52 protein-coding genes and 1 riboswitch (2 of these 53 running past the window's edge) are annotated in these 57,120 nt (G+C 62.6%); of the genes, 27 read left to right on the forward strand and 25 right to left on the reverse strand.

The features are described 5' to 3' along the window. On the reverse strand, positions 1-264 hold the 5' end (the start) of the coding sequence (locus F3H98_RS07655; protein WP_149759535.1) for a propionyl-CoA synthetase. The gene continues 1,644 nt to the left of window position 1, outside the view; 264 of the gene's 1,908 nt are visible here — the first part of the coding sequence; the start codon lies at positions 262-264; its stop codon lies off the left edge, out of view. A gap of 192 nt (positions 265-456) precedes the next feature. Between F3H98_RS07655 and F3H98_RS31015 the strand changes: the two genes are divergently transcribed. After that, a complete protein-coding gene (locus tag F3H98_RS31015; protein WP_188130361.1) occupies positions 457-612 on the forward strand; it encodes a hypothetical protein in 156 nt (51 codons plus the stop codon). A gap of 158 nt (positions 613-770) precedes the next feature. Here the strand turns inward: F3H98_RS31015 and F3H98_RS07660 are convergent, their stop codons facing one another. The 6 genes from F3H98_RS07660 to tkt form a co-directional block, all read right to left on the reverse strand. After that, a complete protein-coding gene (locus tag F3H98_RS07660; protein WP_149759536.1) occupies positions 771-1,487 on the reverse strand; it encodes an SGNH/GDSL hydrolase family protein in 717 nt (238 codons plus the stop codon). 40 nt (positions 1,488-1,527) lie between these two features. Then, positions 1,528-2,418, reverse strand: coding sequence for a fructose bisphosphate aldolase (locus tag F3H98_RS07665; RefSeq protein ID WP_149759537.1), 891 nt, complete (start codon positions 2,416-2,418; stop codon positions 1,528-1,530). 149 nt (positions 2,419-2,567) lie between these two features. Beyond that, positions 2,568-3,764, reverse strand: a complete 1,197-nt coding sequence (locus F3H98_RS07670) for a phosphoglycerate kinase (RefSeq protein ID WP_149759538.1) — start codon at positions 3,762-3,764, stop codon at positions 2,568-2,570. Between the two features lie 96 nt (positions 3,765-3,860). Then, the gene (locus F3H98_RS07675) at positions 3,861-5,729 is read right to left on the reverse strand and encodes a potassium/proton antiporter (RefSeq protein ID WP_149759539.1); all 1,869 of its coding nucleotides are present in this window, start codon (positions 5,727-5,729) and stop codon (positions 3,861-3,863) included. Between the two features lie 183 nt (positions 5,730-5,912). Then, a complete protein-coding gene (gap, locus tag F3H98_RS07680) occupies positions 5,913-6,923 on the reverse strand; it encodes a type I glyceraldehyde-3-phosphate dehydrogenase (protein WP_149759540.1) in 1,011 nt (336 codons plus the stop codon). Between the two features lie 243 nt (positions 6,924-7,166). Then, positions 7,167-9,155 carry a transketolase gene (gene tkt / locus F3H98_RS07685; protein ID WP_149759541.1) on the reverse strand — a complete coding sequence of 663 codons (1,989 nt, stop codon included), beginning with the start codon at positions 9,153-9,155 and terminating at the stop codon, positions 7,167-7,169. Between the two features lie 275 nt (positions 9,156-9,430). Between tkt and F3H98_RS07690 the strand changes: the two genes are divergently transcribed. Together F3H98_RS07690 and F3H98_RS07695 are read left to right on the forward strand one after the other, a co-directional pair. Then, positions 9,431-9,703 carry a DUF4164 domain-containing protein gene (locus F3H98_RS07690; RefSeq protein WP_149759542.1) on the forward strand — a complete coding sequence of 91 codons (273 nt, stop codon included), beginning with the start codon at positions 9,431-9,433 and terminating at the stop codon, positions 9,701-9,703. Positions 9,704-9,712: 9 nt separating this feature from the next. Further along, on the forward strand, positions 9,713-10,081 hold the full coding sequence (locus F3H98_RS07695) for a cell division protein ZapA (RefSeq protein ID WP_149759543.1): 369 nt from the start codon (positions 9,713-9,715) through the stop codon (positions 10,079-10,081). Between the two features lie 227 nt (positions 10,082-10,308). Here the strand turns inward: F3H98_RS07695 and F3H98_RS07700 are convergent, their stop codons facing one another. Genes F3H98_RS07700 through F3H98_RS07715 form a run of 4 tightly spaced genes read right to left on the reverse strand, consistent with a single transcriptional unit; the run spans position 10,309 to position 13,382 of the window. Beyond that, on the reverse strand, positions 10,309-10,608 hold the full coding sequence (locus F3H98_RS07700) for a CcdB family protein (RefSeq protein WP_149759544.1): 300 nt from the start codon (positions 10,606-10,608) through the stop codon (positions 10,309-10,311). Further along, positions 10,608-10,850 (reverse strand): type II toxin-antitoxin system CcdA family antitoxin, encoded by a 243-nt coding sequence (locus F3H98_RS07705; RefSeq protein WP_210249666.1) that lies wholly within the window; start codon positions 10,848-10,850, stop codon positions 10,608-10,610. The genes F3H98_RS07700 and F3H98_RS07705 overlap by 1 nt, the downstream gene beginning before the upstream one ends. 60 nt (positions 10,851-10,910) lie before the next feature. Then, complete coding sequence (locus tag F3H98_RS07710) at positions 10,911-12,731, reverse strand: ABC-F family ATP-binding cassette domain-containing protein (protein ID WP_149759546.1); 1,821 nt, start codon at positions 12,729-12,731, stop codon at positions 10,911-10,913. Between the two features lie 6 nt (positions 12,732-12,737). Further along, positions 12,738-13,382, reverse strand: a complete 645-nt coding sequence (locus F3H98_RS07715) for a thiamine diphosphokinase (RefSeq protein ID WP_149759547.1) — start codon at positions 13,380-13,382, stop codon at positions 12,738-12,740. A 92-nt stretch (positions 13,383-13,474) separates the two neighbouring features. After that, positions 13,475-13,597: riboswitch (TPP riboswitch) on the forward strand. Between the two features lie 97 nt (positions 13,598-13,694). Between F3H98_RS07715 and thiB the strand changes: the two genes are divergently transcribed. The 4 genes from thiB to F3H98_RS07735 all read left to right on the forward strand — a co-directional run bounded on the left by thiB (position 13,695) and on the right by F3H98_RS07735 (position 18,668). Beyond that, positions 13,695-14,636: a thiamine ABC transporter substrate binding subunit gene (gene thiB, locus F3H98_RS07720; RefSeq protein WP_425294822.1), complete on the forward strand. Its 942-nt coding sequence runs from the start codon at positions 13,695-13,697 to the stop codon at positions 14,634-14,636. Then, entirely contained in the window at positions 14,612-16,255 is a 1,644-nt protein-coding gene (gene thiP / locus F3H98_RS07725) for a thiamine/thiamine pyrophosphate ABC transporter permease (protein WP_425294819.1), read from the forward strand. The genes thiB and thiP overlap by 25 nt, the downstream gene beginning before the upstream one ends. Continuing rightward, complete coding sequence (thiQ, locus tag F3H98_RS07730) at positions 16,248-17,024, forward strand: thiamine ABC transporter ATP-binding protein (protein WP_149759549.1); 777 nt, start codon at positions 16,248-16,250, stop codon at positions 17,022-17,024. Before thiP ends, thiQ begins: the two co-directional genes overlap by 8 nt. Before the next feature lie 198 nt (positions 17,025-17,222). Then, entirely contained in the window at positions 17,223-18,668 is a 1,446-nt protein-coding gene (locus F3H98_RS07735) for a M48 family metalloprotease (RefSeq protein ID WP_149759550.1), read from the forward strand. Between the two features lie 77 nt (positions 18,669-18,745). Here F3H98_RS07735 and F3H98_RS07740 read toward each other — a convergent pair whose 3' ends face one another. Further along, on the reverse strand, positions 18,746-19,603 hold the full coding sequence (locus tag F3H98_RS07740) for an RNA polymerase factor sigma-32 (protein ID WP_149759551.1): 858 nt from the start codon (positions 19,601-19,603) through the stop codon (positions 18,746-18,748). Between the two features lie 309 nt (positions 19,604-19,912). On the opposite strand from F3H98_RS07740, the gene F3H98_RS07745 reads away from it, so the two are divergent. Beyond that, entirely contained in the window at positions 19,913-20,416 is a 504-nt protein-coding gene (locus F3H98_RS07745) for an SRPBCC family protein (protein ID WP_188130362.1), read from the forward strand. Positions 20,417-20,550: 134 nt separating this feature from the next. Here F3H98_RS07745 and F3H98_RS07750 read toward each other — a convergent pair whose 3' ends face one another. From F3H98_RS07750 to F3H98_RS07765, 4 genes are all read right to left on the reverse strand, one after another. Next, complete coding sequence (locus F3H98_RS07750; RefSeq protein WP_149759553.1) at positions 20,551-21,129, reverse strand: CarD family transcriptional regulator; 579 nt, start codon at positions 21,127-21,129, stop codon at positions 20,551-20,553. A gap of 373 nt (positions 21,130-21,502) precedes the next feature. After that, entirely contained in the window at positions 21,503-21,841 is a 339-nt protein-coding gene (fdxA, locus tag F3H98_RS07755) for a ferredoxin FdxA (RefSeq protein WP_149759554.1), read from the reverse strand. Between the two features lie 260 nt (positions 21,842-22,101). Continuing rightward, the gene (locus F3H98_RS07760; protein ID WP_149759555.1) at positions 22,102-22,488 is read right to left on the reverse strand and encodes an RNA-binding S4 domain-containing protein; all 387 of its coding nucleotides are present in this window, start codon (positions 22,486-22,488) and stop codon (positions 22,102-22,104) included. A gap of 12 nt (positions 22,489-22,500) precedes the next feature. After that, entirely contained in the window at positions 22,501-25,830 is a 3,330-nt protein-coding gene (locus F3H98_RS07765) for a helicase-related protein (RefSeq protein WP_149759556.1), read from the reverse strand. 743 nt (positions 25,831-26,573) lie between these two features. On the opposite strand from F3H98_RS07765, the gene aqpZ reads away from it, so the two are divergent. Beyond that, positions 26,574-27,263, forward strand: a complete 690-nt coding sequence (gene aqpZ / locus F3H98_RS07770; RefSeq protein WP_149759557.1) for an aquaporin Z — start codon at positions 26,574-26,576, stop codon at positions 27,261-27,263. A gap of 82 nt (positions 27,264-27,345) precedes the next feature. Here the strand turns inward: aqpZ and phbB are convergent, their stop codons facing one another. Beyond that, positions 27,346-28,068, reverse strand: coding sequence for a beta-ketoacyl-ACP reductase (phbB, locus tag F3H98_RS07775; RefSeq protein WP_149759558.1), 723 nt, complete (start codon positions 28,066-28,068; stop codon positions 27,346-27,348). A 94-nt stretch (positions 28,069-28,162) separates the two neighbouring features. Further along, on the reverse strand, positions 28,163-29,347 hold the full coding sequence (locus F3H98_RS07780; protein WP_149759559.1) for an acetyl-CoA C-acetyltransferase: 1,185 nt from the start codon (positions 29,345-29,347) through the stop codon (positions 28,163-28,165). Between the two features lie 302 nt (positions 29,348-29,649). Here F3H98_RS07780 and phaR point away from each other — a divergent pair, with 302 nt between their 5' ends. The 10 genes from phaR (at position 29,650) to F3H98_RS07830 (ending at position 39,750) form a co-directional block, all read left to right on the forward strand. Then, positions 29,650-30,264: a polyhydroxyalkanoate synthesis repressor PhaR gene (gene phaR / locus F3H98_RS07785; protein ID WP_149759560.1), complete on the forward strand. Its 615-nt coding sequence runs from the start codon at positions 29,650-29,652 to the stop codon at positions 30,262-30,264. A 164-nt stretch (positions 30,265-30,428) separates the two neighbouring features. After that, positions 30,429-31,718, forward strand: a complete 1,290-nt coding sequence (locus tag F3H98_RS07790) for an MFS transporter (protein ID WP_149759561.1) — start codon at positions 30,429-30,431, stop codon at positions 31,716-31,718. A gap of 232 nt (positions 31,719-31,950) precedes the next feature. Further along, complete coding sequence (gene rsfS, locus F3H98_RS07795) at positions 31,951-32,331, forward strand: ribosome silencing factor (protein ID WP_188130363.1); 381 nt, start codon at positions 31,951-31,953, stop codon at positions 32,329-32,331. A gap of 16 nt (positions 32,332-32,347) precedes the next feature. Continuing rightward, the gene (rlmH, locus tag F3H98_RS07800) at positions 32,348-32,830 is read left to right on the forward strand and encodes a 23S rRNA (pseudouridine(1915)-N(3))-methyltransferase RlmH (RefSeq protein WP_149759562.1); all 483 of its coding nucleotides are present in this window, start codon (positions 32,348-32,350) and stop codon (positions 32,828-32,830) included. Between the two features lie 121 nt (positions 32,831-32,951). After that, on the forward strand, positions 32,952-34,283 hold the full coding sequence (locus F3H98_RS07805; RefSeq protein ID WP_149759563.1) for a murein hydrolase activator EnvC family protein: 1,332 nt from the start codon (positions 32,952-32,954) through the stop codon (positions 34,281-34,283). Continuing rightward, entirely contained in the window at positions 34,273-35,604 is a 1,332-nt protein-coding gene (locus tag F3H98_RS07810; RefSeq protein ID WP_149759564.1) for a S41 family peptidase, read from the forward strand. The genes F3H98_RS07805 and F3H98_RS07810 overlap by 11 nt, the downstream gene beginning before the upstream one ends. A gap of 118 nt (positions 35,605-35,722) precedes the next feature. Then, entirely contained in the window at positions 35,723-36,901 is a 1,179-nt protein-coding gene (locus F3H98_RS07815; protein ID WP_149759565.1) for a divergent polysaccharide deacetylase family protein, read from the forward strand. An 8-nt stretch (positions 36,902-36,909) separates the two neighbouring features. Continuing rightward, the gene (locus F3H98_RS07820; RefSeq protein ID WP_149759566.1) at positions 36,910-37,431 is read left to right on the forward strand and encodes an RNA pyrophosphohydrolase; all 522 of its coding nucleotides are present in this window, start codon (positions 36,910-36,912) and stop codon (positions 37,429-37,431) included. A 206-nt stretch (positions 37,432-37,637) separates the two neighbouring features. Continuing rightward, on the forward strand, positions 37,638-38,888 hold the full coding sequence (ispG, locus tag F3H98_RS07825) for a flavodoxin-dependent (E)-4-hydroxy-3-methylbut-2-enyl-diphosphate synthase (protein WP_149759567.1): 1,251 nt from the start codon (positions 37,638-37,640) through the stop codon (positions 38,886-38,888). 4 nt (positions 38,889-38,892) lie between these two features. Next, positions 38,893-39,750, forward strand: coding sequence for a lytic transglycosylase domain-containing protein (locus tag F3H98_RS07830; protein WP_149759568.1), 858 nt, complete (start codon positions 38,893-38,895; stop codon positions 39,748-39,750). Between the two features lie 103 nt (positions 39,751-39,853). On the opposite strand, the gene F3H98_RS07835 is transcribed toward F3H98_RS07830, so the two are convergent. Both F3H98_RS07835 and F3H98_RS07840 read right to left on the reverse strand, forming a co-directional pair. Continuing rightward, positions 39,854-42,199, reverse strand: a complete 2,346-nt coding sequence (locus F3H98_RS07835; RefSeq protein ID WP_149759569.1) for a response regulator — start codon at positions 42,197-42,199, stop codon at positions 39,854-39,856. A gap of 205 nt (positions 42,200-42,404) precedes the next feature. Continuing rightward, on the reverse strand, positions 42,405-43,322 hold the full coding sequence (locus F3H98_RS07840) for a polyprenyl synthetase family protein (RefSeq protein WP_149759570.1): 918 nt from the start codon (positions 43,320-43,322) through the stop codon (positions 42,405-42,407). A gap of 148 nt (positions 43,323-43,470) precedes the next feature. On the opposite strand from F3H98_RS07840, the gene mtgA reads away from it, so the two are divergent. The 6 genes from mtgA to wecB all read left to right on the forward strand — a co-directional run bounded on the left by mtgA (position 43,471) and on the right by wecB (position 48,781). Continuing rightward, on the forward strand, positions 43,471-44,196 hold the full coding sequence (gene mtgA, locus F3H98_RS07845) for a monofunctional biosynthetic peptidoglycan transglycosylase (protein ID WP_149759571.1): 726 nt from the start codon (positions 43,471-43,473) through the stop codon (positions 44,194-44,196). 35 nt (positions 44,197-44,231) lie between these two features. Next, complete coding sequence (locus tag F3H98_RS07850) at positions 44,232-45,884, forward strand: alpha/beta hydrolase (protein WP_149759572.1); 1,653 nt, start codon at positions 44,232-44,234, stop codon at positions 45,882-45,884. 157 nt (positions 45,885-46,041) lie between these two features. Further along, positions 46,042-46,221 (forward strand): 50S ribosomal protein L32, encoded by a 180-nt coding sequence (rpmF, locus tag F3H98_RS07855; protein ID WP_149759573.1) that lies wholly within the window; start codon positions 46,042-46,044, stop codon positions 46,219-46,221. Positions 46,222-46,366: 145 nt separating this feature from the next. Continuing rightward, positions 46,367-46,774 carry a hypothetical protein gene (locus tag F3H98_RS07860; RefSeq protein WP_149759574.1) on the forward strand — a complete coding sequence of 136 codons (408 nt, stop codon included), beginning with the start codon at positions 46,367-46,369 and terminating at the stop codon, positions 46,772-46,774. 404 nt (positions 46,775-47,178) lie between these two features. Further along, a complete protein-coding gene (locus tag F3H98_RS07865; RefSeq protein WP_149759575.1) occupies positions 47,179-47,427 on the forward strand; it encodes a DUF982 domain-containing protein in 249 nt (82 codons plus the stop codon). Positions 47,428-47,500: 73 nt separating this feature from the next. Further along, positions 47,501-48,781, forward strand: a complete 1,281-nt coding sequence (gene wecB / locus F3H98_RS07870) for a non-hydrolyzing UDP-N-acetylglucosamine 2-epimerase (RefSeq protein WP_149759576.1) — start codon at positions 47,501-47,503, stop codon at positions 48,779-48,781. Between the two features lie 142 nt (positions 48,782-48,923). Here wecB and F3H98_RS07875 read toward each other — a convergent pair whose 3' ends face one another. From F3H98_RS07875 to F3H98_RS07890, 4 genes are all read right to left on the reverse strand, one after another. Beyond that, on the reverse strand, positions 48,924-49,775 hold the full coding sequence (locus tag F3H98_RS07875) for an ExeA family protein (RefSeq protein ID WP_210249667.1): 852 nt from the start codon (positions 49,773-49,775) through the stop codon (positions 48,924-48,926). Between the two features lie 79 nt (positions 49,776-49,854). Next, a complete protein-coding gene (locus tag F3H98_RS07880; RefSeq protein WP_149759577.1) occupies positions 49,855-50,631 on the reverse strand; it encodes a CpsD/CapB family tyrosine-protein kinase in 777 nt (258 codons plus the stop codon). Positions 50,632-50,703: 72 nt separating this feature from the next. Beyond that, on the reverse strand, positions 50,704-52,257 hold the full coding sequence (locus F3H98_RS07885) for a GumC family protein (RefSeq protein WP_149759578.1): 1,554 nt from the start codon (positions 52,255-52,257) through the stop codon (positions 50,704-50,706). A 408-nt stretch (positions 52,258-52,665) separates the two neighbouring features. After that, complete coding sequence (locus tag F3H98_RS07890) at positions 52,666-54,318, reverse strand: GMC oxidoreductase (protein ID WP_149759579.1); 1,653 nt, start codon at positions 54,316-54,318, stop codon at positions 52,666-52,668. Positions 54,319-54,470: 152 nt separating this feature from the next. On the opposite strand from F3H98_RS07890, the gene F3H98_RS07895 reads away from it, so the two are divergent. Both F3H98_RS07895 and F3H98_RS07900 read left to right on the forward strand, forming a co-directional pair. Next, the gene (locus F3H98_RS07895; RefSeq protein WP_149759580.1) at positions 54,471-55,391 is read left to right on the forward strand and encodes a glycosyltransferase family 2 protein; all 921 of its coding nucleotides are present in this window, start codon (positions 54,471-54,473) and stop codon (positions 55,389-55,391) included. A 481-nt stretch (positions 55,392-55,872) separates the two neighbouring features. Next, positions 55,873-56,556, forward strand: coding sequence for a sugar transferase (locus F3H98_RS07900; protein WP_244621633.1), 684 nt, complete (start codon positions 55,873-55,875; stop codon positions 56,554-56,556). Between the two features lie 528 nt (positions 56,557-57,084). On the opposite strand, the gene wecC is transcribed toward F3H98_RS07900, so the two are convergent. Then, positions 57,085-57,120 carry the final stretch of a UDP-N-acetyl-D-mannosamine dehydrogenase gene (gene wecC / locus F3H98_RS07905; RefSeq protein ID WP_149759581.1) on the reverse strand. It continues 1,221 nt past the right edge of the window, so only the last 36 of its 1,257 coding nucleotides appear in the window; its start codon lies beyond the right edge, outside the window — the gene reads right to left on this strand; it ends in the stop codon at positions 57,085-57,087.

Consider the following 57,120-nt stretch of genomic DNA (forward strand, 5'->3'; position numbering starts at 1 on the left):
GGTGTATTTCGCGATGGTGCCGGTAATCGCGCTGTCGTGGATCAGGGCCACCTGGTCGGCGCGGCCGCCCGCGACATGACGGTCGACGGCGTTGAAGCAGGTGTTGCATTCAGCGCCGACGAACCAGCGGCCGTAGACGCCCCGGTCGGGATCGAACACCTTGTCCCACGGCTTGACCCAGTCGATGGCGCCGGCGGCCTCGGCCCAGAAACCCTCCGGGTCGCGTTTCCAGCCGTCATAGACCTCGTGATAGCGCGAGTTCATGGTTTCCTCCCTGAGCTCCCTACGGCCTGATTGCCATTCCCCGCCACGCCTGTCTATTAGAGCCTATTCCATTCCGATTGAATCGGAATGGGGCTCTGTCTTTTGGTGGAGCATGATCTCGTCCGAAAACCGGTTTCCACTTTTCGGGATCATGCTCTGGCACCAAGGACAAGTGCGGCGAGGGAGCGGACGATGGGCAAGATACTGGCGCTGCTGCTGCTTGCCGCGATGGTCGTGCACCTGATCAAGCCGCTGAACCTGCCGGGACTGCGCAAGCGCGGCGATTTCTGGAAGATCGCCGTGGTGGCGATCGCGGTGATGATGGTGGCGACGCTGATCAGGATGTAAGAGCCCGTTTGCAAACTCTACTGCAGTGGCCAACTGACGGCGTTTTCTGCGCTTTCGGTGCTACGCTCCGCTCCGGTTCTCGAAACCACCGCCATTTGACTCACCGCAGCGAGTTATCAAACAGGCTCTGAGGCGGCAGGCTGCCGGCTGGTCCAAATCTAGTCCGCCAGCACAAACTCCAGAAGATGCTCGGCCCAGGCGCGGTAGCCGACCTCCGAGGCATGAAAGCCGTCGGTCGAGAATCCGGCCTCAGGGTCGGTGATCGGCAGACGCGGCGCCGGCACCGCGCCGCGCTCGAGGCAAAGCCTTTCGCCCATGCGATTCACTGCGCCGGCGCGTATCTCCAATATGCTGCCGAGCAGGGGAGGCATCGCCGGCGCGCGGGTGAATTCCAGCACCGGCGACCAGACGACGCGCGCTTCCGGCCATTTCGCTCTCAGCGCGTAGAGCAGGCCCCCGAAATCCTTCTTGAAGCGCGGCACGGAATGGAAATTCTTGGTGTCGTTGGTGCCGATGGCAAGCACGATGTGCGTCCAGCGGTCGGCCGACAGGTTCGGCAGAACATGGTCGCGGATCTGGCCGGATGTAGCCGAATTGAAGCCCGCTGCCCGCCAGGCGACGGAACGGCCGGTGCGCTGCGAAATCAATGCAGCAAGCTGTGCGGCAAGCCCATCCTCGGAGCGGCCGACGCCGACCGACGCGGCGGAGGAATCGCCAAGGACCAGCAGCGCGATCGCCGGCTCCTTTCCCTCGATGCGGTGCAGCACCGGCCCACGTGCTGGCAGCATGCGCTCGGTGCGGCGGCGCACACCGAGCCCCTGCCAGACATAGACGGGGAAAGCCAACCAGGTAAGGAGCGGCAAAAGGCGCGACATTGGCGCTATCCCTCCCCTTGAGCCGACACGGGGTTACCCGTCAGTTGGCTCGGGATGCTTCGAAGATGCTGTCGATCGCCGAACCCAGCGCGGCGTCGAACTGTCCATCGCTCTGGCCCGCCGACAGACCTTCGGTCAATGCGCGGGAAAAACTGGCAATCACGCCGGCATTCTGCTTCAGCTTTTCATTCGCCTCGTCGCGGGAGTAGCCGCCGGATAGCGCCACCACGCGCATCACGCGCGGATCCTCGACCAGCGGCTTGTAGAGGTTCGACTTCGTCGGCAGGGTCAGCTTCAGCATGACCTGTTTGCCGGCCGGCACATCGTTGAGATGCTTACGGATTTCGGCCAGCAGAATGTTCTCCGCTTCCGCCTTGTCCGGGATCGAAATCGTGACCTCTGGCTCGATGATCGGGACGAGGCCGTGCGCCAGGATCTGCTTGCCGACTTCGAACTGCTGGGCAACGACGGCGGCGATGCCTTTCGGGTTCGCCGCGTCTATCACCGAACGCATCTTGGTGCCGAAAACCCCCTTCGCGACGGCGCGCTTCAGGAGCGCGTCGAGGGCCGGCATCGGCTTCATCAGCTTGACGCCGTCCTTCGCCTCCGCCAGGCCCTGGTCGACCTTCAGGAAGGGTACCACGTGGCGCTTTTCCCAGAGATATTGCGCTGTCGGCGTACCGTCGATGTCGCGGTCCATGGTTTGTTCGAACAGGATCGCACCCATGACCTTGTCGCCGGTGAAGGCAGGCGATTTGATGATCCGCGCGCGCATCTTGTGAACGAGGTCGAACATTTCCGCATCATTCGACCATGCGCCTTCGTCGATGCCGTACAGTTTGAGCGCTTTCGGCGTAGAGCCGCCGGACTGATCGAGCGCTGCAATGAAGCCGTCCTTGTTTGCGGCTTGCGCGGCCATTTCCTGGTTCATGTATTGCCTCCTGATTGTCTTGCCCGGGCGAATATCAGAAGAGTTTTTGCGATGGAATGCCAGCAAAAACCTTGAATCGATTGAAAGATATCACTTGCGATGTGAAAGTGTTTCATCCGCCGCGCAATGCGAATGTCAAATTCACTCCACTAGGCTTTGAGCACGTCCACGCCGGGCAACGGCTTGCCTTCCATCCATTCCAGGAACGCGCCGCCGGCTGTCGATACATAGGTGAAGTCGTCGGCCACACCTGCCTGGTTGAGGGCGGCGACCGTGTCGCCGCCGCCGGCGACGGAAACCAGCTTGCCCGCCTTGGTGCGCGCTGCCGCGTGCCTGGCCGCAGCGACGGTGGCGCGGTCAAAGGGCTCTATCTCGAAGGCGCCAAGCGGGCCGTTCCAGACCAGGGTCGCGGCGCGGTCGATCCACTGGTTGATCGCCTCGACGGTCTTCGGTCCGACATCGAGGATCATGCCATCCGCCGGCACCGCTTCGATGCCGACCGTTTCGTTCCTGGCGCCCGCCTTGAACTCCCACGCCACGACGCCGTCGCTCGGCAGGATGATGGCGCAGCCGGCTGTGGCCGCCTCGATCATGATCTGCTTGGCGGTATCGGCAAGTTCGTGCTCGGCCAGCGACTTGCCGATCTTGGTGCCGCGCGCCGCGAGGAACGTGTTGGCCATGCCGCCGCCGATCACCAGCGCATCGACCTTCTTCACCAGGTTCATCAGAAGGTCGATCTTGGTCGAAACCTTGGCGCCGCCGACGATGGCGACGACCGGCTTGACCGGATTGCCGAGGCCTTTTTCCAGCGCCTCAAGCTCTGCCTGCATGGTGCGGCCGGCAAAAGCCGGCAGGTTGTGCGCCAGACCTTCGGTCGAGGCATGGGCGCGATGCGCGGCAGAAAAAGCGTCGCTGACGAAGACGTCGCCATGGGCTGCAACGGCTTCGGTGAAAGCCTTGTCGTTCTTCTCCTCGCCCTTGTGGAAGCGGGTGTTTTCGAGGAGCACGATGTCGCCGTCATTCATCGCGGCGACAGCCTTCGCGACGGCCTCGCCGATGCAGTCGGTCGCGAAGCCGACCTTGCGACCGAGCACTTTGGCGGTCGCTTCGGCAATCGGCTTCAGCGACAATGCCGGATCGGGACCGTCCTTCGGTCGGCCGAAATGCGCCAGCAGGATGACCTTGGCACCCTTGTCGGACAATTCGGTGATCGTCGGCGCAACGCGTTCGATGCGGGTGTCGTCCGTGACCTTGCCATCAGCCATCGGCACGTTGAGGTCGACGCGGACCAGAACCCGCTTGCCCCTGATGTCGCCAATCGTGTCGAGAGTCTTGAAACCGGCCACGGCAAATTCTCCTCGTTGAAACCGCCGGACCTTATCGCGCAGTCACGAGGATGCAAGGCGCGATTCCGCCCTCACCTTGCGTCAAACCGGCGCTGTTCAGGGATTGGCGGACGTATCTTCCGGCGCTTTCCGCGGTGCGGGCTCCGGCTTGCTGTCGCGCCGGGTTCTGAATCGCGTCCACACCATGCCCAGCCGGTCAACGATCTCGCCGACGCTGAGGAACATCGGCACGCTCGGGCGCAACGCCAGCGGCTCCGTCGACAGGCCGATCGAAATGATGCGCCCCTTCTCGTCAACGTCGCGAACGATCAGCTCGATCGGGCCGATCATGACCCTGTCGGCATATTCCGCGCGGCCGCCGAACCGCTCGTTCAAGAGGGCTGATATCGTCATCTTCTGTTCGGCTTCGGTCAGGCCGATGCCATAGGCGGCCTCGAGATCGGACGCGAGGCGGTTCGGATCGACCGCAAAGGCGCCGAAGAAATCCTCATCCTCGGGATCGACCTCGGTGCGGCTGGCGAACAGCCGGTCGAGCAGGCGCGGATAGCGGTCGGGCACGAAGATGTAGACATGGTCGCCCGCCACCAGCCGCCCCATATCCTGGAAGCGCATCGAACGCCCGTCGCGCACCACCAGCGATGGCCGCGCCCAGCGCGGAATGCGCTGCCCGCGCGCCACCGGGCTGCCGGGCACCACCGTATAGGCCAGCAACTCATGATGCGCGGAACCGGGCAGTTCGAGTTCGACCTTGTCGAGCGGGCCGAGCCTGGCCGGCACGATCAACCCCAGCCGCCGCGCCAGCGGACCGACCGTCCAGCCCTGCACGACGAGCGACACCAAAACGACGATAAACGCGATGTTGAAGATCAGACGGCCGTTCTCCAACCCGCCGATCAGCGGTGTCAGCGCAAGCAGGATCGAGACCGCGCCACGCAAGCCGACCCATGAGATGAACGCCGTTTCGGCGCGCGCGAAGCGGAACGGGAGAAGGCAGAGCGAAACCGCGAGCGGCCGCGCGATGAAGATGAGGAACAGGCCAAGCAGCACCGCCGGCACCAGGATCGCGGGAAACTGCGACGGCGTCGCGAACAGGCCGAGCACCAGGAACATGATGATCTGCGCCAGCCACGACATGCCGTCCTGGAAGCGCTTCAAGGTGTTGGTGGCCCGTATCTGCGAATTTCCGGCAACGAGGCCGGCGAGATAGACCGCGAGGAAGCCGGAACCGCCGATGGCGCCGGCGGCCGCGAAGACCAGCAGCGACAGCGTGAGCACGAAGATCGGCAAAAGCCCGCTGTCGAGATTGAGCCGGTCGACCAGCCGCACGATCGCCATGCCGCCGAGCACGCCCGCGATCGCGCCCAGCCCCATATGCTCGATGAAGCCGATGACGATGTCGAACAAAAGCACCTGGGCTTCCGGGTCGGCGCCGAGCGCGATGACCTCGACAAGCGTGATGGTCAGGAAGATGGCGATGGGATCGTTGGTGCCGGACTCGATTTCAAGCGTCGAGCGCACCCGGTCGCGCAGCGACAGATTGCCGGCACGCAGCAGGAAGAAAACCGCGGCCGCATCGGTGGAGGCGACGGCGGCGCCCAGCAGGAAGGACTCCAGCCAGGTGAGCTGGGTCAGGTAGAAAGCGGCGGCGCCGAAGATCAGCGTGGTCAGCGCCACGCCGGCCGTGGCCAGCGAGATCGCCGGCAGTGCGGCCTGCCGCAGCACGTTGAGCGGCGTGCCGAAACCGGAATCGAATAGGATGACGGCGAGCGCCAGCGAGCCCGCGAAGTAGGCGAGCCCTGCATTGTCGAAGGGAATGCCCAGCCCGTCGACGCCGGTCACCAGGCCAATGCCCAGAAAGAGCAGTAGCAGCGGGGCGCCGAAGCGGAAGGCGATAAGGCTCGAAAACGCCGCAGCCAGCACCAGCGCCGTCGCCACAAGCGTTACGAGATATATCGTCTGATCCATGCCGGCCCGTCCCCCGAAGCAGATTTCCTGCCTCGCCGCAGAGTGCGGCGAAGAAAAGGCCATAGGCAAGCGATTGATCCGATCGATGCTTCTCGCGCCGATTTTTTCGCGTGGGATAACGGCTGAAACGCAAAACGCCCGGCTGAGCCGGGCGTTCGAAGGGCGCGAAAAGACGATCTGCCGTCAGGCGATGGTCTTGCCGAAGGCGACCGCGGTGTCGGCCATGCGGTTGGAGAACCCCCATTCGTTGTCGTACCACGACATCACGCGCACGAGGTTGCCCTCGATGACCTTGGTCTGGTCGAGCGCGAAGGTCGACGACGCCGGGTTGTGGTTCATGTCGATCGAGACGAGCGGCTCTTCGGTGTAGGCCAGGATGCCCTTGAGCGGACCGTTGGCCGCGGCAACGAGGGCCGCGTTGACCTCATCGACCGTCACGGTCTTCTTGGCGACGAACTTGAAATCGATGACCGAGACATTCGGCGTCGGCACGCGGATCGAGACGCCGTCGAGCTTGCCCTTGAGTTCCGGCAGCACCAGGCCGACGGCCTTCGCAGCGCCCGTCGACGTCGGGATCATCGACATCGCAGCCGCGCGCGCGCGGTAGAGATCCTTGTGCATGGTGTCGAGCGTCGGCTGGTCGCCGGTATAGGCATGGATCGTCGTCATGAAGCCCTTCTCGATGCCGAAGGCATTGTTGAGCACCATGGCCACGGGCGCCAGGCAGTTGGTCGTGCAAGAGGCGTTGGAGACGACGATGTGATCCTTGCCGATCTTGTCGTGGTTGACGCCGTAGACGACGGTCAGGTCGGCGCCGTCGGCAGGCGCCGAAACGAGGACGCGCTTGGCGCCGGCCGAAAGATGCGCCGAAGCCTTGTCCTTGGAGGTGAAGATGCCGGTGCATTCGAGCGCGATGTCGACACCGAGTTCCTTCCAGGGCAGCTGCGCCGGATCCTTGATCGCGGTGACCTTGAACTTTTCCTTGCCGATCGAAATCTGGTCGCCATCGACCTTCACTTCATGCGGAAATCTGCCATGCACGCTGTCGTAACGCAGGAGGTGCGCGTTGGTCTCGACCGGGCCGAGATCGTTGACGGCGACGACGTCGATGTCCTTGCGGCCCGACTCGTAGATGGCACGCACGATGTTGCGGCCGATGCGGCCAAATCCGTTGATGGCAACTCTGACTGTCATGGATCGGTTCTCCTTGAGAGCAAAGAAAGGCGCGTTGTCACGCGAGACTGAACATGCGGCTCGAGGGCCCGTATAGGGACCAAGCCATCAAAACCGGCAGCGCTTCATAGCGGCGGCGGCACCAAGAATCCAGCCGTCGCGGCGACATTCCGGGCGGCTGCCACACCGGCGGCGGACCAAATCGTTTTAGTCGGGGCAATGGGCGCTAACCTGCGTCCAAATGCCCCGCAAGCGCATCCGCGCTTACTTATGCAGCCGGGCTTCCGCCGCCTTGGCCGCCGCATCCGCGGTGATGCCGAAGTGCGGGTAAAGCTGCTCGATGGTACCCGAAGCGCCAAATCCGGTCATGCCGATGAAGATGCCGTCGATCCCGATGAGATGGTCCCAGCCCTGGCGGATGCCGGCCTCGATGGCGATCTTTACCGGCGCGTTGCCGATGGTCCTGGCGCGGTAGGCGGCATCCTGCTTGTCGAACAGTTCGAAGCAGGGAACCGAAACGACGCGGGTCGGATGGCCGTGGGCCTGCAGCTTGTCGCGGGCGGCCAGCGCGATCTCGACCTCCGAGCCGGTTGCAAAGATCGTCACCGCCGCGTCGCCGTTTGCCGCGGCCAGTTCGTATGCGCCGTAGCCGCAGAGGTTTTCAGCGGCGAATTCGGTGCGCACGGCGGACAGGTTCTGGCGGGTAAGCGCGAGCGTCGACGGCGTCTTCTGCGATTCCAGCGCCAACTGCCAGCATTCCGCAGCCTCGGTGGCGTCGGCCGGGCGGAACACATTGTGGTTGGGAATGGCCCGCAGCGCAGCCAGATGCTCGACCGGCTGATGGGTCGGGCCGTCCTCGCCGAGACCGATGGAATCGTGGGTCATCACGAAGATCGACCGGGTGCCCATCAACGATGCAAGCCGCATCGACGGCCGGGCATAATCGGAGAAGCACAGGAAGGTACCGCCATATGGTATGACGCCGCCGTGCAGCGTCAGGCCGTTGATTGCCGCCGCCATGCCGTGCTCGCGGATGCCATAGTGGACATACCGCTCGCCATAATTGCTGGCGTCGATGTTCTTGGTCTGGCTGGTCTTGGTGTTGTTGGAACCGGTAAGGTCCGCCGAGCCGCCAATGGTTTCCGGCACGAAGCCGTTGATGACTTCCAGCGCCATCTCGCTCGACTTGCGGGTGGCGACCTTCGGCTTGTCGGCGGCGAGTTTCTTCTTGTAGTCGGCGATCGTCGCGTCGAAGCCTGTCGGCAGTTCGCCACGCATGCGGCGCTCGAACTCGGCGCGCAGCTTGGCGTCAGCCTTGGCGAGACGGCCTTCCCAGGCCTCGCGCGCCTTCACGCCCGCCTGACCGGCCTTGCGCCACGCGTCGAGAATGTCGGCCGGCACTTCGAACGGCGGATAATCCCAGCCGAGCGCCTTGCGCGCGCCAGCGATCTCTTCGGCGCCGAGCGGCGATCCGTGCGCCTTGTTGGTGCCGGCGCGGGTGGGCGCACCGAAGCCGATGGTCGTCTTGCAGGCGATCATCGTCGGCTTGTCCGACTTGTGCGCTGCCTCGATCGCTGCGGCGATCGCCTCGGGGTCGTGACCGTCGATCAGGCTGGCGTTCCAGCCGGAAGCCTTGAAGCGGGCAACCTGGTCGGTGGAATCGGCCAGCGACACCGGGCCGTCGATGGAAATGTTGTTGTCGTCCCAGAACACGATCAGCTTGTTGAGCTTCAGGTGGCCGGCCAGCGCGATGGCTTCCTGGCTGATGCCTTCCATCAGGCAGCCGTCGCCAGCCAGAACGTAGGTGTGGTGGTCGACCAGGTCGTTGCCGAAGGCCGCATTCATGATGCGTTCGCCGAGCGCGAAGCCGACCGAATTGCCGAGGCCCTGGCCGAGCGGACCGGTCGTCGTTTCGATGCCGGTGGCATGGCCGTACTCCGGATGGCCCGCCGTCTTCGAGCCGAGCTGGCGGAAACTCTTGATCTGCTCGATCGTCATGTCCTCGTAGCCGGTGAGGTAGAGCAGCGAATAAAGCAGCATCGAGCCATGGCCGGCCGACAGGATGAAGCGGTCGCGGTCGGCCCAGTGCGGTTGCCTGGGATCGAATTTCAGGAAGCGCGTGAACAGCACGGTGGCGATGTCGGCGGCGCCCATCGGCAGGCCGGGATGGCCGGAATTGGCTTTCTCAACGGCATCCATGGAAAGGAAGCGGATCGCATTGGCCATCCGATCGTGCTGGTCGCGTGCGGTCATGATTTCTCGCTTTATCGATAAAGGTTTTGGGGTGGCGACCCCTTGGAAAAGCTGGGGGACACATAGCAGTTGCGCCCGCTCTGTCAATCAATCCGGAGCTCATTCGGGCGGCTCGAACGGCGCTACGAACCGGCATTGCGATGCTGCGCCGTTCCGATTGCGGGGGAAAGCCCGAAACCCGTCATTGACGGGGGTTTCAACCGCCGCATAATGTTTCGGACATAACGCGTTAAGAACGCGAGCGATTCGGGAGCGGCGGGCTTGGAACTGGAGCCATGACCGGGGAAACGACACTCAGAGAAGTCATTGTTCGGCTAGGCAAAGCCATCGATACGCTGGAAAATGCCGTCGCCGCGCGACATGAACACGAGCAGGATTATTCCGAAGCCGAGGCCGAAGTACAGCGTATGAACGCCGACCGCTCGCGCCTTGCCCAGGAGCTCGACAACTCCGAAGCCCGCGCCGAAAGGCTCGAAGAGGCCAATAAGGAGGTGTCGCGCCGCCTGGTCAGCGCAATGGAAACAATCCGCGCGGTTCTCGACAGATAGGAGTTTGCGATGGCGCAGGTCATTGTGATGATCGATGGCAAGACCTATCGAATGGCGTGCGACGAAGGCCAGGAAGAGCATCTGATGGATCTCGGCCAGCGCTTCGACCGCTATGTCTCCCATCTCAAGGCCTCGTTCGGCGAAATCGGCGACCAGCGCCTGACCGTGATGGCCGGCATCATGGTCATGGACGAGCTGTCCGAATTGCAGAAGCGCATCAAGGGCATGGAAAGCGAGGTCTTGACCTTGCGCAAGACCCGCGACGAAGCGCTGAGCAAGGCCGACAAGAACGACGCTGCGCTGACCGGCGCGCTTAGCGGCCTTGCCGAGCGCATGGAAAGCCTTGCCGGCAAACTGGCCGTCACGAAGGTGCAGTAAGAGCCCGCCTCTAGAGCGGTTCCGGTTCTTTCAGAACCGACAACTCGCTCTAAGTAGTTGTTTTGCCGCATTTATGCGGACGCCAAATGAATCCATTTGGCTGCAAAATGCTCTAAGCCGCCGCCCTATCCGGATACGGCGAGTTCCAGCCCCGGCAGTAGGCGTCTGGTGATCGACCCACGACGGGATGGGTGCGGGATGCTTTCGCCTGGCGAAAGCATCGAAGTTCAAAAACCCTGAAACAGCATATCCAGAGCGGACACGATCTCGTCGTGGTGAGCGGAAAGGTTATCAGCAACGTCACCCAGCTCCGACGTGGTGGCCGCTGAGATGAACTGGGTGACCATGACTAACTTGCGTCCGCCGATTTCGAAAATTGGGTTCAGCCGCCGCGCTGGAAATGGCGCATGTTGGGGCCGCATAAGAGGAATAACAACACGCGTATTGAAACTGTTTACGAGATCGGCCTGAACATCCAAAAAGTAGCCATCGCCATCGGGAGTTCGATACAGATCGTACCGCGCCATTAAAATGGCCGGTATTTCGCGAGCGGCAAACCATTCTCCTCGACATACCGGTTTGAACTCTCGATCGCTTCCTTGTTTTCCTCAAGCCACCGGCGCGCCTTCTCGTCCGCCACGGCCTTTGCGATACCTGCTTCAGCAGCGCGGGAGATATTCACTTCGAGTTCTTTTGCTTCAGCAATCAGGTTGCTGTCGATCGACATGTTCGTCGGCTTACGCTGGGATTGAGCTGACATTCGTGCCATGGCCACCTCCTGGATATGCACATACTGTATGCGCATATCTTTGCGCAGGCAACGTATCTGTCAGCCCTCCAGCTCTTCCCGCAGCATCTCCAGCTCCAGCCATTCCTCTTCGAGGGTGGCCAGCGTTTCGCGCTCCTTGTCGAGCGCGGCGATGGTTTTCTGGAAACCCTTCGGGTCGCGCTCGTAGAAAGCCGGATCGGCGATGTTGTTTTCGAGCCCGGCAATCGACGCCGACACCGCCGCCATGCGCGTCGGCAACTGTTCGAGCGCGAATTTCTGCTTGAAGGAGAGTTTTTTGGCAGCGGCTTTCGACACTTCCGGCTTCGGCAAAGGCACACCGTCGGATGTCGCGGCGCGAGCGCGCGCGGCCTTGCGGTCGTCGAGCCTGGTTCCGCCGCGCTGCGCCAGCATGTCGGCATAACCGCCGGCATATTCGATCCAGCGCCCGCCGCCATCCGGCGCGATCGTCGAGGTCACGGTACGGTCGAGGAAATCGCGGTCATGGCTGACCAGGATCACCGTACCGGCAAACCCGGCGACGAGTTCCTGCAGCAGCTCCAGCGTCTCCATGTCGAGATCGTTGGTCGGCTCGTCCAGCACCAGAAGATTGGCCGGTCGCGCCAGCACGCGCGCCAGGATCAGCCGCGCCCGCTCGCCGCCCGACAGTTCGCGCACCGGGGTGCGCGCCATCTCCGGCTTGAACAGGAAGTCCTTCATCCAGGAAACGACGTGGCGCTCCTCGCCATTGACGACGACGGTCTCGCCACGCCCATCGGTCAGGTAATGCGCCAATGTCTCATGCGGGTCGACCGCCTCGCGCTTCTGGTCGAGCGTGGCGATCTCAAGATTGGTGCCGAGGCGGACCGAACCGGTGTCGGGCGCCAGCTCGCCGGTCAGCATCTTCAGGAGGGTCGTCTTGCCCGCGCCGTTGGGACCGACGAGGCCGATGCGGTCGCCGCGCTGGATGCGGGTCGAGAAATCCTTCACGACGACGAGGTCACCGAAACTCTTGGAGATGTTTTTCGCTTCGAGCACCAGCTTGCCGGACTCGGCGGCCTCGCTCGCCACCATGGTCGCCACGCCTTCGGCGCCGCGATGGCTGCGGAAACGTTGCCGCATTGTCTGCAGCTCGCCAAGGCGGCGCATGTTGCGCTTGCGTCGCGCGGTGACGCCATAGCGCAGCCAGTGCTCCTCGCGCACGATCTGGCGGCCGAGCTTGTGCTGCTCGCGCTCCTCCTCTTCGAGGATCACGTCACGCCACTCCTCGAAATGACCGAACCCCTTGTCGAGGCGTTTGGTCTGGCCCCGGTCGAGCCAGACCGTGGCGCGCGACACCCGCTCCAGGAAACGGCGGTCGTGCGAAATGACGATGATGGCTGAAGAAGAGCGGATGAGTTCGTCTTCCAGCCATTCGATCACCTGCAGGTCAAGATGGTTGGTCGGCTCATCGAGAAGCAGGATATCGGGCTCCGGCGCCATCACCTTGGCAAGGGCTGCGCGGCGGGCCTCGCCGCCGGAAAGATCGTCGGGCTTTTCGTCGCCCGTCAGGCCGAGGTGTTCGAGCAGATAGGTGACGCGGTGCGGATCGTCGGCCGGGCCGAGGCCTGCCTCCACATAGGCGCGCACGGTGGCGAAACCTTCCATGTCCGGCGCCTGCGGCAGGTAGCGGATGGTGGCGGAAGGCTGGCGGAACAGTTCGCCATCCTGCGACTCGATCATGCCGGCGGCGATCTTGAGCAGCGTCGATTTGCCGGAACTGTTGCGGCCGACTAGCGCGATCTTGTCGCCAGCCGATGCCGAAAGCGAGGCGCCGTCGAGCAGCGGCGTGCCGCCGAAGGTGAGCTTGATGTCGTCGAGCCGAAGCAGTGGGGGTGGCGCCATGGTGGTCTAGAATTCCGAACCGGGGAAAGGATGGGCGATCAGCATGGCGCGTCCGCTGAGGAGTTCGGCATGAAGCTTGCCCTGCACCGCATTGGAGATGGTGAGAGAGGAGCCAAACGGCACTTCGACCGCGTCGAGCGGCCATTTCACGCCCGAGAGCGTGAGCCCCGACAGGGCCGAAAAGCCGATCACCGAAAACAGCACGCCGTTTTCATAGTCGAAGCGGGATTTGCCCGGCAAAAGCGGACGCCCTTCCTGGGCGCCGTCCGTCAGCACCACCGGCATTCCGGTTTCGGCAAGCCGCATCGCCACCGCAAGATGCAGGAACGCGTGGTCGGCGCGGGGGCCGCCGAAGGCGCCGGCCAGCACCAGCCCCGTGGCGCCGCGTTCAAGCGCGATGTCGATGGCCAGTTCGCCGTCGGTCTTGTCCTTGTCGGCCGGAAAGGTCTGGCGCGGCAGGTCGGGGTAGGCATTCTCCAGGCCTTTCGGCACCGAGTCGAAATCGCCGACCCATAGCTCCGGCGCGATGCCCAGCATCGCGGCATGCCGGATACCGCCATCGGCGGCGATCACGCGCGTTGCGGCGACCTGCGCGTCGAGACGCGACGTGCGGACCAGATTGCCGCCAAGCAGGATGGTGAAAAGGCTCATGGCGTGGCCCTTATCACGCATGGCGTCGAAAACGGAAGGCTGCCACGCGTAACAATCGCTTGCCTCCCGCGAACGCCCACTTTATGTCTCGAAACGCTCTAACGGGGTGCCGGACGCTGCAAGGCGGGCCGGCTGAGAGGCAAACGGGGAAACCCGGCCAACCCGCTGAACCTGATCCGGTTTGCACCGGCGGAGGGATTAGACGCTCTGAACCGGCGCCTCAATTCCTTTAACCACAAGAGGAGGCGCGCGATGCGCAGCACGATTTCATATCTTCTGGGTGTCGCGGCACTCGCATTCCCGTTCGCCGCGATGGCGGCGGAAAAACTCACCATCTACACCTATGACAGCTTCACCGCGGAGTGGGGTCCCGGCCCCCAGGTGGAAAAGGCTTTCGAGGCCGAATGCGCCTGCGATGTCGAATTCGTCTCGGTCGCCGACGGCGTCGCGCTGCTGAACCGCGTCAAGCTCGAGGGAGCCGCCACGAAGGCCGATGTCGTGCTCGGCCTCGACACCAACCTGACGGCGGAAGCCAAGGCAACCGGCCTGTTTGCCCCGCATGGCCTCAACGCCGAAAACCTGGCCGTGCCGGAGGGCTGGGGCGACGATACGTTCCTCCCCTATGACTACGGCTATTTCGCCGTCGTCTACGACACCGAGAAGCTGAAGACCCCGCCGGCGAGCCTGAAGGAGCTGGTCGAAGGCGATCCCGAACAGAAGATCGTCATCCAGGATCCGCGCACCTCCACGCCCGGGCTCGGCCTGCTGCTCTGGGTTAGGGCGGTCTACGGCGACAAGGCTCCCGAGGCTTGGGCGAAGCTCAAGGGCCGCGTGCTGACCGCGACGCCGGGCTGGAGCGAAGCCTACGGGCTCTTCACCAAGGGCGAAGCGCCGATGGTGTTTTCCTACACGACATCGCCGGCCTATCACATGATCGCCGAGAAAACCGAGCGCTACCAGGCCGCCTCCTTCCCGGAAGGCCACTACCTTCAGGTCGAAGTCGCCGGCATCACCACCACCGGCGCGAAAAACCCGCTGGCCACGAAGTTCATGGCCTTCATGGTGACCCCTGCCTTTCAGGACGTCATTCCCGAAACCCAGTGGATGCTTCCGGCGGCAAAGACCTCGAAACCGCTCAATCCGGCCTTCGATAAACTGGTGAAGCCGGCTAAGACATTGGCCTTCAGCCCGCAAGAGGTTGCGGCCAACCGCAAGGCCTGGGTCGACGAATGGCTGTCAGTGATGAGCCAGTGATGCGAACGGGGCAGACGATCGACCGGCGGGTGACAGCCGGCGTCGTTGCCCTGGCGGCAATCGCCATCCTGCTTGGCGGCGCTGTCGCCGGCCTTTTGACCGAAGCCGCCAGCAACTGGGCCGGCGCGGTAGCCGCCTTCGACGGCTACATGGCGCGCGTCGTACGCTTCACGCTGTGGCAGGCGGCACTGTCGACCATTCTGTCGGTGCTGCCGGCGATCGCCGTGGCGCGTGCGCTGTCGCGCCACCCGGCCTTTCCCGGGCGGGGCCTGATCCTGCGCCTCTTCGCCGTCCCTTTGGCGCTGCCGGCGATCGTCGCAGCCCTTGGCGTGCTGGCGCTTTATGGCCGCGCCGGCTATTTCGCCGGTATTTTCTCCAGCCTGTCGGGACAGGCATGGCCGGGCGCCTATGGCCTGTCGGGTATCCTCGTCGCCCATGTCTTCTTCAACCTGCCGCTCGCCACACGACTTTTCGTCGAAGCCCTCGACACCGTGCCCGCCGACCAATGGCGTCTTGCCAGCCAGCTCGGCATGCGCGCCGGCCCGTCCTTCCGGTTCGTGGAATGGCCTGTCATCCGCGCCGCCCTGCCCGGCGTTGCCGGCCTCGTCTTCATGCTGTGCATCACCTCCTTCACCATCGTGCTGACGCTTGGCGGCGGACCGCGCGCCACAACGCTGGAGGTTGCGATCTACCAGGCGCTGCGCTTCGATTTCGACCCCGCGCGGGCGGTTGCATTGACCGCGCTGCAGATCCTGCTCACCGCGATCGTCGTGGCTGTTTTGGCGAGGCTCGGCGCCAATGCGGTCGGCGACGCCAACCTGTCGGTCGCGTCACCCCGGGTGCGCGACGCAACGCCCACCGAAACCTTGTTGAATTCCCTGGTGATCGCGCTGGCCCTTCTTTTCGTCGCCGGACCGATGCTGGCGACCGTTCTTGCCGGCCTCCAGGCGGATCTTGGCCGCCTCGCCGGCGAAAGCGCGGTTCTCAAAGCCACCGCGACCAGCCTGGTGCTGGCGATACTGTCGGCGCTGCTGGCGGCCCTGCTCTCGCTGTCGCTGGTCATGGCGCGCCGGGCGCTGCAGTTGCAAAGGCGCGCCGGCCAGCGAACGCTGCTCGAACGGCTCACCGACACCGGTGCGGGTTTCGTGCTTGTGGTGCCATCGATCGTTATCGGCGCCGGCTGGTTCATCCTGTTGCGCTACACCGGCAATGTCTTCCTGCTCGCCCCGGTCATGGTGGTAACCGTCAATGCCGTGATGGCGATGCCGTTTGCCGTGCGCGCCATCAGGCCGGCCTACGATGCGGCCAGCGAACGTCACGAGAAGCTCTGTGCGCTGCTTGGCATCGCCGGGCGCGACCGTTTCAGGCTGATCGACTGGCCGGCGCTGCGGCGGCCGCTTTTCACCGCGCTTGCCTTCGCCATGGCGCTGTCGCTCGGCGACCTCGGCGTCATCGCACTCTTTGGCAGCGATGCCGTGCAGACCTTGCCCTACCTGCTGCTCGCCCGCATGGGCAGCTACCGCACCGCCGACGCCGCGGGGCTGGCGCTGCTGCTCGGCCTGCTTTGCCTTGCCTTGATGACGTTGGCCGATCGGCTGGGAAGAAACCGATATGACTGACACCTCCAACGGCCGGACCGGCGCGGCGGTAAGACTGGATGGGGTGACGTTCAGCTACGGCGAAGCTTCGATGGCATTCGATCTTACCGTGGAAGCCGGCTCCATCACGGCGATCATGGGGCCGAGCGGCTCGGGGAAATCGACACTCCTCAACCTCGTCGCCGGCTTCGAAACACCGAAATCCGGGCGGGTCCTGATCGGCGACCGCGATGTGGCGCATGAGCCTCCTGCCGCCCGTCCGCTCTCCATGGTGTTCCAGGAAAACAACCTGTTTGCGCATCTCGACGTCGCGCAGAATGTCGGACTGGGGCGCTCGCCGGCCCTGCGGCTGACGCCGAGCGATCGCACGGCTGTGTCCGAAGCGCTCGTGCGCACCGGGCTTGGTGGCAAGGAGCATCGCCTGCCGCGCGAACTGTCGGGCGGCGAACGCCAGCGCGTGGCGCTCGCCCGCGTCCTGGTTCGCGACCGGCCGGTGCTTCTGCTGGACGAACCGTTTGCTTCGCTCGGCCCGGCACTGCGGGAGGATATGCTTGGGCTCGTCGCCGACCTGCATGCAGAACGCGGCATGACGGTTCTGTTCGTCACCCACCAGCCCGAAGATGCGCGCCGAATCGGCGAAACGATGGTATTTCTGGAAGATGGGAAGATCACTGCCATCGGTGAAGTATCGAAATTCTTCGGCAAACATGGCCCCGAGGCGTTCAGGCGTTATATAGGTAGTGTTGCTGGATCGCTGCAATCACACGGAATCGCCCGGAAGCGGACATAATTTACGGCCAAACCGCCAAGAGCTTGTTGGCGTCCTTGTTTTGCGGCGCTACAGCGACCCTTGCGTGTCTGAAAGACGCACGGCGCCGTGGGCCCAACCAACCCGATCCGAAAGGAAGTAGTTCTGCCGACCTGCCCGACGACATTCGCAGACGTGCTGACGCCGGCATTGCCCGCGCGCGCGCCGTGGCGCGCCGCGATGCCAATTGCATTGGTCGTACTGCTTGCAGGCTGCCAAGTGCTGAGCGGACCGATCAACGAACAGGCGTTCCGTCCGTCGGAGAACCCGGTCACCGTCGACACGGTGGCGCGCAACGACAAGTTTGCCCAGCTCGCCAAGCAGCAACACCCGCGCATCCTGGCGACCTATGGCGGCGAATATTCCGACCCCAAGCTTGAGCGCATGGTCGCCAAGGTGGTCGGCACGCTGACCTTCGACGCCGACAATCCGTCGCCGCAGACCTACCGCATCACCATCCTGAATTCGCCGAACGTCAACGCTTTCGCGCTTCCCGGCGGCTATCTCTATGTAACCCGCGGCCTGCTTGCGCTTGCCAATGATTCGGCCGAGCTCGCCGCCGTCATAGCCCACGAGATGGGCCACGTAACCGCCAACCACGGTGTCCAGCGCCAGCAGAAGGAAGCCGAGGAAGTGCTGGCGAGCAAGGTCGTCACCGATGTGCTGGGCGAAAGCCAGGTGGCCAAGGTGGCGCTGATCCGCGGCAAGCTCCGCCTTGCCCAGTTTTCGCGCAACCAGGAGCTTGAGGCCGATGCCATCGGCATCCGCTCGATCGGACGCGCCGGTTACGATCCGTTCGCCGCGAGCCGCTTCCTGCAGTCGATGGCCGCCTATAGCGAACTGCGCACCGTCACCGGCGCGCAGGATGCAAGCCTCGATTTCCTTGCCAGCCATCCCAACGCGCCGCAGCGCATCGAACTGGCGCAGCGCCATGCGCGCGGCTTCGGCACGCCGGGCACGGGAACGGTTGACCGCGATTCCTTCCTTGCCGGCATCGACGGCCTGCTTTTCGGCGATACGCCGGAGGAAGGCTATGTGCGCGGCAATACGTTCCAGCATCCGGGCCTTGGCATCGCGTTTTCGGTGCCAACCGGCTTCGTTATCGACAATTCCGCCGCCGAGGTCACCGCCACCGGTCCCGGCGACATGGCGATCCGCTTCGACGGCGTTTCGGTCGAAAAGAGCGTTGCGTTGACCGATTACGTCCGCAGCGGCTGGGTAACCGGGCTGGAGACCAACACCGTCCAGGCAACGACGATCAATGGCAACGACGCGGCAACCGCGCGCGCCCGCGCCGACGGCTGGCAGTTCGACATCACCGTCATTCGCTCGGGCGACCGCGTCTATCGGTTGCTCACCGCAGCACCCGTCGCCAGCACGTCGCTCGACAGCGTCGCGCGCGCCGTCAGCGGCAGCTTCCGTTCGCTGACAGCAGCCGAAAAGGCCGCGCTGAAGCCGCTGCGAATCCGCATCGTCACCGTGAAGCCCGGCCAGACCATCGGTTCGCTTGCCGCCCAGATGGTTGGCGTGGACCGCAAGCTCGACCTGTTCCGTGTGCTCAACGCGCTACCACTCGGCGGCGGCGTTTCGGCTGGCACCAAGGTGAAGATCGTCACCGACCGTTGAGCTGGGGCCTTTTATTCCAACAGAATAGGGATAAAGCACCTCCAAAAATCGATTCCGATTCGGAGCGATGCAGCGGATCAGACCGCGTGCCCGAAAGTCGAATTAATCTTCATAAGTGCTGATTTCAGTTTTTCCAGCGCGCGCGTCTCGATCTGCCGCACCCGCTCCTTGGAAATGCCAAGCATCTCGCCGAGCGATTCCAGCGTTGCGCCCTCATCCTGCAGGCGGCGCTCGCGGATGATCTTCAGTTCGCGCGGATTGAGCACGCCGAGCGCGTCGTAAAGCCATTCCGAGCGGCGTTCGACATCGATGACATCCTCGGCAACCTCGTCGGGAAGGGGATCGTCGGATATCAGGAAGTCCATGCGGTCGGATGAACCGGAATCGTCGGCGACCGGCGCATTGAGGGACGTATCAGGGCCGGACAGCCGCGAATCCATCATTGCCACGTCCGCCTCGGAAACCCCAAGCGCCGTCGAGATTTCCCGGTAGAGAGTGCCGGCCGGAAGCGGTTCGGAATTCTGGGCGAGCCGCGCGCGCAGGCGGCGCAGATTGAAAAACAGCGATTTCTGCGCCGAACTGGTGCCGCCGCGCACGATCGACCAATTGCGCAGGATGTAGTCCTGCATCGAAGCGCGTATCCACCAGGTGGCATAGGTCGAGAAGCGCACGTCACGATCGGGCTCGAAGCGGGCCGCGGCCTCGAGGAGCCCGACGTGGCCTTCCTGGACCAGGTCACCGGTCGACAGGCCGAAATAGCGAAATTTGGAAGCCATGGAGATGACCAGCCGCATGTGGGCGGTTGTGATCTCGTGGAGTGCCTGCTGATCGCCTTTTTCCTTCCAAAGCACAGCAAGTTCATGCTCTTGCTCGCGCGTCAGATAGGGCGCCTTCATCGCGGCGCGGATGAGATTTCTTCTCGCCGTTTCTTCCATCGCCAGCACTCCACCGACCTTCGACGACGCAATTCGAACCGGAAATTTCGGCCCCTTTCCGGAACACGTGCGGTGAGGACGAATTCCGGGTGCTTAAAAACCTGCCCGGCATCCGCCGGGACGGGTTAAGAACGCAAGGCGAAGCAGAACGTTCCACCAAAGCGCTGGGATCTTTCAGATTCCCATCCCGCGCTTAGGTCCTTGATTTTATGCGATCACTCGGCGGGCTTGCTGATGCCTGCCAGCCTCCGCATCTTCCCCGCCTTCGAACAGGTGGAGAACCCCGGCAGGCTCGCGCGAAGCTCGAAAATGAGTAAACTCCCCCGGGTTTCACGTCCGCTGGAAAGGCTCGCCATGCAAGGTGCCCAAGCCGATGTCGTCCTGCACGTACGCCGGTTGCTGCGTGCGCCGCAGGAAATGGTGTTCGCCGCAATGACCCGCGCCGACATGATGTCGCGCTGGATGTGTCCAGAGAGCTTCATTCTTTCGGCGGTGCATTCGGACCCACGCACCGGCGGCAGTTTCGGAATCGAAATGCGGTCACCCGAGGGCGTTACCTACAAAGCGGCGGGCATTTACCTGGAACTGCGCCCGCACGAACTCCTGATCTACACCTGGACCTGGGCCGAGGGACATACAATGCCCAACATCGAGACGGTCGTGCGGGTCGAGCTTTCGCCACGGGGCGCCGAGACGCTGATGGAGATGACGCATTCCGGCCTGACCAGCGAAGAGGAGCGCGCCGCCCACGAGACCGGCTGGAACGGCGCTTTCGACAAGCTGGAAGCCTTGCTGGACGAGCACAGGGCCTGATCGACACGCAACTGGCCGGCTTTTGTTTGTGTATGTCGTTACCGCAAACCGCTGCACACTTTTACGCGACATGAGTAACAAAAAAAACCCGGCCTTGCAGCCGGGTTTTTGATCTCGCGGAAGGAAAGCGTGGCTTATGCAGCCTCTTCCTGCTCGGCTTCCTCATTGTCGGCCTTGGTGCCGCGCTTCGGCCCCTTGTTGAGGTTTACCTCGATGAGGCGGACCGCTTCGGTCTCCGACATCTTGTTGACGGCGGCGATTTCACGCGCCATGCGGTCGAGCGCTGCTTCATAGAGCTGGCGTTCGGAATAGGACTGTTCCGGCTGGTTTTCGGCGCGGTAGAGGTCGCGCACCACCTCGGAGATGGAGATTAGGTCGCCCGAATTGATCTTTGCATCATATTCCTGGGCGCGGCGCGACCACATGGTGCGCTTCACTCGGGCACGACCCTGGACGACCTTGAGGGCGCGGTCGACATAGTCGGTTTCGGAAAGCTTGCGCATGCCGATGGAGGTTGCCTTGGCGACCGGCACTTTCAGACGCATCTTGTCTTTCTGGAAATCGATTACGAACAGCTCAAGCTTGTGCCCAGCAACTTCCTGCTCGTCGATCGACACGATCTGGCCGACGCCGTGCGCGGGATAGACGATGTATTCACCGGTCTTGAAACCGTGACGCGTTGCTGCGGACTTCTTCTGCTGCTGAATTGCCATACGCCCTGAACTCCTGTTTTGGTACCGGCTGCGTCGCCGGAAACCTGCTGGGGCCGTAAGATGTTCGGCCAATGGTGCCGCCTGAACACATGAAGGCCATCCGGATAGACAGGGCCGGGCGGAGCGCACGACATGTGCTTTGCCCTGGCCCAAGTTGCCTTGGTCCGGATACTGGCCCTCACCTTTCAATGATTAACGCTTCTGCGCCATAGATCGACGTTGTGTCACCGGCATGTTTCTGAGTGATACCACAAAAACGTGAAAGAATCAACAATTTGCTGCATGCGCGAAGTTGCCGCGCGCCGGCGCCGTAACGCCCCGCATCATCAAATGCCGTCAGGAAGGACCGGAAACGCATCCGGTCCAGGAAAAATCAGTCTCCTTCGCCGGGTTCGGCGGAGAAGTATTTTTCGAACTTGCCATCGACGCCGTCAAACTGCTTGGCGTCCGCCGGCGGCTCCTTCTTGGCCGTTATGTTGGGCCACTTGTCGGCGTATTCGGTGTTGATCTGCAGCCACTTGTCGAGCCCCGGCTCGGTGTCGGGCTTGATGGCGTCGGCAGGGCATTCCGGCTCGCACACGCCGCAGTCAATGCACTCGTCGGGATGGATGACGAGCATGTTCTCGCCTTCATAGAAGCAGTCGACCGGACAGACCTCGATGCAGTCCATGTACTTGCATTTGATACAGTTGTCGGTCACGACATAGGTCATGTAAGGCTCCTGGCCGCCTCTCGGTCGTTCGATGCTCCCGCCGGTGAGGTAGCTCCTTTGATGTCCCGTGGCAAGGGCGCCGATAGCGCACCGGCCGGCTTTGCCGGAACAGTTTTTCCCGATGTTCGGGCCAGAGCGGAATGCATTCAGTTGAACCGGGCATTCCGCTCTATCTGTTTGTTTTAGCCGCATTTGTGCAACGCCAGACGATTCCGCCTGGCTGCAAAATGCTTTAGCCGCGAAGGCTTCGCGTCACACAGTCAATCGCCGTCGCGCAGCCGGTCGGTCGCGCGCCGTTCCTTCTTGGTCGGACGCCCTGAACCCGCCTCGCGCAGCGGCACCATTTCTTCGGGCAGGTTTTTGTCGCGTGGCGCCGGTTTCGGCGAGATGTCCTCGTAGAGCGTCCGCGCTTCCTCGGCTGGGCCGCGCCGCGTACCGCAATCGACAACGCGATAGATCAGCACCTGCCGGTCAAGCGTGATGGTCAGCACGTCGCCCGGCTTGACGAGGTGGGAAGCCTGATCGGCCTTGTCGCGGTTGACCCGAACACGGCCAGACTGTGCCAGTTTTGCCGCCAGCGACCGCGATTTGACCACCCGCGCGAAGAACAACCATTTGTCGATGCGCTGGCGGCCTTCTGAAACCATGGGCGGTCGCGGCTATTTTTTCAGCTGGTCGCGCAAGGCGGCGAGCTTGGCGAAAGGCGAATCCGGGTCGATGCGCACCGGACGCTCCTCGCGCGGTTTCGACTGGAACTGCGGCTTACCCTGGAAACCGCCCTTCTGTCCCGGTTTGCCGCCATCGCGGCGATCCTGCCGGAAGCCCTGGCCGTCCGGCTTGCCAGGTTTGCCCTGAAACTTGCGTTCGAACCGCTCCTTGCCGCCCTCGCGCCGGTTTTTGCCATCGCCACGCGCCTCGGCTTCGGCGCCTGGCTTGCCGTTTTGCTGGCGTCCGCGCGGCGGGCCGCCGCGATCGCGCTGGTTGCCATGGCGTTGACCTTGTCGTCCCTCGAAGCGAGCCTGCCGCCACAACAGGATTGGCTTGGGTTCGTCGGCGGGCGCCTCTGCCTTCTCGGCCACCGCTTCCGACGGCCCGGTTGCAGCTACGGCTGTTTCGGCAGTCGACTCCACCAGGGTCTGTTCCGTGCTCTCGGCATCTTGCTGAGGCGCCGGTGTCGGCTCCTCGCCGGCGCCAGCCTCCACGGCAGCAGGTTCCTCTGCCGCGACCGGCGCTGCTGTCTCGGGAGTAGTTTCCACTTCGGAAACGCTGGCGTCCGCTGCCGGGCCGCTGCCGTCGTCGGACGCGACGACGACTTCCGCTTCCGTGGCGACCGGCGTTTCGGTTTCCGCGGTCTCGAGGCCGGCTTCAACCATGCCTGCCGGCTCCGCATCGTTCCCGGCGTCCGCTGTCGGTTCGGCGGCCTGTGCAGCCAGTTCGGCCGCTTTCTTCGCGGCGCGTTCGGCCGCGGCCTTCTCGGCCGCCTCACGCGCTGCGACATCGAGCGCTTCCAGCTTCGACTTCACCTCGGCGGCCGGCTTCGGCTCGGCGCGGTAACCCAGCCCTTTCAGAATCTCCTCGATATCGTCGGCGGTGGCGCCGAGGATCGACATCATCGCCGGCGTCACGAGGAAAGCGCTGCCGTCATAAGCGCCGTCCGGACGCGGCCCGGCGCCGGCGCGCCAGGAAAGCGCCGGGCGGATCAGGTCGGCGAGCCGCTCCAATATGTCGACGCGCACCGCGCGGCGGCCAAGGTTGCGGTAGCCGGCAAGCTTGTAGAACGCGCGATCGAAGGCCGGATCGATCACCACCGAGGTGCGGCCCGACGCCAACGCATGGACCACGTCGCCGAAGCCTGCCTTGTCCTTGCCGTCGTTCTTCAACGCCCACAGCAGCGTGACCAACCCGGCCGGGCCGGGCTTCAACAGCGCCGGCACGAAGACGTGATAGGCGCCGAAGCGCACGCCGAGACGGCGAAGCGCGCCGCGAGCGTCCTGATCGAGCGACTTCACGTCGTCGGCGATGTCGCGGCGGTTGAGCAGCCCGAAATTCTCGACGAGCTGGAAGGCGATGCCACGACCGATGCCGGTAAGCTGGTCGGCATTCTTCAGATCGACCAGCGGCTTCAGCAGGCTCTCCACCTGGAAGTTGACGAAGCGCTCCGCCCGCGCGGCCACCTTGTCGCGCGCCGGCCCTGTCAGCTGCTCGTCGGCCAGGAGGATGACGCGCGGCTTCAGCGCGTCCTCGCCCGACGTCAGCGTCGCGATGGGCGCGCCGATCCAGCGCAGCACGCCATCGGAACCCAGCGCAATGTCGTTGTTGCCCGAAGCCGAGAACCGCTCGGCGCGCGCCTCGAACTCCAGCGCAAGCGCTTTCTGCGCGGCGGCCTTCACCGCCTTGGCATCCTCGCCTTCGGCGGTCTGGTCCGCGGTAAAGCGGAATCCTTGCAGCTCGCCGACATGATGGCCCTCGACGAGGACCGCACCGGCAGGGCTAATTTCGGCTTCAGGCATAGTATTCTCTCTCAGGCGCTTCATGAGCACGGAAGTCCTGCGGTCTACGAAGCGTTTCGTCAACCGCTCATGCAGGGCATCCGACAGTCTGTCTTCGATCTCGCGCGTTTTTTCACGCCAATGTGCCGGATCGGCCAACCAGCCAGGCCGGTTGGAAACAAATGTCCAGGTGCGAATCTGCGCAATGCGGTGCGAAAGGGTGTCGATATCGCCGTCGGTCGAATCTGCGCGGCGCACCTGCTCGGCCATATATGTCTCGTCGACGTGACCCCGCTCGGCGAGATCCAGATACATCGAAGCGATCAGGTCGGAATGCTGCGCCGGCGCGATGCGGCGGTAGTCGGGCAGCGCGCAGGCCTCCCACAAAAGCGCCACGCGCTCGCGATTGGTCGCCAGCCTGCGGATTTCGGGATCGCGCGCCAGCTGGTCGAGCGCCTGCGCATCGACCGCCGGCAGGGCGCGCGTCAGCCCTTCGACCGGCGCAGGGGTCTCGATCGACCGTTTCAGCGCATCGAGGCTTGCATAGTCGAATACGGCGGTCCGCCATTGCAGCACTTTGACGGCGTCGAACTCGTGCGCTTCGATACGATGCACCAGATCGTCGTCGAGCGGGTCGACCTGGCCGGTGACGCCGAACGTGCCGTCGCGCAGATGGCGGCCGGCACGGCCGGCGACCTGGCCGAGCTCGGCTGCCGTCAGGTCGCGGTACTGATAACCGTCGAACTTGCGGTTCTGGGCGAAAGCCACGTGGTCGACATCGAGGTTGAGCCCCATGCCGATGGCGTCGGTGGCGACGAGATAGTCGACGTCGCCGTTCTGGTAGATCTCGACTTGCGCATTGCGGGTGCGTGGGCTGAGCGCGCCGAGCACCACGGCAGCACCGCCACGCTGCCGGCGGATCAGTTCGGCGATCCCGTAGACCTCGTCAGCCGAAAACGCCACGATGGCCGAGCGCCGCGGCAGTCGCGTCAGCTTTTTCTGGCCGGCATAGGCCAGGTGCGAAAGCCGGGGCCGGGTCACGACCGAGATGCCCCGCAAAAGCCGCTCGAAAATGCCCCGCATAGTCGCGGCGCCAAGAAGCAGCGTCTCATCCCGGCCCCGCAAATTGAGGATGCGGTCGGTGAAGATGTGGCCGCGCTCGAGATCGCCGGCGAGCTGCACTTCGTCGATCGCTACGAAGGCCGCGTTGGTTTCGCGTGGCAGCGCCTCGACCGTGCAGACCGAGTAGCGCGCTCCGGGTGGCTGTATCTTTTCCTCGCCGGTGATCAGCGCGACGTTCTGCACGCCGACCTTGTCGACGACGCGGCCATAGACCTCGCGCGCAAGCAGCCTGAGCGGCAGGCCGATCAGCCCGCTGCCATGCGCCACCATGCGTTCGATGGCGAGATGCGTCTTGCCGGTGTTCGTCGGCCCCAGCACGGCGGTGACATCGCGCCCTGAAAGCACGAGGGGGTCGCTTTGGTTAGGCTGCAAGTTCATCGAAAAATGAAATCGCTTTCCCTTATGGGTCCAGCATGCGGCAGGACGGAAGCGGCGGTAGATATGAGGCAGATATCGCGACACATATAGGATTTGGCTGGCGAAACGAAAGCGGAAAAGTTGACGAATTAACGCTTGGAACGAGTCTGGAACGAATCGGCGACGAATCACTGACTCGCATGGATTCAGGTTTTGTTCACCGCGACATGTAGACTTGAGGGGTAGACGCGGCACCACATGCTGAATCGGGTTTTCGGCGCGCAGGGCGAATCCCGCGATCTTCGTTAACTTTCGTTTCGCGGAGGCAAGCCGCGCCGCCAAGACGCGGTTAACAAGCCGCTAATGCAAAGATTTCATTCAGGTTTTTGCCGGGGATTCGCAACGGCACCGGCCTGCCGGCGCGGCTTCGTTAACACTCCGCCCAAACCCGGAACGAATCGGCGACGAATCAGCGATAGGACAGTTTTCCCGTTCCGTTCACCCCAACATGTTGTGTCCTGCGGCGCCCATCGACCGAGAAAGTGAGCCGGCGTCGAGCGCCGAAGGCGCGGTTCCGCCGGACTGTTAACCTTTTCGTCCTGTTCCGGCACATGGCCTGCCCGGACACGGACGAGACGAGGAATGGCAAACTGTTGAAAAATGTTGTGATTTCCGGGTTCGGGGGTTCCCGCAATCACACGTCACAATTGTATTCGCATCGGTTTCGTGGCGTCATCGCGGCGTGTTGGTATGAGGAGGAAATCATGACCAAACGTCTTCTTGCGGAATTTCTGGGCACATTCTGGCTTGTCTTCGGCGGCTGCGGCAGCGCGGTTCTGGCCGCCGCTTTTCCCGAACTGGGCATCGGCTTCTCCGGCGTCGCACTTGCGTTCGGTCTGACGGTCCTCACCATGGCCTATGCGGTCGGCGGCATTTCCGGCGGTCACTTCAACCCGGCGGTGTCGGTCGGCCTGTTCACGGCCGGGCGTCTGCCGGCCGGCGACCTCATCCCCTATGTCGTTGCGCAGGTCGTCGGCGCGATCGTCGCTTCGGCGGTGCTCTACCTGATTGTCACCGGCAAGGCGGATTTCACCTCGATCGGCGGCTTCGCCACCAATGGCTACGGCGATGCCTCGCCCGGCAAGTATTCGCTGACCTCGGCGCTGCTCATCGAAGTGGTTCTGACCTTCATGTTCCTGATGATCATCCTCGGCTCCACCAGCGGCCGCGTGCCCGCCGGTTTTGCGCCGATCGCCATCGGCCTTGCGCTGACCCTGATCCACCTCGTCTCGATCCCGGTCACCAACACCTCGGTCAATCCGGCCCGCTCGACCGGCCCCGCGCTGTTCGTCGGCGGCGTCGCCCTGCAGCAGCTCTGGCTGTTCTGGGTGGCTCCGATTATCGGCGCGGCGATTGCCGGCGTCGCTCACAAGTCGCTTTTCGGCGACGAGTAACCGGGCATCGTCTGCCCAATCACCCTGCAAATGAAAAACGGCGCCCCGGGGCGCCGTTTTTGTTGGAGCGACGTAATCCCGGTCAGACGAAGAACTGGCCGCCATTGGCGGAAATGGTCGAGCCGGTGATGAAACCCGCTCCATCGGAAGCGAGAAACACCACGCAGCGCGCGATCTCGTCCGCCTCGCCGAGACGGCCGACCGGAATCTGGGCGATGATCGATTCACGCACCTTCTCCGGCACCGCCATGACCATGTCCGTGGCGATATAGCCGGGGCAGACCGCATTGACGGTGATGCCGGCGCGTGCGCCCTCCTGCGCCAGCGCCTTGGTGAAACCGAGGTCGCCCGCCTTGGAAGCGGAATAGTTGGCCTGCGCAAACTGGCCCTTCTGGCCGTTGATTGACGAGATGGTGATGACGCGGCCGAATTTGCGCTCGCGCATGCCGTTCCACAACGGATGCGTCATGTTGAAGACACCGGAAAGATTGGTGTCGATGACTTCCTTCCACTGCTGGGGGGTCATCTTGTGGAATGGCGCGTCGCGGGTGATGCCGGCATTGTTGACCAGCACGTCGATGGGGCCGAGATCGGCCTCGACCTTTTTGATCCCGTCGGCGCAGGCATCGTATTCGGCAACCGACCATTTGTAGACGGGGATGCCGGTTTCGGCCTTGAATTTCTGCGCCGCCTCATCGTTGCCCGCATAGTTGGCGGCAACCTTGTACCCAGCGCCCTTCAAGGCGATCGATATGGCGGCGCCGATACCGCGCGATCCACCGGTGACAAGTGCAGTTCTGGTCATGGTCGTTTCCCCTTGGCTTGAACTCGTGATCGCCCGTTGGCCGGGCTTGAAATGGAACGGGCGGCCCTGGCCGCCCGTTGGTCTTTGAAAATTTCTACAGTGCCTCCACGCACATGGCGACGCCCATGCCGCCGCCGATGCATAGGGTGGCGAGCCCCTTCTTGGCGCCGCGCCGGCGCATCTCGTAGACCAGCGTGTTGAAGATGCGGGTGCCCGACGCGCCGATCGGATGACCGATGGCGATCGCCCCGCCATTGACGTTGACGATATCCGGGTTCCATCCCATGCCCTTGTTGACCGCGCAGGCCTGCGCGGCGAATGCCTCGTTGGCCTCGACGAGATCGAGGTCGGCTGCCGACCAGCCGGCCTTTTCCAGCGCCCGCTTGGAGGCCGGAATCGGCCCCGTGCCCATGATGGCGGGATCGACGCCGGCGGTTGCCCAGGAAGCGATCCGCACCAACGGCGTCAGGCCACGGCGCGCAGCCTCGGCCTCTGTCATCAGCACCACCGCGGCAGCACCGTCATTGAGGCCGGAAGCATTGGCCGCCGTCACCGTGCCTTCCTTGTCGAAGGCCGGCCGTAGCTTTTGCATGGCGTCCAGCGTCGCGCCATGGCGGATGTACTCGTCCTGGTCGACGACCGTGTCGCCCTTGCGGCCCTTGATGGTCACCGAGACGATCTCGTCCTTGAACTTGCCGGCCGTTTGCGCCGCCTCGGCCTTGTTCTGCGAGCCGACGGCGAACTCATCCTGTACTTCGCGGGTGATCTGGAACTGCCGCGCCACGTTCTCCGCCGTGTTGCCCATGTGATAACCGTTGAAGGCGTCCCACAGCCCGTCGCGGATCATGGTGTCGACCATCGAATAGTCACCCATCTTCACGCCGGCGCGCAGATGCGCGCAATGCGGCGACAGCGACATCGATTCCTGGCCGCCGGCCACGATGATCCTGGCGTCGCCGGTGGCGATCTGCTGCATGCCGATTGCGATGGTGCGCAGGCCCGAACCGCAGACCTGGTTAAGGCCCCAGGCGGTTGCCTCCTTGGGTATGCCGGCCTTGATCGCCGCCTGCCGCGCCGGGTTCTGCCCCTGGCCGGCGGTGAGGACCTGGCCGAGGATCACCTCGTCCACCTCAGCCGCGTCGACGCCCGCCCGCGACAGCGCTTCCTTGACGACGATGGCGCCCAGTTCATGGGCCGGCGTGTTGGCGAAGGAGCCATTGAAGGAGCCGACCGGGGTGCGGGTGGCGCTTGCGACGACGATTGATTCGGAAGCGGGCATTTTCATCTCCAGACTTCTCAGGGAATATTGTTATCGGCTTGTCATGACTTTTCTTGCCCTTTCCGGGAGCCGAGTCAAACCGGAAAATCCACCCTGCCCGCAAGCTGGCGGGCGCCGCAGGGTTTATGCTGCACCCATGCTGCGCAGCATTTTTGCCCCCTAATAAAGCAGTTGCTTAAAGCAGGTGTGATCCCGCACTGCACAAACCGCTTTCAAAACGAATGCTTTTGAGCATATCCTTGCCAAGGCGCAACCGTTGCCGGCTGCTTACTTATGACGCCGGCCTGCTTGGGAGGGTTCTGATGCCCGCAAAAGACGATCCGGTGGTCATCAAGAAATATGCCAACCGACGCCTCTACAATACGGGCACCAGCACTTATGTGACTCTGGAAGATCTGGCCGAAATGGTGAAGCGCGGCGAGGATTTCACCGTCCAGGACGCCAAGACCGGCGACGACATCACCCACCCCGTTCTTACGCAGATCATCTTCGAACTTGAGAACAAGGACGGGCAGAACATGCTGCCGGTGCCGTTTTTGCGGCAGTTGATCTCCTTCTACGGCGACCAGATGCAAATGGTGGTGCCGAGCTTCCTCGAACAATCGATGATTGCCTTCGCCAAGGAGCAGGAGCGCTTTCGCGAGCAGATGAAATCGGCGATGGGCAAATCGCCGATGGACATGATGAAGATCACCACGCCCATCAAGGCGATCGAGGAACAGACGCGCCGCAACATCGAAATGTTCCAGAACGCGATGCGCCTGTTTACGCCGTTCCCACCCAACTCCGGTACATCTGCCGCTTCGGCTCCCGCCGCCGAGCCCGCCAAGAAGGAAGCGGCCGAAAAGTCCGACGACCTTCAGGAACTGAAGGACCAGATCGCTGCGATGCAGCGCAAGATCGAGTCCATGGGATAGGGTCCGGCCCCTCGGGCTGCCGGCGCCGCAACGGCCGGCACCCGTACTGCATTTATCGCGACGCTGGTAGATAACCGCCTGCCAATCCCGCGAGCGGCATTGCAGAACCGCTGCATGTCGTTTTTGCCGCCTCTTTCATCCGCGCCTGTTGGCAGTCTGCCCGCATGGCAGAGGCCGCGTTTGAAAGGGAAGCACCGGACGGCGAGCAATCGCCCGCATCCGCACCGGCTATTGCCATTGCCAGCATCATCGTCTCGATGGCGCTCATTGCTATCGGCAACGGGCTGATGTTTGCCTACATCCCTGTTCGCCTTGGTGCCGAAGGCTTTTCGCCGACATGGGCAGGCTTGATTGTCACGGGGCTTTCGGCGGGTGGCCTCGCCGGCTGCATCCTCACCGGGCCGCTGGTGCGCCGCGTCGGCCATGCCCGCGGCTTCATGGTGCTTTCGGCGCTGGTCGCGCTCTCCAACGCCGCGGTCGGCGCCGGCGCCTATCCGCTGCTGTGGATCGCCGCGCGTACCCTTTATGGTCTCGCCATATGCGGGCTCTTCGTCGTCGCCCAGAGTTGGCTGAACGACGTCATCGGCAACGCCATCCGTGGCCGCGTCATGGCGATCTTCTACGTCGCCTACGTCGCCGGGTTGGGCATCGGCTACTACACGCTGGCCTTCGTCGACATCGCCAGCGCCGAAGCAGCGCTGATCGGCATCGCCTTTACGGCTCTTTCGATCCTTCCGGTCGGGATGACGCGGCTGCGCCAGCCGCCGCCGCCGCAGGCCGCGTCAGTGGCGATCCGCCATGCCTGGCGCATCTCGCCGGTCGGCGTCGCCGGAATGCTCGCAGTCGGCGGCCTTTCCATGAGCATCACCGGCTTCGCGCCTATCCACGCAACGGCCAAGGGCTACAGCCAGCAGGATGTCGCACTGCTGCTGTCGGCAATGCCGCTCGGCACCCTGTTGCTGCAGATACCGTTCGGCTGGATTTCGGACCGGATAGACCGGCGTTACGTGCTTGTGGCCGCGTCTGTGCTCGTCGTCGTCTCCGGCTGGCTGGCAGTCGGCTTCGATGGCAGGGCGCTCGCCATCCTCATCGTCATCTATGTCTTCTGGGACGGCGCCAGCGAATCGATCTATTCGCTGGCGAGCGCGCATGCCAGCGACCGCGCCGGCAAGAACGATCTTGTGGCCCTGTCGAGTTCGCTGCTATTTGCCTGGTCGTTCTCGGGATTTGTCGTTCCCGGCATCGTGACGGTTCTGACGGCCTTCTATGGAACGCAGTCCTTCATGTATGTGGCGATCGCGATCGCTGCCGCTTATGCCGGTTTTGTAATCTGGCGCATCGTCCAGGCAAAGCCCGTTCCGGCGGAAGAAACCGGCAGTTTCTCGCCGATGAGCGCACAGGCGCCTTTGCCTGTCGATCTTGCATTCCCGACAGAAGAAGAGCCGGCTCGATAGGATCAGGTCCGTCTTGCGCCCGAATTCCGGAAACCTGGCGAAGTTAGATATTCCGGCCTGCGGGAACGCGAACGGCGTATGCGTTTTCCTGCGTAAGACTGATGGCGGTGCGTCTTGAAACTGTAACCGTTCTCTGCCTATCTAAGTAGTGTCGCCTGATTTGGTTGGCGATTTGGTTGTTCCTGTTTCGAAAGGAAAGACACTGCGAACAGCAATCCAGAGGAAGGCATCCATGGTGCCTTCGCCGATCGGGATAAGCCGAAACGACGAATTGTCCCGATCCATCAAGACGGTCCTTGCCAGTCTGGAAGACTCCAAGGCCGAAAACATCGTCTCCATCGACATCCAGGGTAAATCGAGCCTCGGCGACTATATGGTGGTCGCCTCAGGCCGGTCGCACCGTCATGTCGCGGCGGTGGCCGATCAACTGCTCAAAACGCTGAAGGATGCCGGTTACGGCAATGCCCGCGTCGAAGGGCTGGCCGCCGCGGACTGGGTGCTGGTCGATGCGGGCGATATCATCGTCCATGTCTTCCGTCCGGAAGTGCGGGAGTTCTACAACATCGAAAAGATGTGGCAGGCGCCCGACCTCGAGGAAGAGACGGTTCACTGAACCGCCACTGACAGGGATGAAGATTGCGGTACATGCCGTGGGCCGGATGAAGGCTGGCCCCGAGAAGGAACTGGCGGACCGCTATTTCGACCGCTTCGCCAAGAGCGGCCCCGCGATCGGCCTCGAATTCTCGGGCGTCGGCGAATTCCCGGAAAGCCGCGCGCAAGGCGTTGCCGAACGCCGCCGCGAGGAAGCACAGAAGCTGCAGGCGCAGTTGGCGCCCGGCGCGGTGCTTTTCCTGCTTGACGAACGTGGCAAGAACATTTCCTCCGAACAGTTCTCGGAAAGGATCGCCGGCTTTCGCGACAGCGGCCAGCGCAATCTCGCCATCGCCATCGGCGGCCCCGACGGTCACGACCCGGCGCTGCATCAGGCAGCCACACTCGTCCTGTCGTTCGGGGCGCTGACTTGGCCGCATCAGCTGGTGCGCATCATGCTCGCCGAACAGCTCTACCGGACAGCCACCATCCTCTCCGGTCATCCTTATCATCGCGCGTGAGCGGATTTTGGCCTATTCTCCAAACGGACGGCACGAGCCTTGCGCCGGGCGGGGAAGATATGGTTGACGGTCCATTAACGACCTTCTCCTTAGGGTCGGGCATCCGGAAACGAAGATCACCATGACGGGCTTTCATCGAGCGGCAAGCGATTTTGCACGGTTCTTCGCCGTAGCCGTGGCCTTGGCGGTGACGCCGGCGCCTGCCGCCCAGACGGAAGATTCGGCGGCAATCGAGGCGCGGCAGGCGGAAAGCCGTGCCGAGTATGACCGTGTCGCGCGCGAGATGGCGCTGTCGTCCGAGAAGCTGGAAAAACTCGCCGCCGAGATCGCATCGGTCAAGAAAGACCATGCGACGATTACCGCCGCGCTGATCCAGGCCGCCAAGACCGAAAAGAAGCTTGGCGAAGACATCGAAGACATCACTGACCGGCTCGAAGGCCTGAAGGACCAACAGGAAGGCATTCGCCAATCGCTCGCAGCGCGCCGCGACGTGCTGGCCGAGGTTCTGGGCGCCTTGCAGCGTATAGGCCTCAACCCGCCGCCGGCGCTGCTGGTGAAGCCGGAGGATGCGCTGTCGTCGGTGCGCAGCGCGATCCTGCTTGGCGCCGTCGTTCCTGAATTGCGCTCCGAAACCGAAATACTGCTTGCCGATCTCAAGGAAATGACCCGCATCACAGCCTCGATCGAGGCGGAACGCCAGCGCCTCGGCGCAACCGTTGCCGAACAGGTGGCCGAAAAGGAACGGCTCAACCTGCTGCTCGCGGCAAAAAGCCGGCTTCAGGACGAATCGGAGACCGCGCTCGCCAGCGAACAACAGAGGTCGGAGGAACTCGCGGCGAAGGCCGGCAGCCTGAAGGACCTGATCGCGTCGTTGGAAAAAGACATCGTCGGCGCCCGTTCGGCTGAGGAGAAGGCGCGCCGCGCCGAAGAAGAGCGGAGGAAGCGCGAAGCGGCACTTTCGGCGATGCCGGTTCCGGAGAGCAACCGGCTAGTCGAAACCGCGCCGTTTTCGCGGATGCGGGGCAAGCTGACTTTGCCCGTTGCTGGCCGGGTGGCGCGCCGTTTCGGCGGCGACGACAGTAACGGCGGAGTGATGCTTGGCGACATGGTTGCGACACAATCGAGCGCCATCGTCACCGCGCCTGCGGACGGAAGCGTACTCTATGCGGGGCCATTCAGGTCATACGGGCAACTCTTGATCCTGAATGCCGGCGACGGTTATCATGTCGTGTTGGCCGGAATGGGTCGAATCAGTGTGACGACAGGTCAAGCCGTTCTTGCGGGCGAGCCGGTCGGCGCGATGGGAGAGGCCAGGGTGGCAAGCACCTCGGCAAATGGTGTTGGAAGTACCGGTCCGGAACTCTATGTAGAATTCCGAAAAGACGGAAAGCCCGTCGACCCTGCCCCGTGGTGGGCAGCGCGTTTTTCTGGAAGGACAGGAAATGGTACGTAAATTGTCGCTTCTGTTTGCTGGTGCGCTGATGGGCGCATCCGCGATGAGCCTGGTCTACGGCGCGCCAAGCTCGTCGGCAAACGCGGCAGGTTCGGAAACCTATCGCCAGCTGGCGATCTTCGGCGATATTTTCGAACGCGTGCGCGGCCAATATGTGACCCCGCCGGACGAGAAAGCTCTGGTCGAAAGCGCCATCAACGGCATGCTGACCTCGCTCGACCCGCATTCTTCATACCTCAATGCTGAAGCCGCCAAGGACATGCGCGTCCAGACCAAGGGCGAATTCGGCGGCCTCGGCATCGAGGTCACCATGGAAAACGAGCTGGTCAAGGTGATCACGCCGATCGACGACACGCCGGCAGCGCGCGCCGGTGTTCGCGCCGGCGACTTCATTGCCGAGATCGATGGCGAGGAAGTGCGTGGCCTGACGCTCAACGACGCGGTCGAGAAGATGCGTGGCCTCGTCAACACGCCGATCGAACTGACGATCGTGCGCGAAGGCGCCGACAAGCCGATCAAGCTGACCATCGTGCGCGACATTATCAAGGTGAAAGCCGTGAAGTACCGCGTCGAGAACGACGTCGGCTACATGAAGATCACCTCGTTCACCGAGAAGACTTTCGATGACCTGCAGGCGGCGATCGAAGACATCCAGTCCAAGATCCCCGCGGACAAGCTGAAGGGATATGTGCTCGACCTGCGGCTGAACCCTGGCGGCCTGCTCGACCAGGCGGTCAGCGTTTCAGACACCTTCCTCGACCGCGGCGAGATTGTTTCAACCCGCGGCCGCGACCCGAAGGACATTACCCGCTTCGATTCGCGTCCCGGCGATTTGACTGATGGCAAGCCGGTGATCGTGCTGATCAATGGCGGTTCGGCCAGCGCCTCGGAGATCGTTGCCGGCGCCCTGCAGGATCTTCGCCGCGCCACAGTGCTCGGCACGCAGTCGTTCGGCAAGGGTTCGGTGCAGACCATCATCCCACTTGCCGAGAACGGCGCGCTACGACTGACGACGGCGCTTTATTACACGCCGTCAGGCAAGTCGATCCAGGGCAAGGGCATCACGCCCGACATCAAGGTTGACCAGCCGCTGCCGGAAGACCTGAAGGGTCGCGACGTCACCCGTGGCGAATCCGACCTGAAGGGCCACATCAAGGGCGCCGAGGAAGGCGACCAGGGTTCGGGCTCTGCAGCCTATGTGCCGCCGGAACCGAAAGACGACATCCAGCTGAACTACGCGCTCGATCTTCTGCGCGGCACCAAGACGGACCCGGCCTTCCCGCCGAACCCGCAGAAGGCCGTGCTGAACCAGCAGCAGTAAGCGTTTATCGCAGCCGGGCAGACGGGGGTCCGGCTGTGGCGTAGCAAATGAACTGTCGGGATCGAAGCGATTCCGGCAGTTTTTTGCCAGAGCCTCCCGCCTACAGGGGAAAGCGGGCTTGTCGCCAGCGATCAAGGAAATCGAACAGCCGCTCGGATTGGCGAAAAAGCCGAAATCGGGGCAGGACGGCCGTTCAAGGGTGAGCGGCCGCTCATTCGCCACGGCTTGCGTTGCAATCGTGCTGGCTGCCACGTCGAGCGCCATCGCCTTTCGCGAGCGGCCATTCCGCGCTCCGGCCGTCGTCGCCGTATCGACACCGCAGACCACGCAGCCGGTGAATGCAGATTTGACGAAGATCGCGCCGCCGGCCGATGCATCGGCTTCCTCGAGCAGCCAGCCTGGCCCCTCGATCATCCGCGTCAATCCCGATGAGCAAAATACCGGCAGCGGCGTTGTTATCGTCCGTGATCCGTCCGCGATCGGCCAGAACCTGCGCATCGCGCATTTGCCGGATCAGGCATTGATCGAACAATCCGAAACCGGCCCGCTGCCAATTCGCGCGGCCGATGGACGGCGCCCGTTCGATGTCTATCAGCGCTCCTGGTCGGGGGCGCGTGGCGCGCGCGTGGCGATCGTCATTGGCGGTCTCGCCGTCTCGCAGTCGGGTACCGACGACGCGATCAGGAAACTCCCACCGGAAGTGACACTTGCCTTCGCATCGCAGGGCAACAGCATCGGCCGCTGGATGCAGGCGGCACGCCGCGAGGGCCACGAGATCATGATGCAGGTGCCGCTTGAGCCGTTCGACTACCCAAACGTCAACCCGGGCCGCAACACGCTGACCGTCGAGGCCGGCCCGCAGGAGAACGTGCGGAACCTTTTGTGGACGCTGTCGCGTACGACCAACTACACCGGCGTCATGAATTACATGGGCGCGCGCTTCTCCGCCGATGCCGCAGCGATGGCTCCGGTGATGGCGGAACTCGGCAAACGCGGGCTGATGTATCTCGACGATGGCTCGCTGGCACGCAGTACCGCATCGGCAGAGGCGCTCAAGAGTGGCGTGCCGTTCGCCGAGGGCGACGCGGCGATCGACGCGGTGCGCGAGCGCGGCGAGATCCTGAAGAAACTTGACGAGCTGGAGCGCACCGCCCGCGCCAAGGGTTTCGCTATCGGCACCGGCTCGGCCTTCGATGTGACGGTCGACGCCGTTTCCTCTTGGGTGAACGAAGCGAAGAAGCGCGGCATCGAGATCGTGCCGGTATCGGCGGTTGCCAGCGACCCCGAGCGCGGGTAACCGAAGGCATGGCCAAGAGCAAGCACGTCGATCCCGAAACCCTGCCCTACCGCCCATGCGTCGGCGTCATGGTGCTCAATCGACAGGGCCTGGTCTGGGCCGGACATCGCATCGTCGTCTCAAAAGGCGAGATGGAGGGCGCCGAGCAGCTCTGGCAGATGCCGCAAGGCGGCATCGACAAGGGCGAAGACCCGCTGCCGGCGGCGAAGCGCGAACTCTATGAGGAGACCGGCATGCGCTCGGTCTCCCTGCTGGCCGAAGCGCCGGACTGGATCAATTACGAGCTGCCGCCGCATCTCGTCGGCGTCGCGCTGAAAGGAAAATACCGCGGCCAGACGCAGAAATGGTTCGCCTTCCGCTTCGAGGGCAACGAGGACGAGATCGCGATCAACCCGCCGCCCGGCGGTCACGAGGCCGAGTTCGACCGCTGGGCCTGGAAGCCCATGGCCGAGTTGCCGAGGCTTATCGTGCCGTTCAAGCGCGGGGTCTATGACCAGGTGGTGGCGACGTTCAGGCATCTCGCCGGCTGACCGGGCGAACCGTTGTTGCGCGGAGGCGTGGCAGCGACCTCCTGATGCCTTGACATCGCCCGTTTGCTCGGCCACCTGATTGGGCCTGATCCCCTTGGAGCGCCGCGCGTGCTTTTGGATACGCAAAGGACGCTCCAGGACTTTGAATCTATGCTTCGAGCTTTCCGATTTTCGGGCCGATGCAATAGCAGAGAAGGCGCCCGGCGATGACCGGATATTACTCCTCCCCCTTCGACCGGCGTCATTCGGTCGGCGTCGATGTTGGCGGCGTGATGGTGGGTGGCGGCCACCCGGTGGTCGTGCAATCGATGACCAACACCGACACCGCCGATGTCGACCAGACGGTGGCGCAGGTAGCAGCACTCGCCAAGGCGGGTTCCGAGATCGTGCGCATCACGGTCGACCGCGATGAAAGCGCTGCCGCTGTCGCTGGCATCCGCGAACGGCTCGACCGGCTTGGCATCAACGTGCCGCTGGTCGGCGACTTCCATTACATCGGCCATCGGCTGCTTGCCGATCATCCGGAATGCGCCGAGGCGCTGGCGAAATACCGCATCAATCCCGGCAATGTCGGCTTCAAGGAAAAGAAGGACAAGCAGTTCGGCGCAATCGTCGAAATGGCGATCCGTTACAACAAGCCGGTGCGCATCGGCGTCAACTGGGGCTCGCTCGACCAGGAACTGCTGACCCGGCTGATGGACGAGAACCAGAAGAACGGCTCGCCGCTGACTGCCAACCAGGTGATGCGCGAGGCGATCGTGCAATCGGCGCTGCTGTCGGCCCATGCAGCGGAAGAGATCGGCCTGGCGCGCGACAAGATCATCCTATCGGCCAAGGTAAGCCAGGTGCAGGACCTGATCGCGGTTTACGCGGAACTCGCCAAACGCTCCGACCATGCCCTGCATCTCGGGCTGACAGAAGCCGGCATGGGCTCGAAAGGCATCGTGGCATCGTCCGCGGCGATGGGCATCCTCCTGCAGCAGGGGATTGGCGACACGATCCGCGTTTCGCTGACGCCGGAACCGAACGGCGACCGTACCCGCGAAGTGCAGGTGGCGCAGGAACTGTTGCAGACGATGGGTTTCCGGCAGTTCATTCCGATCGTGGCTGCATGCCCGGGTTGCGGACGCACCACGTCGACCGTCTTCCAGGAACTTGCCCAGAACATCCAGAGCGACATCCGCAAGAACATGCCGATCTGGCGCGAGCAATATCCCGGCGTCGAGGAATTGAAGGTCGCGGTGATGGGCTGCATCGTCAATGGCCCCGGCGAATCGAAGCATGCCGATATCGGCATTTCGCTGCCCGGAACCGGCGAGACGCCGACGGCACCCGTCTTCATCGACGGCAAGAAGGCAGCGACGCTGCGCGGCCCGGACATCGCCGAAGAATTCCAGAAGATGGTCGCCACCTATATCGAGACGCGCTACGGCCGGGGCAAACAGGCAGCGGAGTAGTGTCTTGCGCGCCGCCGCGAGCCTCGCCATTGCGCTCGTTGTCGGTCTGGGATGGTGCGGCGATTCGTATGCCGATCCACCGGGCAAAGGCGAAAGGCCGGTCACCATCGGCCGCATCTGCCATCTGATCGAGACACAAGCGGACCTCCATCAGCTGCCGCGCGATTTCTTCGCCCGGCTGATCTGGAAGGAAAGCCGCTTCGACCCCAATGCCGAAAGCCCGGTGGGCGCCGAGGGCATCGCGCAATTCATGCCGGGAACCGCCAGGATACGCGGCCTTGCCAACTCGTTCGACGTGGAGCAGGCGCTGCCCGCCTCGGCCAAATATCTCGGCGAGTTGAAACGCGGATTTGGTAATCTGGGTCTGGCGGCAGCCGCTTATAATGCGGGTGAGAACCGGGTGGCGCGCTGGCTGTCGTCTGGCGGGTTCCTGCCGCTGGAGACTGAGGACTATGTGCTCGACATCATGGGCGAGCCCGCCGACAATTTCTCCACCGCCGGCTACCAGGGCACCATTCACCCGCTCGACTCGAAACTCGACTTCCGCAAGGCCTGCCGCAACCTGCCTGTCATCATGTCGGCGACCATCCCCATGGCTAGCATCAACGTCAAGCCCTGGGGCATCCAGGTGGCTGGCAATTTCCGCCGCGCTGCCGCGGTCCGGCAGTGGCAACGGACGCAAGGCAGATTCCCCGCGCTCCTGTCGAGCTACGAGCCGGTGGTAAGCAGGGTGCGCACGCCGCGCGGCCGGCGCGGCGTCTACGCGGTGCGGATCGGCGCCGATTCGCGCAAGGAGGCGGATGACATCTGCCGGAAGCTGCGCGGCGCAGGTGGCGCCTGCATCGTGCTTCGCAACCGATAGATTCTGCAGCCAGGAGAAATCACCTGGTTGCAACAGATAGAGCGGTGCTCAGGCGGAATACACTCTATCTATTTGTTTACGCATCGGATTTTTCCGACGCCCGCTATGCGCTTCTGGCGAGCTCCCTCTCCGGCAGCGATGTTTCGCTGAGCCAGCTGCCGATCTTGGCGCTCAGGCGATCCGGCGAGATCGGCTTCGACAGATAGTCGTCCATGCCTGCATCGATACACTTCTCGCGATCGCCCTTCAGGGCATGCGCGGTGACGCCGATGATCGGCGTGTGGCCTCCGGTGGCGCGCTCGGCGGCGCGGATTGCCCGGGTCGCCTCGTAGCCATTCATCTCCGGCATCGAAACGTCCATCAGGATCAGTCGGGGCTTCAGCGAACGGTGCATCTCAACCGCGGTGCGCCCGTTGGCGGCGATCCGATAGGACAGGTCGAGCCCGTTGAGTATCTGACCGAACACAAGCTGGTTCACCTCGTTGTCCTCGGCGATCAGGATGTCGAGCGGCACGTTTGCCGATGCCGCCGGCGGCTCGCGCTCGATGGTCGCCGCGATCTGGACAAGACGCCGTGCGTCCGGTTGCGGCGCCGCTTCGAATTGCGGCGCGCGCGTGAATTCCGACCGCAAGGCGGCCGAGCGCGCCTTCTGGATCACCGCGATGACGGTGCCGAGAAGCACCGCGGAGCGGGCCGGCTTGGTGAGATGCGCAGCGATGCCGTATTCGATCACCATACGGCCGAAATCGATCTGATCGACCGATGTGAGCAGGATGACCGGAATGTGGGTGGTGCGCTGGTCCGAACATATCGCCTTGGCGACGTCGGCGCCGTTCATGCCGGGCATCTGGTAGTCGAGAATGACACAATCGACGGAGGCGCCGAGCTGGGCGGCGCGGTCGAGGAACGCCAGGCCGACTGCGCCGCTTTCGGCAGCCGCGCAGTCGAAACCCCAGCTTTTCAGCTGCTCGAGCAGAATCTCGCGGTTGACCGGGTTGTCGTCGATGACAAGCACGCGCGCGCCGGTGACATCGACCGGCACCGGAGCAGTCGGTGCGGCGGAAGAATGCACCGGCAGCGGCACGGTGAACCAGAAGACGGAGCCGCGCCCGAGTTCGGACTCGACGCCGATGTTGCCGCCCATCATGTCGATCAGGCGGGCGCCGATGGCGAGACCGAGCCCCGTGCCTTCGTGGCGGCGCGTCGAACTGCCGTCGACCTGCGCGAACTTCTCGAACACGCTCTGCAATTTCTCGGCCGGGATGCCGATGCCCGTATCTTCGACGCGGACGTGAAGGTGGGCGACACCGTCTCTGACCTCGCCGGCGACGTCGATCAGTACGTGGCCGCGTTCGGTGAATTTCACCGCATTGCCAAGCAGATTGGTGACAATCTGCCGAAAGCGGCCGACATCCCCGACAAGATAGCCCGGCAGGCGGGGGTCGACGCGCACAATCAGTTCGAGGTTTTTCTCGGCGACGCGCGCCGAAACCAGGGTGGCGACATCCTCCACTGCCTCGGCCAGCCGAAATGGCGCTGGATCGAGCGTCAGCTGCCCGGCATTGATCTTCGAGAAATCGAGAATGTCGTTGATGATGGTCAAAAGCGCATTGCCCGACTTCACGATGACATCGGTGAACGTCTTCTGGCGGGCATTGAGGTCGGTCTTGGCGAGAAGTTCGGCCATGCCGAGCACGCCATTCATTGGCGTGCGGATCTCGTGGCTCATATTGGCAAGGAACTCGGACTTGGCGCGATCCGCTGCCTCGGCCTGCTTGAGCGACGTCTCGGCAGCATCAAAGGCGCGGCGGATGGCCTTTTCCATTGGGCGGAATATCCACAGGGCAACCAGCCCCAGCACAACGATCATCAGGACGCTGGCGCCGGTCAGAATGCGGTCGCCGGTGAATTCGGCCGCACGCCTCTCATTCTCAAGCGCTGTACGTGCCCGCACCAGCAGAGGCTGCGCGAAAAGATCGTTCTGGTTGCGGATCTCGCGGTTGCTCCATTCGTCGATCTTCTGAGCCTTGGCGAGAACACCCAGGTTGCGGATCATATCGCGCGCCGACCAGAACAGGTCGCCGTTGATTGAAGCGGACCTGATCTCGTCGGAATTGGCGGAACCGAGACGAGGCAGGACATCGGCATAGGCGCGCGACAGCGCTTCCACCTGCGCGGTCAACCGGTCGGCGTGCCCGCGTGCGGCTGAGGTCAGTTCGTCACGCGTGTCCTCGCGCCAGGCGGTCGCCGTCTGATCCGCGAAGTTGGCTGCGTTCCGCAGGTCACGGATCAACGCGATCGTATCGGCCGCGGTCGTATCGAGCTGCCGGCGGAAAGCGTTGATGTTGTTCATGGCGAACATGATGGCCGTTGCGGCAACGGCTATCGCGAGCAATCCGGACAGGTAGCGAACCCGGATCGACCGGACAAAGGATGTATATTGCGGCACGCGAACCCCCGAACACCCAGAACCATGCCTTTCGGCAAAGCTCTTGCCAGCGCTTTAGCGAGCGGGATTACGCCTGATTTACATTAAGAAACGGTGTGCGGTGCGGCAGCAGCACGCAAGGCGGCAACCCAGGCGCGAAACGGGCTGGCAAAATTCCCTACGCACGTCTCGTGAAAAGGATTCACGCAACTTCGGCAGACGTACGTCAGTTGCGGCGCTCGGCGATGAACAGGGCAGCCGCTTTCAGCAATTCCGCGCGCTCCCCGAACGGCTCGAGCAGCGATTGCGCCTGTTCGACAAGGCCGACCAGTTGCTGGCGCGCCCAGTTGCCGCCATGCAGCGCGGCGAGCGTCGCCTTGCCGGCTGCAGCATCCTTGCCGGTCGCTTTGCCCATGGTCTCGGCGTCCGACGTGAGATCGAGCAGGTCGTCGGCCAGCTGGAACGCGAGGCCGATGGCCGAGCCGAATTCGGCAAGTCGTTCGCGTTCCGGGGGCGCCGCGTCAGCGATGATCGCGCCCGCTTCGCACGCGAAGCGTATCAACGCGCCGGTCTTCATCGCCTGCAGCGTGATGATGCCGGCCTCGCCTGGCTTCTTTCTTTCGGCCTCGAGGTCGAGCGCCTGGCCGCCTGCCATGCCTCCCAGGCCTGCCGCGCGTGCAAGGCCCAGCACCAGCGCGGCTCTCGTCGATGCCGAAAGTGCGGTCACCGGATCGGCGATGACGTCGAAGGCGAAGGTAAGCAGGCTGTCGCCGGCGAGGATCGCAGTCGCCTCGTCGAATGCCCGGTGTACGGTCGGCTCGCCGCGCCGCAGGTCGTCATTGTCCATCGACGGCAGGTCGTCGTGGATGAGCGAGTAGCAATGGACGCACTCGAGTGCGGCCGCCACACGCAAGGCGGCCTCTCCATCGGCGCCGAAAAGTGCTGCCGTTTCCATCACGAGAAAAGGCCGAAGCCGCTTGCCGCCGTTCAGCACCCCGTGTCGCATGGCGGCCATCAAGCGCTCGGGCCTGGCTATTTCGCCCGGCAGGATCCGGTCGCCAAGCAGGTCGCGCAGCGACGCCTCGACAGCAAGCGCGCGCCTTGCAAGGGCCGTTTCGAAGGGCAGATCAACGGTTTTGTCCATGAGCGGCACGGTTTAAGCCAAAAGCACTGGCGGTCAAGCGGTCGCCGGCATTGCGCTCGAAGCATCGCCCCGGTATGCGAAAGGGATGAACTCGGGGACATCGGGCTTGACCGGGCCAACAGTTGATCCAGAACCGGAAGGGCTGGGCATGCCGGCGAAACGGAAGGGGTCGCCGCGCAGGGCGTGGTTGGGCGTCGGTTTACGCGGCGGGATGGGGCGCGGCTTGCTGGCGCTCATCGCTCTTGGGATGCTGCCCCTGGTGCTTGCGATCCTTTACCTGCCGCCGTTCGTGCATCCGATCTCGACGCTGATGCTGAAAGACCTGGTCACGTTCCAGGGCTATGACCGGCAATGGGTTTCGATCGACGACGTCTCGCCGGTGCTGGTCCACTCCGTTATCATGTCGGAGGATGGGCAATTCTGCGGGCACCGCGGCATCGATTGGGGAGAACTCAATTCGGTGATCGACGACGCGATGGCCGGCGAGGCAACCCGCGGCGCTTCCACGATCACCATGCAGACGGTGAAAAATCTCTATCTCTGGCAGCGCCCGCTGGGCACGGTGCGCAAGATCGTAGAGTTGCCCCTGGCAGTCTATCTCGACCTGGTGATGTCGAAGCGGCGCATCATGGAAATATACCTGAACGTTGCCGAGTGGGGGCCTGGCATCTACGGCGTCGAAGCTGCGGCGCAGTATCATTTCAAACGTCCTGCCAGAGAGCTTTCACGCCGGCAGGCAGCATTGCTGGCGGTCAGCCTGCCCAATCCGATCGCACGTGATCCGGCCAAGCCAGGCCCCGGCCTCCGGCGGCTCGCCTCGGTCATCGAGAGACGGGCGGCGCGTGCCGGCGGCTATGTCGGCTGCGTCGATTGAGGCTAGTCCTACTCCCGGAATCCAGGAGGCCTGTCATGGTGATTAAACGTTGGGCGCTGCGTCTGTGGCAGTCGTTTTCGGCTACGGGCCTGCTCGTCGGCGCCCTCTTCTTCGCCGCGTCGCTGACCCCGACCTTGCTGCCGCGCGCTTACCCCCTGCAGGGTGCGCTGTCAGGATGTTCGTTCGCCGCCGGCTATGGGGTCGGCGTTTTCGCGCTGTGGTTATGGGACTATCTGGAACTGCCCAAACCCGCACGCCGGGCGGCGCGCGCCATCAAGCTGGTTGCAACCGTCATTTGCGCCGCAATCGTCGTCACCTTCCTGTGGCATGCATCGGAATGGCAGAATTCCATTCGCGCCGTGATGAACCTCGAGCCCGTCGACAGCGCCCACCCGCTCCGCGTCGGCTTGATCGCCCTGCTGGTTTTTGTCCTCCTGATCGCTCTGGCGCGACTGTTCGAGTTGAGCTTTCGCTACTCGTCCGGGCCGCTGCGGCGCTACGTTCCCCGGCGCGTCTCCAATGTCATCGGCGTCATTGTGTCGGTCGCGCTGTTCTGGACAGTGGCCAACGGGGTGCTTTTCAAATCTGCCCTGCACGCCGCAGACACCTCGTTTCGCAAATTTGATGAACTGATCGAGGCCAGCACCGAAAAACCAACAGATCCAAACAAGACCGGAAGTACGGCGTCGTTGCTCGATTGGGAGGAGCTTGGAAGGGCCGGGCGCGAATTTATCGCGACGGGGCCATCGAAAGCCGACCTCAGCGCTTTCCGCATGCAAGACGCAATGGAGCCCATCCGCGTCTATGTCGGATTGCGCAATGCCGAAACGGCCACAGAACGCGCAAAACTTGCATTGGAAGAGCTGAAGCGCGTCGGCGCCTTCGACCGCTCCGTGCTTGTGGTCATCATGCCGACAGGCACCGGCTGGATCGATCCCGAAGCAATGGACACGGTCGAATACCTGCATGGCGGCGACATTGCGAGCGTCGCGATGCAGTATTCCTACCTGACCAGTTGGCTCTCACTGCTGGTCGAACCCGACTATGGCGCTGAAGCGGCGCGGGCCCTTTTCTCGGAAGTCTATTCCTACTGGACGACACTGCCGAAGGAGACACGGCCCCAGTTCTACCTGCATGGGCTCAGCCTCGGCGCGCTGAGTTCCCAGCTTTCGACCGAACTCTACGATATCATCGGCGACCCGTTCCAAGGGGCTCTGTGGAGCGGCCCTCCCTTCCAAAGCCAAGACTGGCGGCGTTTCACCGATGGCCGCAATCCGGGGTCCCCGGCCTGGCTGCCACGCTTCCGTGACGGTTCCTTTGTCCGCTTCACACATCAGGAAAACGCGCTTGATATCCCCGGCGCCCGATGGGGACCGATGCGGATCGTCTATCTCCAGTACGCAAGCGACCCGGTTACCTTCTTCGAGCCCGAATCCTTCTACCGAAAGCCGGCCTGGATGAACGAGCCGCGCGGTCCCGATGTGTCGGGGGAGTTGCGATGGTATCCGGTGGTGACGATGTTGCAGCTAGCGCTCGACATGGCTATGGCGACCATCACGCCGATGGGATATGGCCATGTCTACGCGCCGGAGCACTATATCGACGCCTGGATCGAGGTGACCGACGCCAAGGGCTGGAGCGAAGCCGACGTCCAGCGCCTGAAGGACTTTTTCATCAACCGGCGATAGGCCTTTTTGTCGGCCTGCGGCAAAAAATATCCGCTCCAGTGCTGGTCAAAGCAATGTCAGTTGTGTATAGGCACGCCGACTTTCAGGATTCCGGCCCGCACATATGGCCCTTTCACGAGGGACCATGGGGCTTTTGACCGATGAGTGAGTAGATCCAATGGCTGTTCCTAAACGAAAAACTTCGCCGTCCAAGCGCGGCATGCGCCGTTCGGCCGATGCGCTGAAGGCCCCGACCTATGTCGAGGACAAGAATTCCGGCGAGCTTCGCCGTCCGCACCACGTTGACCTGAAGACCGGCATGTACCGCGGTCGCCAGGTTCTGGAACCGAAGGGCTGATTTTCCGGCCTCGTTTCCTATCGAGTTGAAAGAGACCGGCCTCGTGCCGGTCTTTTTCGTTTGGCGAATGACTGTCGTTGAAAAACCTTGACGCCGGTCAAACCCACGGGCTTCTAGGAAAAATGAGCCCAATGGAGACGTCCCAATGCTGGGTGGCATCCCGCTGCTGATCGTGCCCTTCATCCTCTACAATCTTGGCCTTGCCGGATCGTTCGGACAGGCCGCCGGCAGCGATATCTGGGCAACCAACATTTTCTCGCTGACGATGATGTCCGGCGGCATCTTCTCACTGACAGTCGGCGATCTGCTGATCGTGGTGGCGCTGCTGCTGTTGTTCGTCGAGATCCTAAAATCGACACGTACCTCGAACGCCTCGATCGTCGACCATTTGCTGTCGACCTTCGTGTTCGTTGCCTTCCTGGTCGAATTCCTGCTGGTCACGGCGGCCGCCCATTCGGTGTTTTTCACGCTCATGGTTATAGCGCTGGTCGACGTGCTGGCCGGCTTCTCCGTTTCGCTGCGCTCGGCCGGCCGCGACCTCAATATGGAGTAGCCACAGAGCGCCGGCCCTGCCGAAACATTTTCGGCCTTTCATGGGCTGAGGTGCCGCTTCGCCGCACCTTGCTGTGAGCGCCCTACGCGACCTTTGGAGCGGCACACCCGCTCGGCAATTTGAAACCACAAAATCAACCCGGCTACTGATGATTTCCCGCGCGTCATCGCGTGCGAGAACTCTGTCTGCCGATCTCCATTAGGGAGAGGGCGTATTGCACCGTCCGAAGTGATGACCCGGTTAGCCAGGCGGCTGTGTCGTGTTTGCCGGTTGATTTGGTTAGCTTTTAGCCAACGTGCCTCAAGTGCAATTGTCCTTCCAACGAACAGCCACGGCCATCCGAAGCTCAAACTCCAGACGTTCCACTGAGAAGCGGTAAGGCGGCGGGCTGAACGAGGATCTTCGTGAATTGTTCGTTTGCGATGCCCGTCATTGTCGCCAAAGGTTACTGCCTTCTGATGGTCGCAGATGCAGAGGCAGCCGCCGCGTTCCTGTCGGATCGCTGGCCGAGATATGGCCCCAGGCACGCGGAAGCGGCCGAACGGGTGAGGATGGCGATCGATGGCGACGCCACTCCGCTCGAGGCAATGCAGGCCTTCGTGGCCGCCGCACGCGAAGCCGAAATTCTCGTCGAAGGTTACGTGCTGAGTTGACCGCGATCCCGATGGGTCAGCGATGCCCTGGCCCGCTCCCGACAATCACAGCTTCTGGTTCAGGTGATCGGTGATGAAGAAAGTTCTGACCATTTTCGGCACCCGCCCGGAAGCAATCAAGATGGCGCCGGTGATATCCGAACTGCGGCGGAGCGAGGAACTCGAATCCGTTGTCTGCGTGACTGCCCAGCACAGGGCCCTGCTCGACCAGGTGCTCGAGCTTTTTGATATCAAGCCGGACCATGACCTCGATCTCATGCAGCCGAACCAGACGCTCGACCAGTTGACCGCACGCGCGTTGACCGGCATCGGCGTCGTCCTCGACCAGGTGAAGCCTGACGTCGTTCTGGTTCATGGCGACACCACGACGACGTTGTCCGCATCGCTCGCCGCTTTTTACCGCAAATTGCCCGTCGGGCATGTCGAGGCCGGTCTGAGGTCGGGCTCGCTGCTGGCGCCCTGGCCCGAAGAAATGAACCGCCGCGTCGCCACGCTTGCGACGCGTTTTCATTTCGCGCCGACCGAACAATCGCGCCGCAACCTGCTTCTCGAAGGCATTCCCGCCAGCGATGTCCACGTCACAGGCAACACGGTGATCGACGCCTTGTTCGAGACGGTCGCGAAAGTGCGCTCGTCTCCGCAGAAATTGCGGCAGTTCGAGCAGAAATTCTCTTTCCTGGATAAACGGCGTCCGCTGATCCTTGTGACCGGACATCGCCGGGAAAACTTCGGCGCCGGCTTCGAGGACATCTGCCACGCGCTTCTCGATATCGCCGCCAATCACGACGTGCAGATCGTCTACCCCGTGCACCCCAATCCAAGTGTGCGCGAACCGGTCGAGCGGCTGCTCAAGCAGGAACCGTCCATCCATCTGATCGAGCCGCAGGAATACGAGCCGTTCGTTTACCTGATGGAGAAATCCCATCTGATCATCACCGATTCCGGCGGCGTACAGGAAGAAGCACCGTCGCTCGGCAAGCCGATCCTGGTCATGCGCGATACGACCGAGCGCCCCGAGGCGGTCGATGCCGGCACAGTCATCCTTGTCGGCACGTCGAGAGCGCGGATCGCCGGCGAAGCCGGCCGCCTTCTCACCGACCTGCGGCATTATCGACACATGGCGCAGGCGATCAATCCTTATGGCGATGGCCAGGCGGCTCAACGAATCCGGCAGATCATCGAGAGCCGGCTTGTCGAAGCGCCTTCCGCTCATACCGGCGGCTTCGTTGGCCACGCCAAGAGGAGCAAGGTTGCTTTACTGGATCGCGGCAGGTTCGACAGGGTGCCGGCATTGAAGCACGCCGCCCGCACCGCTGTTCGACGTGAAGAGCCCCCGGAAATCCCGACCGACTGATGGACGAAGCAGGGAGCGTGCACAGGGCGCCTGCATTTCGTTGATTCCTACAGATTTGGAAACTGAACCTCGCCAGCCCATCGAAACGGCGGGCCGTTCCGGCGCGTAACTGCGCAACAACAGGGGTCGAATGATCGTTCGTTCAGCCCTGCGACGGCTGCACAAGCGATTGCACGTTGCGATCGCTTATAACCAGGCGCGTGATGGCGGCGTCGACCGTGTCGACATTATCGGCATAGGCGTAGACAAGCGCATAATCGCAGATCTGATTGATGACGCGCGGTAGGCCGTGACTGGCGGTGAACACCACGTCGCATGCTTCGGGAGTGAAGATCTCGCGCTCGGCGCCGACCACCCTGAGCCGGTGGTTGATGTACTCCCGGACTGCATCGCGCGACATGCCCGACAGATGGAAGCGTGCCGAAACCCGCTGCGCAAACTGCAGCAGCTTCGGCCGGCCGATGATCTGGTTGAGCTCCGGCTGGCCGACGAGGACAATCTGCAACAGTTCGTCGCGCTCGCCGTTCAGGTTGGAGAAACACCGGAGTTCCTCAAGCATCTTCTCGGAAAGGTTTTGTGCCTCGTCGAATATGAGCACCGTATGATTTCCCGCGGCCAGTTCGGAATGCAGCAGCGCTTCGAACTGGGCAAAGCGCTTCACGTAGGGCATTGCCTCGACGATAGGGTGGCCGAGCGACGACATCACCCAGTGCAGGAGTTGCCCCCTGTCGCCGTGTGCATTCGAGATAAGTCCGATCCGCAGGTCCCGCGGCGCGGCCCGCAGCAGATGGCGGATGAGCGTCGTCTTGCCGACGCCGATTTCACCAGTGATGACCGTAATCGGCGCGAAGGTCGCCAGCCCGTATTCCAGCAGCGCGTAGGCGCGCGCATGATTTGACGACCAGAACAGAAAATCGGGGTCCGGCAACAGCGTGAAGGGACGCCCACGCAGCCCAAAGTATTCAGAATAGATCAGGAACGAGCTGGACATCATGGATCGGGTGCTTGAGGAGGCCGTCTCGTCAACCGACGAGATTGAGCGCCTTGGCGAAGAGAGATCGGCCATTTGCGGACTAGTACCCATAGGTTTCGGTGACATGCTGGCTCTTGTTGAGCACGACGCCGAGAACATTCGTCTTCAGCGCAAGCTCCCGCTCACAAAGATCCGCCTCGGTTAGGGTGCTCGATTCGGCCGCCACAACGAGGATCGCACAATCGACATTCGGCAAGAACGCCATCACATCGTCGTTCGCCAGCATTGGCGGCAGGTCGAACAGCACGACATCCGGGTTCAGTCGCTGCTGCAGGCTCGCCAACGCCTTGGTTGTGTCGGTGTTCTGCAGGAGTTCCGCAGCGAGATGCACCGGCCGGGAATTGGACGCCACCGCGACATTGTCGCCATAGCGGAGCAGCGTGCTTTCAAGCGGCACCTGTCCCTTCAGGAAATCCTCCATCGACGATGGATTCCGGATACCCAGCGACTTGGCGATCTGCGGTCGCCTGAGATCGAGATCGACGACGACCGTGCGGCAATCCTTCTGGTGCGCGAGGCTGAAGGCCAGATTGAGCGTGACCATGGTCTTGCCGCACCCTGGCGTTGGCGACGTTATGGCGATCGAACGCCAATTGTTCTGCCGCAGCAATTGCAGCACGCGGGTGCGCATCATGTCGAAAGCAGTGTGGGCGGGATCGGAGCGACGGGCCGTAACCAGCCGGGCTGCGGTCGCCTGGTCGGGGATAAGCCGGCCCGCCTCGAGTTTCGCCCACAACGCGTCTCCGACGGAGTGAACCGACGGGATCGACCGTTCGGGCAGGCGCACCGGGCTGTGTTCTTCCCTCGCCTTCTGCATGGCAGTCTGAATACGATCGAGAACTCCCGGGCCTTCCGGGGTTTTCTGAGCTGAGGCTTCAGAACCAGACATCTACAGCACCCGGCTGCTGTCGAGAGCGACGAGAAACGCTTCGAAAACAGTCCTCAATGGCGTTCGATAGAAATGCAGGGCGGCGAGAAAGATGAAAGACGTGATGGCGGCGATCGCACACCCGACCGCCATCCTCCGGTGTTTGTCCTGTTTCTCGCCTGCGACCCAGATGTAGGGAATGGTGGCAAGCGGCTGGGCCTGCAGAACCTGCGCAAGTTCAGAGGGTCGTCTGATCGACCGGTTCAGCAGTTCCAGCAGCACGACCAGGCCTAGTCCGCAGGCAAACCCACCGGCAATTCCCAGACCTGCAATGCGCTTTCTGTTCGGGCTGACCGGGTCCGTTGGCGCCGTTGCCGGCTCCACGACGGAGAAGCGCCCGCCCTTTGAGCGTATCTCGATCTGTTCACCAGCGGAAGCTTCTGCCAGGCGAGCGACCATCAAGTTGTATTGAGTCTGGATGTTTGCGCGCTGCCGCTCAAGCGAGTTCAGCAGCGTTTCGTTGTTCGGCGTCGCGGCGATCGACTTTTCCAGCTCGGACAAGTACGCGGTGATGGACGACCGTTCGCGGCTGATGAAGGCCAGCCGCTCGTCGATCTCCGACAGTTGAAGATCGAGCTCGCTCGGTCCGGCCTTGCCGTTCTGTTTCTCATCCTGCCCGGTCTGGATCTTTTTCTGCAGGGCGGCGATGCGCGTCTGCAGCGTCACGACGTTGGGGCTGCCTTCGGCAAAAATAGCAAGCTGCTCCGAGAGGGCTCGGTTCAGGTCCTGCAGCATCTGCTGATCGGGTGAAACGGGGCCGGCGTTCATGAGCTTGCCGGTGGTCTCGAACATCTGAACGAGGTTGGTGCGCCGGGTGCGCAGGCCGGCTTCTTCGCGCTCAAGCAGGAGCAATCTTTCCTGTTGCGTGCTCTGCTGGTTGCGTCGGAAATCCAGGCTGTCCGGCAGAGCTTCCTTGTTGGCGTTTTTGAAATCGAGAATCTGGGCTTCGAGCTTGGTCAGGATCCCACCCAGCCGTTTGACCTCCTGGTCGAAGAACTGCATCGTGTCACCGGCACGGCTGGTACGCAGATTCATGTTCTTGTTGAGGATGAACGTGACCAGTTCGTTCACGACCCGGGCTGCAAGCGCGGGGTCCCTGGCCTCGAAGGAAACGTTGAAGATGGTGGCGCCGCGGCCTTCGCCCGTGTTCAGCTGCAATTGTTCGAAAGAGATGCGCGATCGCATGTTGTCGACGATGTCGGCGTCCGCGAGCTTGGTTTTCCGCGCGGCGTAAACGTTCATGCGCTCTGCAAGCGCCAGAAGATTTTCACGCGTGGTAATCTCCTGCTCTATCACCTGCAGCTGCGCGATGGCGTTGGTCGACACCGTAGGCCGCACCATGTCGGCGGAGATTTGCGGATCCTCGACCAGGATCCTGGCGCTGGCGCGATAGACTGGTGGCAGAAGGTAGGCGATCACGATCCCAGCCGCGGCCAGAAAAGCTGCTACCGCCAGGAAATACGGCAGCCTTCGCAACACAATGGAAGCGTAAAAACGGAAATCGATGTCGCCCAAGCCTGCACCCACTGTTAGGCCGGCACGGCGCCGGACCGGGGGGCATTCTCAAACGCTGGGCCGCGTGATGAAAGACAACCGATAGTTTAGGGCAAAACGCGGTTGGAGCCGAGACCTAATACCTATGGGTGGAGGGGTTCACCCTACGCATGAAACAGGACGGGCTCGCCGCGATCTTGTCTCATTTTGCTTGCAGCTCAAAAGCCTCTGAACCCATCGTCCACGGCTTGCTGGCGAAGCAGCGGGCAGCCGGAGATTCTCGCTCCTGAGTTGCGCAGACAGCGCCGGCGTTGAAGGATTGCGCGCTACAGCAGTGCCGGGATTCGGCAACCGCGCTGCAGCTTCTCGTTGCCCATGTCGTGTCACCCGAAACCGGGGCACTTTCGGGTTGATAGCACTGGCTCCGGGTCATGTTCCGGATAGACCCGGAATGGGTTCGAGAACTCCCGCCGTGGTCGGCGCCAGGTCCGGCCTCGGTACGCGCCGCAGCAGCGAGTCGGCAAGCCACATGGTCATCTTCATGATGGTGAATGTCGGATTTGCACTTCCGGCGGTTGGAAATACCGAAGCGCTGACAACGGCGACATTGGGCACGCCGTGGCAACGCAGATCCGGCCCGACAACCGATTCGGCAGGGTCGGTTCCCATCCGCGTCGACCCCGATGGGTGGGCGCATGCCTCGGCCTGCGCAATGATCGGCGTTGAGGTGTCGGCGGCGGCCGGTGTCAGGTTCAGCGGGCAGACCGCGTCCAGACCAGCCTGCCGCCAATAGCCAGCCAGGTTGGCAACCGCCGAGCGGAAGGTTCGCTCGTCGCTTTCGGTCGGAGCCCATTCCAGCAAGGCCATCGGGACGCCGAAGCGGTCCCGCGATTGCGAAAGCCTGATGCGATTGTCCCACTGCGGAAGCTGCTCAACGCAGGTCATCATTTGCAGGTCGACGCCAGCCGGCACAAACAGTTGATGGCGGATGAGGCGCCAATAGGCGCTGCGCGCGACAAGACCGACGTTCTTCGACAGGCGCCTCAGGTCGGCGACGCTCAGATCGCGCCGCTGCAGCCCCTGGGCTATTCTCTTCACGTCAGCGAGCGGGCTCTCCGCAAGATCCATCGCGACATAAGCGAACGCACTCCCCGCCTGGTCCTTGACCTGCGCGGCCCTCGAGAGCTCTAGGTGTAGATCGCGGCGCGTGGAATTGACGAACCGATAGCCGAAAAGCCGGTTGGTGGCGACGGGATCCCGTCTGTCTATCACCGCGACTTTGGCCTTGAGATGGTCCTGGAAATATCGTCCGAGAACCCGGGATCGGGCGAAGGCATGGTTGTCCGAGGCCGCGTCGAGCAGAAGCAGCAGGCGTGTCGTTTCGATGGTCCCGGCCGCGAAAACGAAATCGTCGGCGCGAACCTTGAGTTCCTTGCCGTTGAAGTTGCGAGCGGTGATGCCCCGCAGCCTGCCGCCGCCCCTGTCGAGCTCGAAACCACATACGGTCGCGCCAAGCCATATCTCGATGTTCTTCAGGCTGCCGAGTTCGTCCTTAAGCACCGTAGCAACGTTGCAGCGTTTGAAGCTTGGGCATTTTGCCCATCGCGGCGTCAGCGTGGCATCGCCGTCCGGAAACATCTTGCGGCTTGCGGTCCTCTCGGGCGCGATCTCCTCATAGGAACCCGGCGCAACCTTGAATATCTCTTCGATTTCTCCCTCATACCGGGAGAATCTGCTCATCGTGATGGGCCAACCCGGCTGGGCGATATGCGCGCGCTCGCCCGCCTCGTGGTCGGTTATCGGGATCATCCGGCCACCCCAGCGGCTGGAGGTACCCCCAAGCCCTCGATAGCGGCCCGTGAGGGCACGCGAATAGCGACCGGCCGGGTCCTCGATGTCGTTCAGGCGATGAACCTCGTCGTCGTGAGTCTTGTTGCCGCTTTCGACAACGATGACTTTCTGGCCACTTGCCGCGACACGCCTGGCGAGCAGGAGGCCAGCAATTCCGGCGCCGATCACGCAGATCGGTCCGGAAATACTTCTGGAGCCATCGGGCAAATCCTTAAGTTCAAAAACAGACATAGTCCATCCTTTGCAAGATTGTTTTCAAGAACAATGTTAGCAATTGTTATTTTATATTTGTGTTTGATGTTACTACATGATACAGAGGATGGAACTAACCTATTAGTATATAGGTTTGCGACGATATCACTGCGATTTTGGAGATTCCTCCCATGGATTCAACTCCCAGGCTCAGCGTCATCATTCCGCATCTCAACGACGCCGTGGAGCTTGCCCGGTGCCTGGACGCACTGCATTCGCAACATGGAGATGACCTTTCTTTCGAAATCATCGTGGTCGACAATGGCTCGTCCGAACTTCCGACGGATGTCTGCGCTACCTATGGCGCTCGTCTCGAAATCGAACCGATCCCCGGCCCTGGCCCGGCGCGCAACCGCGGCGCACGCGTAGCGACTGCAGATCTGCTCGCCTTCATCGATGCAGACTGCGTCGCGCTTCCAGGCTGGGTGCGGGCGATCGTGGAGTTCTTCGAACAGAACAAAGCCGTCGACTTTGTCGGCGGCGATATTGATGTCCTTCCGGAAAATCCAGCACGGCTGACCGCCGTGGAAGCGTATGAAAGCATCTTCAGCTATCGCGCGCGGCTTTACGTCGAACGCTACGGCTTTGCGGCGACGGGAAACATGGCGGTGCGCGCGGATGCCTTCCGCGCCGTCGGTCCGTTCGGTGGCATTTCGACGATGGAAGACACAGAATGGGGGCAGCGCGCGACCGCGCGTGGCTATCGCATCGCCTACCTGCCTGGTGCAAAGGTGCTCACCACGCCTTGCAGGTCGTTTGCCGAGCTTTGCCGCCGGTGGGACAGGCATGTCGCGCATGAATTCCGAAACGTGGGGCGTCATCCTGCCAAGGTCCTCATGTGGGCGGCCAAAAGTGCGGCAATCGCGGCGTCTCCGTTGGCCGAGGTTGTCCGCGTGTTGCGCTCGGATCGCCTTGAAAGTCTTCCCACCCGGTTGCGCGCGCTTTCATGCTTGACCCGCGTCCGCCTTTACCGTGCCGGCCGGATGATCGCGCTTTTGCTGAGGGACAATACGTCAGTAATGGTCGGAACGTGGAATAGGGAGAAATCCTGAGCGCGACGTTCCCCTTTCGGTTTAAGCGCACTCCACCCATCAACCGAAAGAAGGCGAAGGTTTACATTCCGCATCCCTTCGATCAGGCGCCTGCCCCGCCTTTTTGGGAGCAGCCCCAGAATACCTCATCCACCAGCATCTATTGTGAGAAAGCGGCGCGGCGCGGACACACGCCCACATCCCTCCCGTATTCACCAATTTCGACCGGATTCGAGCCATTTTTCCCCTTCGAAAGCCTAATTTTCACTCAGAAAATCCGGGCGAGCGATAGACGATCATTCCGTCTAGATCGAATTATTTAATCCAGGTTTATTGAGCATATAAACTAGTCCTGTTTTACTTTCCGTAAATCGCAAAACAAAAATCGATGACTTACAGTAAAAATTGGGATCGAAGTCATCGATAAATTACAAAACTAGGCATTCAATCCGAGATTGATTGCCAAATCCGGCCTCTTATTAAACAGAAATCGGAGATTTTCGTGCTGGATGTATTTTCCGGATCGCATTCGCGCGCGCTCTCTACAGCCGCATTCATCACGGACAGAAGGCGTCGGTCAAAGCGTTTCTACCTCGGCGTAAAACGCGTCATCGACATACTGGCGACTCTCGCCATGGCGCCTGTTGTCCTGCCACTGCTCGCCATCCTTGCCGTCCTCGTGAAGCTCGACGGCGGGAAGGCATTCTACGGTCAGCCGAGACTGGGAAAGGACGGTAAGGTCTTCACACTATGGAAGTTGCGTTCGATGCAACCGGACGCGGACCGCAGGCTGGAAGAGTACCTCCGGGAAAACTTGGAAGCGCGGATCGAATGGGAAAGAACTCAGAAACTGAGGAACGATCCGCGCATCACAACGCTCGGTCGCTACATCCGCAAATACTCGCTCGACGAACTGCCACAGCTGCTGAACGTGTTTCTGGGCCATATGAGCCTGGTCGGCCCTCGGCCGATGCTGCCGCAGCAACGGAAACAGTATCCGGGTAGCGAATATTTCAGAATGCGCCCTGGATTGACGGGACTTTGGCAGATCAGCGACCGCAACAACTGTTCGTTTGCTGAACGCGCAATGCATGACAACAGATATGCCGCGGTCATGTCATTGGCTATTGATTTTCGGATTCTGGCTCAGACGCCGCTTGTCGTCCTGCGGGGCACCGGCATGTGAGACCGCCCGAGGATCGATCGACGAAATCGAGGGGGATTAGATAGGGTTGGACAGGCGGGATCAGTCCCGCCAGTCCAAATTGATCCGCTCCAGGTAAGCCCTGGTCCTGATCGCCGAAACGGTGCGATTGAGACACCTTGCGATCGCATTCACATGAAGATGACCTTCGGCGAAAAGCCGAAGTTGCATTATTTCACTCTGCGTCCAACGACGCGCCCTTCGAGTCACCATGCTCAGCTCCAGCTGTTACGTACATAGTTGCATACGTTCCAGAGCCCAGGCCGGATGAACTGCCCCCCGCGAGAGGCCCACGTACATCTGAGCAGCGGCAGTCTGCTTCACTTCGCGAAAAATCACAAGTTCAATTTTAGGTAGGGGTAATTTAGCGCATGAGAATGCAGAAAGATTTCGCCGACCTAAAGACAGAAGCCCACGAAACCTTGTTTTCAACATGATCCTATATTTGGCTCTACGCTAGGTTGCCGGCGCGGCCAACGAGGTTTTTCGCACAGGTTTATTGCTAGGCGATCAACGCCATGCGCCTCGCGTGTCGTAGGTGACCTT

The organism is Neomesorhizobium albiziae (assembly GCF_900114255.1).
Taxonomy (GTDB): domain Bacteria; phylum Pseudomonadota; class Alphaproteobacteria; order Rhizobiales; family Rhizobiaceae; genus Neomesorhizobium; species Neomesorhizobium albiziae.

Bases quoted from the DNA above. Each gene is read 5' to 3' on its own strand.
- mtgA (WP_149759571.1), top strand. From the start codon at position 43,471: ATGCCGGCGAAACGGAAGGGGTCGCCGCGCAGGGCGTGGTTGGGCGTC.
- F3H98_RS07860 (WP_149759574.1), top strand. From the start codon at position 46,367: ATGCTGGGTGGCATCCCGCTGCTGATCGTGCCCTTCATCCTCTACAAT.
- F3H98_RS07700 (WP_149759544.1), bottom strand. From the start codon at position 10,608: ATGGCGCGGTACGATCTGTATCGAACTCCCGATGGCGATGGCTACTTT.
- F3H98_RS07735 (WP_149759550.1), top strand. From the start codon at position 17,223: ATGCCAATTGCATTGGTCGTACTGCTTGCAGGCTGCCAAGTGCTGAGC.
- tkt (WP_149759541.1), bottom strand. From the start codon at position 9,155: ATGACCGCACGCGACCAGCACGATCGGATGGCCAATGCGATCCGCTTC.
- F3H98_RS07715 (WP_149759547.1), bottom strand. From the start codon at position 13,382: ATGAGCCTTTTCACCATCCTGCTTGGCGGCAATCTGGTCCGCACGTCG.
- F3H98_RS07840 (WP_149759570.1), bottom strand. From the start codon at position 43,322: ATGGACAAAACCGTTGATCTGCCCTTCGAAACGGCCCTTGCAAGGCGC.
- F3H98_RS07750 (WP_149759553.1), bottom strand. From the start codon at position 21,129: ATGGCAATTCAGCAGCAGAAGAAGTCCGCAGCAACGCGTCACGGTTTC.
- F3H98_RS07780 (WP_149759559.1), bottom strand. From the start codon at position 29,347: ATGCCCGCTTCCGAATCAATCGTCGTCGCAAGCGCCACCCGCACCCCG.
- F3H98_RS07760 (WP_149759555.1), bottom strand. From the start codon at position 22,488: ATGGTTTCAGAAGGCCGCCAGCGCATCGACAAATGGTTGTTCTTCGCG.
- F3H98_RS07690 (WP_149759542.1), top strand. From the start codon at position 9,431: ATGACCGGGGAAACGACACTCAGAGAAGTCATTGTTCGGCTAGGCAAA.
- thiQ (WP_149759549.1), top strand. From the start codon at position 16,248: ATGACTGACACCTCCAACGGCCGGACCGGCGCGGCGGTAAGACTGGAT.
- F3H98_RS07745 (WP_188130362.1), top strand. From the start codon at position 19,913: ATGAGTAAACTCCCCCGGGTTTCACGTCCGCTGGAAAGGCTCGCCATG.
- F3H98_RS07660 (WP_149759536.1), bottom strand. From the start codon at position 1,487: ATGTCGCGCCTTTTGCCGCTCCTTACCTGGTTGGCTTTCCCCGTCTAT.
- F3H98_RS07695 (WP_149759543.1), top strand. From the start codon at position 9,713: ATGGCGCAGGTCATTGTGATGATCGATGGCAAGACCTATCGAATGGCG.
- F3H98_RS07820 (WP_149759566.1), top strand. From the start codon at position 36,910: ATGGCCAAGAGCAAGCACGTCGATCCCGAAACCCTGCCCTACCGCCCA.
- wecB (WP_149759576.1), top strand. From the start codon at position 47,501: ATGAAGAAAGTTCTGACCATTTTCGGCACCCGCCCGGAAGCAATCAAG.
- F3H98_RS07850 (WP_149759572.1), top strand. From the start codon at position 44,232: ATGGTGATTAAACGTTGGGCGCTGCGTCTGTGGCAGTCGTTTTCGGCT.
- gap (WP_149759540.1), bottom strand. From the start codon at position 6,923: ATGACAGTCAGAGTTGCCATCAACGGATTTGGCCGCATCGGCCGCAAC.
- F3H98_RS07705 (WP_210249666.1), bottom strand. From the start codon at position 10,850: ATGGCACGAATGTCAGCTCAATCCCAGCGTAAGCCGACGAACATGTCG.
- rsfS (WP_188130363.1), top strand. From the start codon at position 31,951: ATGGTGCCTTCGCCGATCGGGATAAGCCGAAACGACGAATTGTCCCGA.
- phbB (WP_149759558.1), bottom strand. From the start codon at position 28,068: ATGACCAGAACTGCACTTGTCACCGGTGGATCGCGCGGTATCGGCGCC.
- thiB (WP_425294822.1), top strand. From the start codon at position 13,695: ATGGCGGCGGAAAAACTCACCATCTACACCTATGACAGCTTCACCGCG.
- F3H98_RS07890 (WP_149759579.1), bottom strand. From the start codon at position 54,318: ATGTCTGTTTTTGAACTTAAGGATTTGCCCGATGGCTCCAGAAGTATT.
- thiP (WP_425294819.1), top strand. From the start codon at position 14,612: ATGGCTGTCAGTGATGAGCCAGTGATGCGAACGGGGCAGACGATCGAC.
- F3H98_RS07880 (WP_149759577.1), bottom strand. From the start codon at position 50,631: ATGCAGAAGGCGAGGGAAGAACACAGCCCGGTGCGCCTGCCCGAACGG.
- F3H98_RS07765 (WP_149759556.1), bottom strand. From the start codon at position 25,830: ATGAACTTGCAGCCTAACCAAAGCGACCCCCTCGTGCTTTCAGGGCGC.
- fdxA (WP_149759554.1), bottom strand. From the start codon at position 21,841: ATGACCTATGTCGTGACCGACAACTGTATCAAATGCAAGTACATGGAC.
- aqpZ (WP_149759557.1), top strand. From the start codon at position 26,574: ATGACCAAACGTCTTCTTGCGGAATTTCTGGGCACATTCTGGCTTGTC.
- F3H98_RS07790 (WP_149759561.1), top strand. From the start codon at position 30,429: ATGGCAGAGGCCGCGTTTGAAAGGGAAGCACCGGACGGCGAGCAATCG.
- F3H98_RS07675 (WP_149759539.1), bottom strand. From the start codon at position 5,729: ATGGATCAGACGATATATCTCGTAACGCTTGTGGCGACGGCGCTGGTG.
- F3H98_RS07810 (WP_149759564.1), top strand. From the start codon at position 34,273: ATGGTACGTAAATTGTCGCTTCTGTTTGCTGGTGCGCTGATGGGCGCA.
- F3H98_RS07875 (WP_210249667.1), bottom strand. From the start codon at position 49,775: ATGATGTCCAGCTCGTTCCTGATCTATTCTGAATACTTTGGGCTGCGT.
- F3H98_RS07895 (WP_149759580.1), top strand. From the start codon at position 54,471: ATGGATTCAACTCCCAGGCTCAGCGTCATCATTCCGCATCTCAACGAC.
- F3H98_RS07805 (WP_149759563.1), top strand. From the start codon at position 32,952: ATGACGGGCTTTCATCGAGCGGCAAGCGATTTTGCACGGTTCTTCGCC.
- F3H98_RS07740 (WP_149759551.1), bottom strand. From the start codon at position 19,603: ATGGAAGAAACGGCGAGAAGAAATCTCATCCGCGCCGCGATGAAGGCG.
- ispG (WP_149759567.1), top strand. From the start codon at position 37,638: ATGACCGGATATTACTCCTCCCCCTTCGACCGGCGTCATTCGGTCGGC.
- F3H98_RS07665 (WP_149759537.1), bottom strand. From the start codon at position 2,418: ATGAACCAGGAAATGGCCGCGCAAGCCGCAAACAAGGACGGCTTCATT.
- rpmF (WP_149759573.1), top strand. From the start codon at position 46,042: ATGGCTGTTCCTAAACGAAAAACTTCGCCGTCCAAGCGCGGCATGCGC.
- rlmH (WP_149759562.1), top strand. From the start codon at position 32,348: ATGAAGATTGCGGTACATGCCGTGGGCCGGATGAAGGCTGGCCCCGAG.
- F3H98_RS07710 (WP_149759546.1), bottom strand. From the start codon at position 12,731: ATGGCGCCACCCCCACTGCTTCGGCTCGACGACATCAAGCTCACCTTC.
- phaR (WP_149759560.1), top strand. From the start codon at position 29,650: ATGCCCGCAAAAGACGATCCGGTGGTCATCAAGAAATATGCCAACCGA.
- F3H98_RS31015 (WP_188130361.1), top strand. From the start codon at position 457: ATGGGCAAGATACTGGCGCTGCTGCTGCTTGCCGCGATGGTCGTGCAC.